The sequence below is a fragment of the Stenotrophomonas sp. 22LJNL06-5-1 genome (assembly GCF_056861455.1).
Map to the genome: position 1 here is coordinate 1 of NZ_JBSPUE010000003.1, position 54,848 is coordinate 54,848.

Below are 54,848 nucleotides of genomic sequence, written 5' to 3' on the forward strand. Positions count from 1 at the left end.
GGCGGACCGCCTCGTCCCTCATGCCCTGAGTGATCTGTTTTGCCATGGGTCTACCTCGATGCTCGAAATTGATCCTATCGAGTGTCCAAATTGATTAGACCACCGCACCAGCTCCATAGAGCAATCAGAACTCTTGGAAGATTGGCTCACTGCAATCCGTGTACTTGATCGTGCACTGCCCACCGCCGTGAGCAGCACAGTACTTCAGAACCTCAGTGGAAACGGCCTCTCTCGTTGGACCGCCGGCCATTGAAATCAATCCTTTAGAGCCCGGAGCCGGATCCGCATAAGCGACGCACTGGTTTTTATACGTTATCCCTACAGAGCAATCTTTCGCACCATATGTCGCACAGCGGGACTGAGCCTCAGCGACGGCCTCGGCCTTTGATCTCTTTCCAACCGAAGCTCCCACATCACCGGTCACAACAGATCGGGATATGGCTCCCTAGGTCTTGATCCACCTACCTATCGCACGTGGCCCGGAGCTCCCCCCCCCCTGAGAGGCTGGAATCGGGGCACAGCCACCCGCACCCTGCCCGCCAATCGGATATTGGCCCGGAGGACACCGTCCTTCCGCCCAAGCCAGGTCGGACGTAAGTGCTAGAACTACCGCTAGAGTCGCCGCGAACCCATACGCCACTTTCGAACGCCTGATGATGTTCGAAATCCCACAACACCCGAAGGAAAGCTTTTCAACTGTCATCCAGAGCCAAATCCCGAAGAATCCACTAACAGCTGGCCATTCGCAGCCGATACAGTCACCCGCGCTCTACCAATCCGCAGAACGCAGAAAACCACGAGAAAATGGCTGCGATTGACAATGCGCAAGAACCTAAATCAATGTATCAACATCAAGCCAAGCCGCCGAACTTCCAGCCCATCTACGCAAGCCCTGGATGCACCTTCAAGCCCTAGGCGGCTCCGATGCGACCAATCAATCGACTTAAGAGAATCGAATACTTTGCATCGCTAGAACCTACGAAAAACAGGTTCAGAACAGTCTGCGTAAAAGACCCTGCACTTCTTTCCACTTGGATCTACGCAACCTTTACCCGCCAAGGAGATGGCTTGCCTTTTCTTAGGAGCCTTACCAACTGCGGATTTAGCCCCCGAGCCACCTGAAGAGGGAATCAACCACGCGACGCACTGATTTGAGTAAGAAACAGTAACCTTGCAGTCCGTGGCTCCTCCACCACCACAGCGCCTCACAGCCTCGGCAGCGGCGGCTTCTGCGGAATTCATTCCGGAGGCCATTCCTACCTCAGATGTAGCTTCGGACGCAGCGACTGCTCCCCAGGTACTTAACCATTCCCCCGTCGGCGTTGGAGGAAGTAGCGGTAGCTGATCCGAGCCACCGCTGTCGCCACCAGGAATCGGAGCACAGCCTCTGGCCCCCTGCCCTCCTATCGGATAGAACCCTGGCGGACAACTACCGCCTTCAGCAAGTGCGGACACAGGAGTCAGCAGCACCCCAAGGAAAAGGAGGAAAGAAAGCAGCTTCATCGTTTTCATCTCTTGCATCCAGTGTTCTACCCATTCAGCAACTGCTGTGACATCGCTCACCGAACTGGGGCGTTACCGAGCGACCCCGGCGTATGTACCGAGTTGCTAGTACCCGGCGCGATCTTCGGGATCGTAAGGCTCTGGTTACTCACGGATTCCTCTGAATTGGTTGGAGCCGCCGGCTTGTAGCTACCCGGCGGCTGCCCACTCGGGCCCGGCGCCTGCGCAACCGGGCTGCCACCTATCTGCGAATATGCCATGAAGCTACCCAAGGTACCCTGGAAGAACATCGCCGCCATTGGGGATAGTCAGAATAGTGTTCGTCAAGATCAAGCCCACGCCCCCCCTTCTGCGCCGCGCAGCGTCACCCGCAATGCTCTTCGCCAAAGTCCTCATCGACGGGGAAGCGCCTGCGATTGAGGGCCAGATGCGTCAGCATTTTTGACGCGCACGCAGCCCACTTCTTCGGGCACGGGGCCGAGCTCCCGAATTCAGCTTCGAGAGTTCATTTCATGATGGCCCCTGCCATTCAGATCCCTCTACCAAAGTGCGATAGGTGTTGGACGTCGGATGTGTCAACCCAGCTCCATAGAGCAATCAGAATTCTGGGAAGATCGGCTCACTGCAATCGGTATATTTGATCGTGCACTGCCCACCACCGTGAGCGGCACAGTACTTCAGAACCTCAGTGGAAGCAGCCTCTCTCGTTGGGTCGCCGGCCATTGAAATCAAGCCTTCAGAGCCCGGGGCCGGATCCGCGTAAGCGACGCACTGGTTCTTATACGTTATCCCTACAGTGCAATCCTTCGTACCATACGTCGCATACCGGGACCGAGCCTCAGCGACAGCCTCGGCCTTTGATCTCTTTCCAACCGAAGCTCCCACGTCAACGGTCGCAACAGAACGGGATATGGCTCCCCAGGTTTTGATCCACCTACCTATCGCACGCGGCCCGGACCTCCCTTCACCCTGAGAGGCTGGAATCGGGGCACAGCCACCCGCACCCTGCCCGCCGATCGGGTACTGCCCAAGAGGACATCGCCCTCCGGCAGAAGCTACGTTACTCCATCCCAAGATCAAGATTGACAAGTTTGAACTGAGAACAAACTGCGACAGCGGGGCTGACAACTCGGCCTTCATGCAACGGACACTCAGAAAACGTCATACGCCTGAAGAGCCCCAGCGAGCAATCCCCAGCGCTCATCCACTAGAATTTCTGGAATTCAGGTTCAGCGCAATTCTCGAAGATCACCTGGCAATCGCTGCCCCCGCCACTCTCACATTGCTTCAATGCACGGGTTTTTGATTCTTCAACTGTCGGCGAGCTACTGAAAAGAGTTCCCCCTGTCCCCGACTTGGGCACCACTGCAACCGCGCACTGATTCTTATAGGTAAAAGCAACTTTGCAGCCGCTAGCCCCCCCTTGCGCACAGACTGCTTCGGCCTCCATCGCAGCCAAAGACTTACTCTTCTTTCCTGTCGATGCACCGGATGCGCCGCTTGGGGATAGCGCAATGGCACCCCAAGTCTTTATCCAACGGCCGGTTGCTTTGGGCCCAGTATCCGCAGCAGCTGCGCCGCCAGGTATAGGAGCACACCCACCAACGCCCTGTCCACCGATGGGATACTGACCAGGTGGACACCGCCCCTCTGCCCGGACCGACTCAGACGTGAGCGCAGCACCCGCCACCACAATTGCTGCGACCAAATATGCTGCCATTGAACGCCTGATCATACTGGGAATCTCCTAACACCCAAAGCAGAGAGTTTTACTTAACGGGCAGATCCGAACTTCCCGTCGGTCAAGCTATTGCCATCCTTAGCCATTGGAATGACAGGCGTGCTTGCACGATTTGTACTATTGCTATCAACATGCCCACCACTCGCCGAAGGCTTATCCGGCGTGTAGTAGCTACCCGGCGGCTGCCCGCTCGGGCCGGGCGCCTGCGCAACCGGGCTACCACCTATCTGCGAATATGCCATGAAGCTACCCAAGGTACCCTGGAAGAACATGGCCGCCATTGGGGGCGCAGTCAGAATCAGGGTCGTCAGGATCAATCCCATACCGCCCTGCTGCATCGCCTGACTGGTCATGCCGTCACTGGACGCACCCATAAGCGGGAACTTGTTCACAAGTGCCGTCACCCAGAACGAGGCGGACACGCGGATTACCATGTCCAAGGCGATCGACACCATGGCCGCCAGTACCGCCATGGAGAACATGGTTCCAATGCCGTAGAACAACCATCGCTGGAACAACTGCTTGGTCTGGTCGAACAGAAGGCAAAGAATGAACAACGGCCCGAATCCGATGAACAACGCCATTGCTACTTCGTAGAGAAGAAGCATTGAACCCGCAGTCACCGCTGGACCGCCGGTGCCGAGGCCGATGAACCACATGGCCCGGGTCTTGTCTTCCTGCAATCCAGGGTCATTCAGAATCTTGATGCCATCAATGCTGGACAGTGCCACCTGCATCCAAGCCAGACTCTTGTCGATCTGCTCTTCCGGCTTCTGATCCTTGCCAGTGACAACGTGGGTGATCAGGCCCTTCACGTCCTCGGTCAGGAACTCATGAAGATCGCGCCCGAACATGCCCATGCTGGTGGCAACGGCCACAATCAACGCTGCGCGCGCCATGTTGGTTACCAGGACCATCATCGAGTCGCGACTGCGGCCTGTAACGATTCGATAGCCTTGGATCAGCACCCACAAGGTCATGAGGGTCAGCGCGATGCCGCCCACCCACGCCATCATGTTGTCCATCAGGTCGAAGCCGAACTTGCCGATCCTCTCCCGCAGATAGTCGAGGATGAGCTTGAAGAACACGAAATCACCGATCGACTGGACACGCGCAACGTGCCCCATCAGATCCTGGAATCCGCCCGAAAAATCAAAGTTGGCAATCGACCTGATCGTCATACCCGCATTCCCTTGGTAATACTGCAATCACATGAGGAGCAACGCCAATGCGTGCACCCTCGGTGTTCCATTCCATGCATCAGTCGACGGACAGGGCCGCCTTCAATGCAGCCGTCTTGACCAGATCACTGGCAATGGTCTTCATCGGGTCGCCCTTCAACGCTGCCTGGGCGACAACCTTCTGATTGGCTTCCATCACCTCGATGTAGGCATCGTAGGCCTTCTGCTGTGCCTCGAAGGACTTGGCCTTGGCAGCCATGTCGTTCGCGGTGCGCAACGTGTCGTTCTGCGTTGCATTGACGTTGCCGAGCAGATTGCTGACATTTCGCTGCTTTTCGATTGCATCGAGGCTATCGAAGAACGACGGCATCGTCTTGAGCATGAAGTCCACCGCATCGTTGTACTTGCGGTTCTGCATCATCCGGATGTTCACGCAGATCTGTTGCTGCTGATCTTTCCAATCGCCCTTGAAATTGAAAACGACCCGGGTCGCGAGAGTCTTCAGGTCGGTGCCGATTCCGCAGGTCTCGGCAACCAGATAATTGGGTGGCACCGGCGTCAGCGGGGCGGAATCCGGCAACCCGAAGGAATTCACGATGCCCTGAATCTGGACCATCGTCTCCTGGTACTCCTTGATCGTCTGCGCCCAGTCCCGTGCCCACTGGGTGTTCTCCTTGACGAACTGGTACTTCTCCTGAAAACGGGCCTGGTACGTATTGATCTGATTGAGGATGTGCTGCCACAGCGCAGGACCTGTTTCCTGCACCGGGCCGATGGCGCCCGCATTGGTCGCTGTGAGGGCCAAGGCAACGCCGAGCACCTTGGCCATCGGCTTGAGTACCTTGCGGGCGCTGGCCCGACGCTTGACGCTGTTCATGGGAAAACTCCTGTTGTTCTGATTGACGTCCACTTGCCTGTCTCCTGCTCGCACGGCCATCAGGCCGCGTCGGACCGGGGTTCCTTTCCCGATCCCTTCCGGTTCTTGTAGAAATCTTCCAGCCACTGCTCCGGGCTGAGCTCGTCTACAGTGACGCGATTGCGGACCGCGGCCGTCTGCAGGACCCGATGCATGACATCGATGTTGTCGGTCGAGGCCGAGATCACCGACAGGATGTCGTCCATGCCACGCAGGTTGAGCTGGCACACGCTGGAAGCATGGCCCTGCTTGACCAGGAAGCAGCGCGAGCGCTCGTCCAGTGCGGTCACCACCCTGAACTCCGCCTCGGTCAGCTTAAGGCCATCCATGTAGTCGCTCTTGCTGGCATTCGGGTTCGGCAGCAGGATCAGCGTGGCGGTCTGCTCGATCAGGGCAGCGGAGATATCACTCTTCAGCGCGTCCTCCGGGCTCTGCGTGGCGAAGATACCGAGACCGTTCTGCTTACGGATGGTCTTCTGCTTGTTCTTCGCGAACTCCTTCAGGCCCCCTTCGCCGTCCAGAATCTTCCAGAATTCGTCCATCACATAGATCAGCGGACGACCGTCGATCAGCGACTCCAGGCGGTGCAGCAGGTAGTTGATCACCGGTACGCGCACTTCAGGATTGTCGATGATGTCGGTGTAGTCGAAGCCGATGATGTTGGCCTTGCTCAGGTCAACGGTATCGATCGGATTATCGAACACCCAGCCCAGCGAGTTGCCCGAGGTCCAACGGCGCATGCGCGCGTAGAGGCCATCGTCGCCCATGTTGGGCAGGCTCTTCTGGAAGTTGGTCATGCTGCGCAGGTGCATCGGCGTATCAAGCATGCTTTCCACCGCGCGATAGATGTCTTCTTCCTCGCGGGCGCTGTACTCGCGCTTGCCGGCCAGCACCTTGATCAGGTCGGCCAGGAACTGCACGTTGGCTTCATTGTTCTCGCACTGGAACGGGTTGAAGCCGGTCGGCGCGCCGTTTTCCAGGGCGAGATAATTGCCGCCGCAGGCGCGCACGAAGATTTCCGCGCCGCGGTCCTTGTCGAAGAAGAAGATGGTCGGCGACGGCTCGTACTTCTGCACCTGGCTGAGCAGGAAGTTGATCAGCGCGGTCTTACCCGTACCGGACTTGCCGATCACCATGGTGTTGGCGATCGCCTTCTCACCCAGCGAGTTTTCCGACGGATGGGTCGCGTGGAAATTGAAGTAGTACGGCTGGCCGTTGGTGGTCTGCAGCGTGGTGACGCAGTCGCCCCACGGGTTGTTGTGCTGCTTGCCGGTAGCGAAGTTGTGTAGTGGCGACAAGCCCAGGAAATTCAGCGAGCTGACGTTGGCCAGTCGGGTGCGGTAGCGCCAGTTACCCGGCAGCTGGGAGTAGAAGGACGACGTAACCGCCAGGTCTTCCTTGGTCGACACGAAACCGGCATTGGAGAGCTCGGCGCGGGTCGAGGCGACGTTCTGCGAGAGCTTGGCCTGGGTGTCGCCGTAGACCGCCATGATGAAGTGGTATTCACCCAGCACGAAGTTACCCGACGACAGCTGATCCATGGCCTGATCGAGCTCGACGATCTGGCTGACCGCCTTGTCGCCGGACGAGATCATCATGCCCTTGGTGCGATCGAGCACCTTCAGTGCATCCTGGCGCCCCATCGGGCTGAACGAATGGGTGATGACGTACTCGTAATCCAGATACTTCAGGCCGTTGAGGATGCCCGGGTAGGTTCCCTCGGCATACTCCTTGATGTTCAGGATGGCGCCGAAATGATTGGCACCATTCGGGGTGTTGATTGCGAAGTCACCGGTCTTGGCCGAGAACATGTGGCGGCTGACAGGCAGGTAATCCTTGATCGGTGCCGACAGCACCGGCACCGGCTCGTCGATGCGATTGATCAGGTAACCGAACAGCTCCAGCGTTTCAGAGAACACCACGCCATTCTTGGCTTCGTACATGCCCAGGCGATACGGCGCGTAATCGCGGATCACGGCCTCGACGTTGCCGGCCAGCTCCATCAGCTTCTCGATCGCCTGCTCCTGCTCGGCGCGCAGCTTGTCCACGTTCGCCGATTTTTCGACGAAGCGCTTACCCGTCACCACCGGGCGGTAGATCATGGTCAGGTACAGCTCATTCTGCATGATGCGCTGCGAGGACAGCATGCCCATGTACTGGTCGGACACATCCTGGTTGAAGCGCTGCTTGTAGCTGCTCTTGCCCTTCAGCGTGCGGCGGCGACGGATGTCATGCACCCAGAAGGCAACGTTGACGAAGTCAGGGGCGCGCAGCGTCTGCAGCAGGCGGTTGAACGTGTTGTGGCGATGCTCGAGCTCCCACTCCTCACGGCCGACGAACGGCAGCCCTTCCAGATGCCAGGTCAGCAGGTAGTCGCCGCCCGTGGTCTTGACCACGTTCGGGGCAACATGCGACGACAACGGAATGAACTCACTGATGGAGGTGTCAGGGCTGAACATACGACTGCTTCCAAAGAGGTACTGCCAAGGAGTTTCAAGAGACCTGGCGGGCGCGGACGCCCGCCAGGCCGGATCCGGACCTCAATCCATTCGGGCCGGCTTGTCGCGGTAATGGTTGGGGTTGAACACCCACATGCCATCGTGTTCCTGCACGTTGCGCACCTTCAGCTTGAACATCAGGCGCAGACCCAACAGGCGGAAGATCATTTCGTCACGCTTGGCCATGTGCCGCATGATGAAGACCGCCACCGGAATGGTGAGCAGGAACCAGAAGTTCGTGTACATGCTGAGCAGCAGAAACCCACCTGCCACCATGAAAAATGGCAGGTAGGGGACGCCCAGGAACATCGCTGGGCGCGTGCAGCCGCGGAACACGACGTTCTTATGCACTGTAGTACTGGATCGCGTTGTTGATCAGGTAGTAAGTGGTGCTGGTGCCACCACCGCACTTGCCGTCGCTGCCATCACCCAGCAGCATGCGGGCGATCTGGCCTGCAGCGCCGATCAGCACGCCACCGATCAGGATCGGGGCGACGTCAGCGATGCGCTTGTGCGCGAAGGCGATCTGGTAACCAGCGAAGATCACCGCGATGGTGACCACCGCAATCGAGGCGATGTTCAGTAGGCCGTTGATGTTGTTGAAGAAGCCGCAGACCTTCTTGTCGGTGCCGCCGAAGTCGGTGGCGCCGTTGGCGAAGACTTGCGGGGCAAACAGTGCGCCGACGAACAGAGTGGCCATCAGCAGGGTCTTCAGCGTGCGCTGGGCCTGGACGAGGTCGAGATTGGATCGCTTCATGGATTGATTTCCTTGTTGATGGACTAACACAACTGAATCGACCAGCCGGGGGACTGGCCGTACCACGACTTCGTCAGAACACGAAGGCCGCATCCCCTGCGGGAATCTGCTGCACCGGTGCGGACTGTGCCGGTGCGTTATATGAACTGCCATTGCCGGCCACTGGCTGATTGCGCTCATTCCAGGGCCGCAGCATCACAGGGCCCTCGTTGCTGCCACCTGCAGCACCTGGCAACTGCTGCGGCATGGCCATCGCCTGCGCCGGACCCTGCTGAGGCAGCTGCTGCGGCATGCCACCGGCCTGTTGCTGCGGATAGGCGGCCCCTTGGGTGGGCTGCGCCTGCGGCTGCATCATCCGATCCACCGAGCCCAGTACCACTTTGGAAAGCGCCTGGTCGGCCATGTTCAGCAGGCTGCCCCGCGCCATTGCACCGGTGGACGGATACACGACATACGCACGTGCCGGGTCTTCCGACGGCACGTACACCGGGCCACTCGCCTGCGCAACAATGCGCGCCTGCGCCGGCGAAGCGAGCTGCGGGTGATGCTCGACCTTCACGCTGCGGCGTTCGCCGCGACTCACCACGTCGATCGGTGCAACACCATTGCTGGCAAGCTGCTGCCCGCGGCGCATCGAGTCATAGACTTTCTGCACGTAGCCGTGACGGAAGCCGGTCTCGAAATTGCCCGAGTAGTAGCAACTGAATGACTTGCCCCAGTCACCACCGGAGCGTTTGTAGCACTCGGCGAGAATCCGAGAACCCGCTTGCAGGTTCGGGCATTGCTGGAAAGCCTTCTCGTAGGAATCCAGGCCGTACTTGCCCAGGTTATAGCGATTGACCTGGGCCAGCCCGATGGAGAAGTTGTAGCCTTTCTCTTCCAGCATCCGAACCGTCGCCAGCGCCTCGTCCAGCGCCTTGGGCTGGCGCACCAGAGCGCCGCCGACTACGCCGATGGCATAAGGGTTGCGTGACGATTCAACGTTGATGACGTGCTGCATCACGTCCATCGACACCGCCATCTCCGGGCACGCCATCATCTCCAGTCCTGGCAGCATCCTTCAGCCCTCCTGCCCCTGGGTACGCCCAGGATTGAAATCGATACCGGTGATGTAGCGCGAACCGGCATGCGCCTTGATATGCACGACGATGTCGATGGTCATCATCAACAGTCGCTTGATCACGTTGAACTCCAGGCCCGAACCTTCGGTGGAGGCCTTCACCATGAGGGCCAACTGGTCCCAGGTCTGCTCCGGACTGCCTGCATGGCAGCTGGTGATCGAACCCGGGTGGCCCGATGCGCAGTTGCGGATGAAGTAGAACGCCTCGTCACCGCGCAGCTCGGCCAGGATGATGCGTTCGGGCTTCATGCGCAGGCAGGCTTCCATGCAGCTCTTGGCGCTGACATTGCTGGTGCTCTGTCCGCCCTTGGAGTACAGCAGGTGCACCACATTGGGTTGGGTCAGAAACAGCTCGCGCGCGTCCTCGATCGTGACCAGGCGCTCGTTGTCCGGGATATGATTGACCAGCGCTTTCATGAAGGTGGTCTTGCCGCTACCGGTCGCACCGGATACCACGATGTTCTTGCGGTACATCACCGCACGCCGGAAGAACTCGGCGTACTCGCGCTGCTGGCGCAGTTCCAGCAACTCGCGATCCTGCTCGCTGATGCTGCCATCGCTTTCCAGGATCTGGTTGAAGAACCCATCTTCGTGATACTGGCTGAGCGACTTGGTGTGCTTGGACGGCAAGCGGATGGTGATTGACACCTTCCCAGCGTCACACGCCGGCGGAATTACGAACTGTGCGCGCTGGCCGGTGGGGAACGTGAGCGAGACCACTGGATCGGCATCAGTGATGCGCTGACCGGTGTTGCTCTCGTTCACCACCGCCGTGCAGAACTGCCGGGCCCGCTCGAAGGTCAGGCCGGGCACATCCACCCGCTGCCACCCCGCCCGGGTTTCCAGATACAGCTCACCGGGACGGTTGATGCAGATTTCCGTCACCTCCGGCGAGGTCATGTACTCGGCAATACCCAGCACTTCGTATTGATAGCGCAGGAAATCGCTGGAGACGAGGGCAAGGGGTGACACTTCAGCGTCCATGATCGTTCGTTGTTACCGGCGGGGATGCAGCACGCTCGTGAAGTCGACGTCCTTGGCGACGTACACATTCACGATGGTGCCTTGGTTGATGGTCACGGTCGGCGGGCGACGCTGGCTGAGCGATTCGTTGGCCAGGCGTTCCATGGTGCGCGCGGTGGCACTCTCATAGGGTGACTGGATGGTCATGCCGTTGTTGGCCACCGTGGTGGTTTCCGGGCCATGTTCGGCGGCGGCATACTTGAACGCATCAGCCAGCAAGCTGATCATCAGCGCCGAGGCGATACGGCTGCCCCAGTGAGCGCTGTACTGGCCCGGATGGCCTGCGCCACCCAGCTGATCAACGCCCGGGCTGGACATGGCCACGTCGATGCCATTCGGCGTGGTGATGCGGTCCCAGATCACTTCCACCCGCTTGCCGGTAGGACCACCGCCATAGGCGCCATAGATCTTGGAGCCCTTCGGCAAAAGCAGGTTGCGGCCGTTGATCGAGTACACCGGCTCGGTCACCAGGCACGAGGTGTAGCCCGCGATGTCGGTGATGATGCGGGTCTCCAGTACACAGCGCAGATAGGTTCCTCGCACCAGCAGCGCATCGGGGCTGCGGATGTAGCTGGCATTGGACACGTCATCCACGTCGGGGCCACGACGCACGCGCGCGGGCGCTGCATTCTGCTGCCCATTCATCTGCTGCAGCATTGCCCGCGTGTATTCGTCCATGCCCGCCTGCTGCGAGCGCTCCTCATCCTGTGAACCGCCATTGCCAACGAAACCGTCGGCACTGGCACCCATCCGACGTTCGGCAAGCGTCGGACCACGAGGGCCTGCGGAGCGATCTTCCAACGTCACTGGCGGCTCCGGGCGACTCGGCCCCAATGGAGGCGGCGGCAACATCGGAATCGGGTCAACCGGCTGCATCGCCTGGGCCGAACCCGGATCGGTCTGGACAGCATCCGGCAGCGTTGGCGTGCTCGCGCGTGCAACATCCGGCACCTTCGGCGCATCGTCCTTGTCGTGGCCCTTGCGGAACAGCAACAAACCCATGGCCACCAGCAGCACCACGATGCCGCCGAGGAACAGAAGCGCCTTGCGGTTCAACCGCTGCTCTTCGGCCGAGCGCAGCTGCGGCGCGGCCGCATCCAAGTCCGGCGCAGGCTCGGCTTGGGTGGTGCCAAAGTACGGATTCGACTGCGCGTCCGAGGCGCCCTGTGCGCCGTACGGGCTCTGGCTCTCGTCGCGTCCGTTGTTCGGGTCGTTTCCGGGAGTGTTCTGCTGGCTCATTTCTTCACGTTCCTTCGCAGGCCGACGACGAAGTCGCCGTGGCGGATGACCAGGTACGGGTAGGTCCCGTGCACGATCAGCGTATTGCCTTCAACCGTGGTGTTGACCACGAAGTCTTCACCGTATTCCGTTTCACGACCGAACACGGCCGGGAAGATGCCGGTCTTGTACTCCGGCGAGTTCGGCAGCTTCAGATAGGTGAAGCGGCCATCGTCGTAGGCGTTGACCGGGATCAACCACCCCATCTTTTTCGCCTTGCTGGTCGAATAGGAGTAGTTGAAGTTGTATTGGCGGTCCTTGGCCAACTCCGAGCTCAGCAGCGGCTGCGCCTCCTCTTCCACTGCCTCCTGGGCGACGCCGAACACGGTGTCGTTCGGATAGACGAAGGCGATCTTGTACTGCACGCCTGCACGACGGGCCTGTTCCAGCTGGCGCCAGTCGGTGGCCACCACCTTCAGCTCGAAGATGTAGGAATGGGTCTCGGTGCGCACCATCATGTTGGTGTCGACGTCGACGTTCTTCGGCTTGAGATAGAACACGTTCTCGCGACGGGTCAGTTCCCAGCCGCTGCTGAAGCCGGTGCTGTAGTCGAGGATCTTCTCGTTCGGGCTCAGTTCGATCTGGGTGGTCAGGCCCAGGCCGGTGCGAACCGGATAGATGCGGTCCTTCTCGTACTCGTAGTGGTCCACCGCCTGCGCCATCGCCGCTGCTGAAAACAACAGCGACAACATCGACAGCAGCGCCAGCGCGCTTCCCCTGATATTTCGACTACTCATCGGTTGCTTGCTCCATCAGCAGTTCCGGTGGAATTGTTCTGCGCCGGCCTCATGGCCGGCTGTCCGGGCATGGCTTGCCCCGGCGTTACTTGCCCCTGCACCGGCTGACCCGGCATGGGTTGCCCCTGTACGGGCTGACCCGGCACCGGCTGGCCCGACATCGGCTGACCCGGCGTCGGACCATTGGCAGGCACGGCGACCGGCTGACCGGTGGCCGGATCGATCATCGTGGCCGCGGCCGGGTTGTTGGGATCGTAGACACCCTGGGCCTGCTGCGCGGCCTGTGCAGCCTGCTGCGCCTGCGCCTGCATGGCGCCGTCATCCGGCACCGGGACACCACGGGAATAGTCGTTGTCGACGCGATACTCGGTGACCTGGAAGGCCAGCGGATTGAGGATGCGATCCTGCTCGGACAGCGCCAGGTTCTGGTTGTAGCCGAAGCGCATCGTCACCAGCTGGTTGTCCAGGTAGGTGGCAACGCCAGTGCGCTTGTCCAGCAGGCTGCGCTGGATGCGCACCGACGCGCCGCGGAAGCTGCCGTTCGCTTCGGCGCCCAGCGGCGTGATGCTGAGGATCTTGACCCGGATGGCACGCTCGCGGCCATACATCACGAACGGATTCTGCGGGTTGTTGCTGGCATAGCGCACGCGCATGGACTGCGCCACCGGATCGGTGGACATCACGAACACCAGTTCCCAATCGCGCAGGCCCATCACCGCCGAGTCGTACGACTCGCGCGCCAGCACGTACTGGGCCACATTGCTGCGATTGATCGCTTCGTTGGTGGTGATCGTCTCGCCCTGGAACGTGCCACTCAGGCGCGCGACCGTCGCGGTACCGGTGTACGCATCGGCCATCACCAGGAACGGCACCTTCTCCTTCAGCGGCAGCATGTAGTAGTAGCCGCCCGCCAGTGCGAGCGACATCAGCAACGAGCCCGTGGCGACCCACCAGGCACGGCGCTCGCTGCGACGCGCCATGTCGGCCACGGTGATCTCGTAGCTGACCGCCTTGGCGACCGACTGCTCGACCTTGGGACTGTTGCCGGGATCCTTCTTGCGGAACATGGATTCTTCCGTACTGCTGAAACATCAATGGGCATGAAGCCCCTGCGACAGGCGCGGGGAGCGGCACGTTCGATGGTTTCGAGGTGGACTCAGGTGCCGCTGTTGGAATCAGCGCCCTGCGCCGACGCGGTGGGCGTCGAGCCAGCGCTCTGCACAACGATCTGGTTGCCAACAATGGAGACGGAGATGCCTTGCGCCGAATACGCCGAAGTCAGATCGATCACGGCCTGCTGCGCATTGGTGGTGTCGATCTTCGAGACCGCGCCGTACAGCGTGAAGTCCGAGTTGAGGCGGTAGTCCAGTGTTCGTCCGGAATCCTTGGCCCAGCGCTCGAGCATGGCTTTGAGCGTGCCATCCATCGGCGAGGCCTGGTAGACGTAGCTGGAATACAGCGGGATCTCGGTCGTCGCCACGGCAAAGCGGTTGACCGGCTTCCAGCGCCCACCGAAATCGGGGGCGGACTTGGTGGCACACCCTGCCACCATCAGCGCCGCGACTGCGGCGATGGAGATTTTCGCGATAAACGCCTGATTCATACGGGCTTCACTTTGACGTACGAAAAAGCAGTCCCGAGCGTTGGTTCCCTGGCCGTCCGGCGCTGCATGGCGCACGCCGGAATCGGGGAGACGCGCTGGCATGCAGCACACCTGCCCCGGCTCCCCTGCAGCCCGAGAGCTGCCAACCAGGTCGCGGGGCCGCCAGACACTGCCGACGACACACCCGCACACCCTCACCAACGTCGAAACCATCCTTGTTTCCATGGCACAAACTCCTGGCCACCCTGCGTTACAACTTTTGCCATCCAACACACACTTCTGGATGACGAACACAGAGTTACACAACCACGCGTCAATTCCATGTCAGACAAGTCTGAAAATCCATGAACAGATGCCGAATTTTTGACTCAGCTCACTGTTTCACGTCGATGAATATGAATCTACGTCACAAATTTAGCGGCGTGAATTAGACGTTAAGCATCGGAACGTCGACCTTCGGCAGCAGCCGCGATGTGAAATAGCGATCCTTGTAATAGCGGATCTTGTCGCACTTCACCGGATGCGGTATGCCCTCGTAGAGGAATACTTCCTTGTCCGGCCCCATCGCCTTCAGCTCCTGCGGCAGCATCAGTGCACGCCGCTCTTCGGTGAAGTTGTGGGTCTTCTCGCGGGCATGGGTGACGTTCTTCTTGCGGACGGTGGTGTAGCCCAGCATGTCCGAGTAGTCGTTGGCGTCCTGCTGTTCGCGCGGCGCGTAGAGGATCTGCAGCGCGTGGTTGGTGATGATCGTGCGTGACACTTCCCGGCCGTAGGTGGCGTCAAGCTGGGACATGCTCTGGATGATCGGCAGCAGGCGGATGTTGTAACCGGCCATGTAGGACACCGCCGAGGCGATGATCTCGACCTTGCCGATCGAGGTGAATTCGTCCATCAACAGCAGGCACTGGTACTTCAGGTCCGGGTTGGACTTGGGCAGTTCCTTGGTATTGAGGTTGATCAGCTGGCTGAAGAACAGGTTGATGATCAGCCGGCTCTCGGCCAGCTTGTTCGGCTGGATGCCGATGTAGATGGTCATCTTCTTCTTGCGAACGTCGGTCAGCAGGAAGTCGTTGCTGCTGGTGGCCTTGTCCAGCACCGGGTTGATCCAGGGATTGAGCGGTTCCTTGAAGGTGCCCAGGATCGAGGCGAAGGTCTCATCGGCCTGGGACAGCATGTTGGCGAACGCCGAACGCGCGTTGGCGCTGAGGAACGACCGCTCCGACAAGGCCTTGAGGTACTTCTTCAGATCGGTGCCGTCGCCCGATGACAACCGGTAGACAGCGCCCAGCGTGGGCGTGCCCGAGCCGCCCGGGAAACCGCTGCTGCGCTCGTCGTCCCAGTTTTCGAACAGATACAGGGTGAAGGCCATGAACGCGTTGCGCGCCTGGCTGACCCAGAATTTCTGGTCCTCGGCCCCGTCCGGATACAGCATCGCGGCAATGCTCATCAGGTCCGACACCCGGAATGCCGGGTCATCGGAGACATAGCTGAGCGGGTTCCAGCGGTGCGTGCGCCGATCCTCGGCGAAGGGATTGAACAGGTAGATTTCCTGCCCTTGGCTGGCACGCCAGCCACTGGTCAGGTCGAAGTTCTCCTGCTTGATGTCCAGCACCACCAGCGATTCGCCGTACTCCAGCAGGTTCGGGATGACCACGCCCACGCCCTTGCCTGAACGGGTAGGTGCCGCAAGGATCACGAACTGCTGGCCGTCCAGCCGCACCAGCTTGCCGCCATGGCTGCCGACCACGATGCTCTGGCCGGTCTTCTTGAACATGCCGTGCTTGGACAGGTCGGCGCCGGTGGCGAAACGCGCGTCGCCATGCAGCGAGCGCTTGTCCTTCTTCAGCAGCAGCACCAGGCCGGTCACCACCAGTACCAGCAACGGCAGGCCGAAACCGAGATAGCCGGCCCACTTGATCTTGCCCACGAAGGGCGCGACCTGTGGCTGGTCCAGTGCATTGAAGTACTGGTAATAGGTGTTCCAGGTGAACAGCTTGGTGTCCAGCCCCAGCAACAGCAGGGTCAGGTAACCGGAAAACACAAAACCAAGCAGCAGGGTCGCCAGCGTGATGATGGCGATGAGCAGATACTTCTTACTGGGCAACACCCGAATCCTCCATGATGCGCACGAGGGCGCGACGGCCTAGCGGCGGCGCCAGCGCGACGCCTTCTTCCGCAGGTGGTTTTCGTTCTCCAGCCCGGGCTCTTCGCCCTCTTCACGCACCCGTTGCAACAGCAGTTGGCGCGCTTCGGCCAGTGATACCAGGTCGGTCAGACGATCCCCATCGTCGGCGACGACCGCATGGCCGACCACATCGCCCGGAGCGTACACCGGCGCGTAGGACACCGCTACCAGCTGATAGCGGCCGCGCGTCTCCAGCACATGCCTGAACTCCTGCATCGACATCCTCCTTGTTCCAGCATTCCACAGCCCCTGCACGTCCATCATGCCGACCACCGTGTCGTCATCACATGCAGGACGCCGGCAACCGCGGGCCGCACGCGCTGCAGCACCGAGCCCATGCCCGGCGTGCCGCAGTCCCATCGATCAAACACTGATTTACCCCCGGCGTGGCTGCTGCTGTTGCGGTGCAGCAGTACAATATCCGGCTCCCCGCCCCCATCGCGCCCCCGCATGAGCCCCAACTCTTCCCTGGCTGCGCGGCTGACGCCCCGTCAGCGCACCTTGATCATCCTTGCCCTGTCCCTGGGCGGCTTCGCCATCGGTACCAGCGAGTTCGCCAGCATGGGTCTGATGCTGGAGATCAGCCGCGGCCTGTCGATCTCCGAAACCCAGGTCGGCCACCTGATCAGCGCCTATGCCATCGGCGTGGTGGTCGGTGCGCCGATCCTCGCCTTCGTCGGCGCCAGCTTCCCTCGCCGCAAGCTGCTGCTGGCACTGATGGGCTTCTATGCCGTCGGCAACCTGGCCAGTGCACTGGCACCGAACTACGGCACGATGCTGATCGCGCGCTTTGTCGCCGGCCTGCCGCATGGCGCCTACTTCGGCGTGGCGATGCTGGTGGCGGCGGCAATCAGCCCGGCCGGGCAGCGCGGCCAGGCGATGTCGCGGGTGTTGCTGGGCCTGTCGATTGCGATCCTGGTCGGCAATCCGCTGACCACCTGGCTGGGCCAGCAGTTGAGCTGGCGCACCGCCTTTGCCCTGGTCAGCGTGCTGGCCGTCGCCACCGTGGCGATGATCGCGCGCTTCCTGCTGCCGGACCCGGACGAAGTGCGCACCTCGCCGATGCGCGAACTGCGCGCCTTCAATACCACCCAGGTGTGGCTGGCGCTGGCGATCGGCGCCGTTGGCTTCGCCGGCATGTTCTGCGTGTTCACCTACCTGGCGCCGACCCTGGTGCAGGTCACCGGCGTGGCCGAATCGTGGATGCCGCTGGCGGTGGGCGTGTTCGGCATCGGCGCCATCATCGGCAACATTGCCGGTGGCTGGCTGGTCGACAAGTTCCACTTCAAGGCCGCCGCGGTGGTGCTGCTGTGGTCGATCGTGATGCTGCTGCTGTACCCGCTGGCCGCGCAGTCGGTGTGGACCATCGGTCCGATGATCATTACCGTCGGCACCATGGGCGCGCTGGCGGCGGTACTGCAGACCCGCCTGATGGACGTGGCCGGCGAAGCGCAGACCCTGGCCGCCGCCTCCAACCATGCCGCCTTCAATACCGCCAATGCACTCGGCCCGTGGCTGGGTGGCATGGCGATCAGCGCTGGCTTCAGCCCGGCCAGCACCGGCTATGTCGGTGCGGCCACCGCAATCGGCGGCCTGCTGCTGTGGTGCGTGGCGGTGATGCTGGACAAGAAGCGCAAGGCAGCCGGCGTGGGCAGCCACTGACCTTCGCGCCGGATCGTCAGCTGCTGCCCGCGCGGCGGCGGCGATCCGGCCGCAGCAACGCCGTATCGCCGGCCGCCAGCGTCGGTCGCGCCAGCTCACCGCGCTGCACGCGGTCCAGCACCCGCCGCGAATTGGCCGCGCAGTCGATGCCCTCCGGCCGTGCCTGGATGTCCTCGATCAGGGCCAGCAGGTGCGCCCGGCTCTGTGCCAGCCGCAACTGCAGCGCCTCGATGTCGGCCACCTTCTGCTGCAGCATCGAGATCAATGCGTCGTGCTGCCACTGGCCCATGTCCGGTGGCAGCAAGGCGCGTACTTCCTCCAGGCTGAAGCCGGCGCGCTGCGCACCGGTAATCAGCTCAAGCAGCAGCACCGCCTGCTCCGGGTAGTCGCGGTAGCCGTTGGCCTGCCGCTGGACCACCAGCAACCCGGCCTCCTCGTAAAAGCGGATGCGCGACACTGCCAGGCCCGTGCGGCGGGCGAGCTCACCGATTTTCATCTGCCTGAATCCTCGACATCGGAACCTGTTGACCTTCAATCAAACTTGAAGGTTAGCGTAGCGCCATTCCCCTGTCCTGGAGCTGTCCGATGTCGCTGTTCTCGCCCCTGGCACTACCCTCCGGTGCCGTCATCCGCAACCGCATCGCCAAGGCGGCGATGGAAGAAAACATGGCCGACGCCGACCACGCCCCCTCCGAAGCGCTGCTGCAGTTGTACCAGCGCTGGGCCGACGGCGGCGCCGGGCTGATCATCACCGGCAACGTGATGGTCGATGGGCGCGCCATGACCGGCCCGGGCGGCGTGGTACTGGAAGACGACCGTCACCTCGACCGCTTCACCGCCTGGGCGGACACTGCCCGCTCTCGGGGTGCGCAGATGTGGATGCAGATCAATCACCCGGGGCGGCAGATGCCGGCCGCACTCGGCCAGCCTGCGCTCGCGCCGTCAGCCGTCGCGCTGCAGATGGGCGCGCTGTCCAAGCAGTTCGCACCGCCGAAGGCGATGACCGAGGACGACATCGACGCGGTGATCGCGCGCTTCATCCGCAGTGCCGAACTGGCCGAACGCGCCGGTTTCAGTGGCGTGGAGATCCATGCCGCGCACGGCTACCTGCTCAGCCAGTTCCTGTCGCCGCTGTCGAACCACCGCAACGACCGCTGGGGTGGCAACCTGCACAACCGTGCGCGCCTGCTGCTGGAGATCGTGCAGGGTGTACGCGCGGCCGTGGCGCCCACGTTCGTGGTGGCGGTGAAGCTCAACTCCGCCGACTTCCAGCGGGGTGGTTTCTCGCCCGAGGACGCGCGCGAAGTGGTCGAGATGCTGGCCCCCCTCGGCGTGGATCTGGTCGAACTGTCCGGCGGCAGCTATGAAGCACCGGCCATGACCGGCGCCGCACGCGACGAACGCAGCGTGGCCCGGGAAGCGTACTTCCTCGAATTCGCGCGCGAGATCGCCACGGTGGCAACGATGCCGCTGATGGTCACCGGCGGCATCCGCCGCCGCGAAGTGGCAGAGCAGGTGCTGGCCAGCGGCGTGGCCATGGTCGGCATCGCCACCGCGCTGGCGATCGAGCCGGATCTGCCGCAGCACTGGCAACAGGGCCGCGATCCGGTGCCGACACTGCGCAACATCAACTGGCGCAGCAAGCCGCTGGCGGCCAGTGCGCACATGGCCGCAGTGAAGTATCAGCTGGGCCGGTTGAGCCGGCGCCGCCCCACCGCACCCACGGTCTCTCCGGTATGGGCACTGCTGCTGGCACAGGCGGCCGCAAAGTGTCGGACCCGCCGCTACCGGCGCTGGATCGGCGCCCGCGCCATCGCACATTGAGCCGCGCGGCCTTCTCATTACCGCAGCGATGCTCCACCATCTGCAGGATCGGCGGCAGTTCCGCCGCCGGTCGCAGCAGGGAGATGGAAGCCACGTGGCAGCAGGATCGACCAAGAACCGCGAGAAGCTGCTCGACGACCTGCTCTCGCTGGGCCGCAACTGGGCACTTGCCATCGCCATCGCCGGTGCCGGGGCCGCTGTCCACTACAACGAATCGGTCTACGAGGCCGGGCTCTGGCGCGGCCTGCTGCCCACGCTCTGCTTCCTGGTCGCGATCATCTGGATCGTGCTCAGCATCATCCGCTTCGACCTGACCATCCAGCAGCACTTCGAGCGCAAGCTGTCACGCTGGCTCAGCCGCCTGCTCTATGTCGTGCTGCTCGGTACCGGCATCACCGCCGTGTTCTTCGTGACCGAACTGGCGTCCAACAACCACATCGCAAGAATGTGCGACGCCGTGGCCAACGAACCGGCCAGCCGTATCCACAGGTCTGCCGAGTGCCAGCGCCTGTATCAGCATCGGGCGGCTTACAGGCAACGGCTGGAATCGGCCGAGGGCGAATTCGACTGAGGCCTGCGCCGGCTGCGCATCGCGGGCGCGAAAAACACATGGCGTGGATATGCGGTCGGGCACAGTGGCTGCGCCTCCCTTGCAGCGAACGAACGCCGCCGACATGCACCACCCGCCCGCCCCTGCCCGTCACGATGCCATCGCTCTGCAGGCAGGCATGCTCGGCAGTGTGCTGGGCGTGACGTTGTTCAAGGCGATCGCACTGTCCACACTGGCGAGTGGATCCTTGATGGTGATCGGGCTGTGGCTGCTGGCCTGCGGGCTGCTGGCTGCCTGGGCACTGGCCGCCTGCCTGGCCTGCCTTGCGCTCAGCCGGCGCGTATTCGTGCTGATGCTGGCGCTGAGCATGATGCTGATGATCTGCGTCGCCTGACATCGGCAGGCGCCGGACTATCGCGCATCTGTTACAGAATAACAAGTGTGATTGGACGGATTGCGCGCGCCCAGGGTCACAGATTTGAATTCCATGGCCAGCCCGGCACCACCCGAGACCTCCCCATGCACCTGCAGCCCCTGCTTCGCGCCTCCCTCACCGCCGTTGCCCTGGCCTCGCTCAGCGCCTGTGCCACCTATGACGACAGCAACATGCATCAGGCCTGCCAGGAGTCGCCGCATCTGAAGGACCTGCCGCGCGAAGTGGCGGCCCGCGAGAGCCGCTGCAACAAGAGCATGGAAGTGTGGTCGAGCGAGCGCAAGGGCAGTGACAGGCCGATCGACCTGAGCGGCAAGAAGAAGGATCTGTAACCGCACCCGGCGCAGCCCACATCGGCTGCGCCTCCGCCCTGTACGTCAGCCAGCCTCCGGCAGTCCGAACCCGCGCTGCAACGCTTGGCGCAACCCTGCCTGATCGCCTCCCGCATCGCAGGCCCACGCGACAATTCCATCGGGCCTCACCAGTACCGCTCCCAGGCCCAGCGCATCGTCCACCGCCGAGGCAATGCGGGTAATCGGCTGCCGCCAACGGTCGACGGAGTCGTACAAAGCGCCGTTCTCATCGGCCACAAGCAACACCCCCTGCCCGTTCCTCAGCACCTCCCCCATGCGGCGACCATCGGCCAGCAGGAAGTCCGGCACGCTGCGACCGACCAGTGGATGGCCATCGCCCAGATCGAGCTGTTGCGACACGCCCCAGACCCGTTCGGCCAGATAGGTGGCGCCATCGCGGGTGCCGGCCAGATCGGCCATCACCGCCGCCAACGCGCGCGAACCGGCGCCAGGACGCATCAATGCAACCTGCGCGCGCGACCAGTCCAGTACTCTGGCGCCAACCGGATGCCGCTCCGCGTGATAACTGTCCAGCAGCGCCACGCCAGCGTCACCGCGTACCACACTGGCCAGTTTCCAGCCCAGGTTCATCGCATCGCCGATGCCCAGATTCAGGCCCTGCCCTCCCAACGGGGAATGCACATGCGCAGCGTCGCCTGCCAGCAGCATGCGGCCGTTGCGATAGGCGCTGGCCTGGCGCGCGCCATCGGTCCAGGTGCTGTGCAGATGCAGCGCGGTGATGGTCACGTCGCGGGCAGACACACGCCGCAGCAGCGACTGCGCTTCGTCCAGCGCGAGAGGCTTTCGATGCCCGGCACCGCCATCGAAATCGGCAAGCGCGAGCACACCGGGTGGATTGAAATTGCACATGCCCCGCGCGGTGTACTGACGGCCCGGGGTCAGCACGCCGGGATCCTCCAGATCGACCAGCAGCGAATGACCGGTGAATTCGGGGTCGGTGCCGATGAAACTGAAATCGCATTGCTTGCGCACCGTGCTGCGGCCTCCGTCGCAACCTGCCAGCCAGCGACCACGTACCACTCCGTCAGCGGTCTCGATCTCCACTGCGGTTGCACCGGCGCGCACCGCCAGTACCGCACGCCCGCGTTCGATGCGCACGCCCAGCGTGGTCGCACGTTCGGCCAGCACCGTTTCCAGGGCCTGCAATTCCACCGCCATCTGGGTGCCCACCAGCGTCGGCAGGCGCCAGGTCCAGCGCGTGCGGTCGACGTCGTCCAACGCAAACGGTATTCAGGCGAAGTGGCCGCCCAACGCCCGCGGTTGCGCCAGCCAATGAGCGGTGCCGGGCGGCGGCGCGCCCTTGTCGGGCTTGAGCACCTGTGTCGCGGCGACCGCGTCCAACAGGCCGCGCCGATCCAGTGCCTCCAGCGTGGGGGCGTTCAGGCCGCGCAACCCGAATGGCAGGCGCTTCAACGGCGAACCGGCGGACCCGGCCTGTTCCAGCACCAGCACCGAACACCCGGCCTGGGCCAGTTCGCAGGACAGGAACAAGCCAACCGGGCCAGCACCGGCAATGACGACGTCGTACAGCATGGGAATCCTTGTGAGCACCGGGTCGGCGCTCTGGCAGGTCAAATGTTACACTCGGTGTACGTTTCCACAAGTGAACCGCCCATGACCCCGCCTGCTGGCCGTCGCGAACAACGCAAGGCCGAGACCCGACAAGCGATTTCGGACGTCGCCACCGAGCTGATCATCCGGCGTGGCTTCGAGGCCGTCTCCATGTCCGAGATCGCCGAAGCCGCGGGCGTCTCACGCAAGACGGTCTTCAACTACTTCGCCAGCAAGGAAGACCTGGTGTTCGATCGCGATGAGGAGGCGCGCACGCTGCTGCGCGAGGGCATGATGGCGCGCAGCGGCATGACCCCGCTCGCGGCCTTCCAGTCACTGGTTCGTGAGTTGCTGGAGGCTGGCCATCCGCTGCTGCGCATCAATACCGGCGCTGCCGCCTTCTGGGGCACCGTGGCGGAGAGCCCGGTACTGGTCGCGCACGCGCGACGGCTGCAGGCGCAGTTGACTGACGATCTGGCGCGACTGATGGCCGACGCTGCCGGCCGGCCTGCACATGACGCCGAAGCGCGATTGGGCGCGGCCATGCTGCTGGCGTCGATGGTGACGGCCTATGAGAAAGGACTGGCAAGCCAGCTTCGGGGCGAGGACCCGCGCGAGGCCATGCTGCAGCTGATCGTGCGCGGTGCCACCGGGGTGCTGGTGGCCTTGGCGGGCACCCCGTATACGGACCCCGGCGCGCGTCCATAGCGCATTCGGGGGATAGGTTTCGAAGTGTTGCAAATGCTAATCTTTCTCATTTGCAGACACATGACCCTCCCCCAATGCCCCTTTCCACGCCGCTGCAACGCACCCTGTGCCTGGCACTGACGCTGCCCCTGGCAACCCTTGCCCATGCTGCCGAGTCCTCGACTACCGCGCCCAAGGACCTGGACAAGGTCGAGGTCCGCGGACGTGCACAGACGCTGTACCGGGTGGACGATGCCGCGATCGGCACCCGCACGGATACGCCGCTGGAGCTGGTCCCGCAGTCGATCCAGGTCATCCCGCGTGAACTGATCGACGACCAGGCCGCACGTCAGGTGACCGACCTCTATCGCAGCATCAGCGGCATCAGCTATTTCAGCTATGCCGGGGTGACCCTGCGCGGCTTCCGCCAGGAGAACGTGCTGTATGACGGTCTGCGCGGCGACCCGTACGCAGGATTTTCGGTGCCGCAGCTGTTCAACATCGAGCGCGTGGAAGTGCTGAAGGGGCCGGCAGGCGCGCTGTATGGCGGTGGTGATGCGGGCGGTGTCATCAACTACGTGACCCGCAAGCCGAAAGCCAGCGCCGAACGCCGCATCGAGGTCCAGCTGGGCGACAAGGACTTCCGTGCCGGATCGATCGAGGGTGCCGGGCCGTTGAATGCCGCCGGCAGCGTACGCTATCGCGCCGGGCTCTATGCCGACAGTGAAAAGGGCGTGCGCTGGAACACCGACAGCGAGAGCGTGATCGGCGACGCCTCGCTGGCCTTCGACGTCGGCCAGACCGGCGAACTGGTGCTGCAGTTCACCGACATCACCCAGAACCTTGGCGGCAACCGTCTGCGCGGCGTGCCGGTCAACGATGCAGGCACGTTCCTGACCGACCGGCGCTGGAACCACAACGAGGCCAGCGACTTCCTCGACATGCGCGCCAAGGTGGCGCTGGCGCAGTACCGTTTCGCGCCGAGCGACACTCTGGACCTGGACTTCGCCGCGCGCTGGTTCAGCAACAACGAGCACCAGATGTACCACGAGCCGATGGGCCTGATCGATCGTGACCGCGATGGCGTGGCCGAGTGGATGACCCGCCAGCTGCGCAACCAGATCCGCGACAACGAAGCATTCACTGCCAACGGCAATGCAGTCTGGCGGGTGACCACCGGCGCGGTTGAGCACAAGGTGCTGTTCGGCGCCGATGTATACCAGCTGGATGCGGATTTCACCGCACAGACCGCGAACAGCGCTGACCTTGCGCGTGGCGCTGGGCCGGTGCGCGGCATCGACCTGTTCAATCCCGTGTACGGCGCCAGTACCTGGCACGACTACAACCTGGCGGCCCTGCCCTGGCGCAGCACGTCCACCCGCAGCAAGCGCTATGGCGGCTACCTGCAGGACGAACTGGCACTGGGCACACGCTGGCATGTGCTGGCCGGGCTGCGCTGGGATGGCTTCAAGGATGAGGATCGCATCCTTGGCAGCAGTGTGGATGGCAACGATCTCAGCTGGCGGCTGGGCAGCACGTTCACCGTGCGCGAGGGCCTGAATGTCTACGCCAACATCGCCAGTGGTTTCGTGCCGCAGAGTGCCGCCAACCAGAACCCAGCCGCTGGCGGACCGTTCGATGCCGAACGCAGCAAACAGTGGGAAGTGGGCATGAAGTCGCTGCTGGCCGACCGTGTGACCTTGAACATGGCGGCCTACCGGATCGACCGCAGCAACATCGTGCAGGCCACCGGCGAGGTGATCGGTGGCGTGAACCAGCTGGCCGCGCTGGGCCTGGTACGCAGTACCGGCATGGAGCTTGACCTTCTGGCCGACCTCAGCGAGCGCTGGGTGCTGAACCTGACCTACGCCTACAATGATGCGCGGGTGAAGGACGCCGGCCCGAATGGCATCACCAACGCCTCCGGCGACCGATTCGCCAATGCGCCGCGCAACAAGCTGGGGTTGTGGACGCGTTATGACCTGCCGGCGATCAACTCCGCCATCGGTTTTGGCGCCGATCACGTCGGCGAGCGCGTCAGCCTGGATGGGCAGACGGTCAAGGCCTACACCGTGTTCGACATGAGCTGGAAGACCACGTGGAGGCAGTGGCAGTTCCAGGCCAACGTCAAGAACCTGTTCGACAAGGTGTACGCGGCCAGTGGCTTCATCGAACGCAACGGGCATTTCCCGGGCGAGCCACGGCGGGTGTATGTGCAGGCGGCCTATAGCTTCTGACGCAGGGTTGCGAACCACGATGACAGGGGGAGGTGGCAACCCACCTCCCCTCCCGGCATCAGTGCGAGCAGGCCACCAGCATCGAGCGGGTGGCCATCTGGGTGGAGGTGAAGCCGTTCTTGTTGCCCACCGCGATGGCGTTGCCGTCGTCGCCATCCTTGCTGAAGACCACATAGCCGCCTGGGCACATCTGTCCGGCCTTTTCGTAGCAGCCACTCCAGGAGCTGGAGCCGCTGCAGTCGATGGAGACGCCGCGCCGGCCATCGGGGGTAACGGTCATCTTGGCGGTGGTGCAGCCACTCAGCGCGGCCACGAACAACAACGGAACGAACAACTTCATGGGTACTCCAGGGGGTTGGGGATCAGCAGGAGGGCGCCAAGGCTGGAGTGCCCGGATTGCGCGAACCTTGCGCCGACGACCGCGTTCCTGCGTGATTACCGCCTTGCGGGTCATCGGGAAGGCACGCCATGTTCACGCAATGTTCCTGTAATACGGTGCCGGCGCGTGCCGAACCGTCCCGCCACGCCCCCTTCCTGCGCAAGCCCTGCCGATGCACATCCTGCTGATTGAAGACGAAGCCGAACTGGCCGCTACCCTGAAGTCCGCCCTGCAGCGAGAGCGCTACGTGGTGGATCTGGCCAACACGCTGGCGCTGGCCCGCGAAGCAGCCCTTTGCGGATCACACGACCTTGTATTACTGGACCGCACCCTGCCCGACGGCGACGGCCTGGGATTGATTTCGCTATTGCGTGAGCGCAACCCCGGGGTGCCGATCATCGTGCTGAGCGCGCTGGGGCAGCTGCCGGACCGCATCGCCGGCCTGGATGAGGGCGCGGACGACTATCTGGCCAAGCCCTTCGCACTCGAAGAGCTGTTCGCCCGCATCCGCGCTGCCGGGCGCCGGCCGAGCGGCATGCAGGTGGAACTGGTGAGCATCGGCCGGTTGGCGTTCGATCCGGCATCGGGCGAGGCCAGCGTGGGCGGGCAACGGCTGGAGCTGCCGCGCCGTGAGATACGTGTACTGGCCGCATTGGCCAGGCGGCTGGGCCGCACCGTGCTGCGCGAGTCGATTGAAATGGCGGTGTATGGATTCGATGACGGCATCCATTCCAACACGCTCGATTCACATGTCTCGCGTCTTCGCCGCAAGCTGGCCGATGCCGATGCAGGAGTAGAGATACACGCCATCCGCGGCGTCGGCTATCTGATGCGGGAAGCCAAATAATGGCGCGTCGTCCATCGCTGAAGCGCCCGTTGATCGTCAAAACGCTGATCTATCAGCTTCTGGCGTTGCTGGTGGCGTTCTTCGCGCTGCTGATGGTGCTGATACGTGCCGACAGCGGTGGCTACTACACCATCCAGACCTTCGCGCCGGTGGCCGCCGACGCGGTGCACCGCGACCGCAATGGCGAACTGTACGTGCAGAACACGCCGGAACTGGCCGAACTGCTGAAGATCGTTCCCGGTGCATGGTTCATTGCCGAGGATGAGCACGGCCACCACGTTACGTTCGGGCCTGTGCCGCCGGCCTATGCCTCGCTGGTAGGCGCACTGGATGGCATTCCCTTTGGCGACCTGCGCGGGCGCGACCGCAGCGATGGCCTGGCCGTCGTGGTCCGCCAGCACAGCGGGCCTGCCGGCAAGCTGACCATCATGGCCCATGGCGAGACCGATACGTTGACCTGGCAGATGGCGCTGGCGGCACACATCATCACCCTGCCGATCTTCCTGCTGCTGGGCCTGGCCACCATCGTCCTGACACCGATCATCGTGAGACGGGCCCTGGCCGGGGTGGAGCGCATCGCCCAGGAAGCCCGCAACATCTCCGCCAGCCGCCGCGGTGTCCGCCTGACAGAAACCGCTGTGCCGGTGGAGATCGCTCCGTTGGTGACGGCGGTGAATGAAGCACTGGAGCGGCTGGACGAGGGGCACGAACGGCAACGCCGCTTCATCGCCGCCGCCGCGCATGAGCTGCGCACGCCCATCGCGATTCTGAGGGTGAAGGTGGATGCGGCCGACGACGCCACCTCGCGCAGCCTGGCCGTGGAAGTGGCGCGGTTGGCGACGCTGGCAGAGCAACTGCTGGATCTGCACCGCATGGACGAAGACGGGCCGAAGGAAACCATCAACCTGGCGCGGGTGGCCAAACGGGTGGCCGCCGATCTGGCTCCGCTGTTGATCCAGTCGGACAAGACCGTAGCCGTAGCGGTGGAATCGCACTTCCCAGTGCTCGGCGAGACCGGCGCAGTGGAGCGGGTAATCTCCAACCTGGTACTGAATGCTGCCGAACATGGCGGACGCCAGATCATCGTGCGCGTTCAGGGCAGCTGCCTGGAGGTCGAGGACGACGGCCCCGGCATACCGGTCGACCAGCGCGAACGCGTTTTCGAACCCTTCCAGCGGCTGCGGCCGCGGCAGACGGGCGCGGGCCTGGGGCTGAACCTGGTGCGCCAGGTGATCGACCGCCACGGCGGCCACGTCACGATTCTGGATGCGCCTGGCGGTGGTGCATTGATCCGTATTGAGTTTCCATTGCATCCCGGCGTGACCAGCACGCCACCGCTGGAGCATTGAACACATCGCATGCACCTGTGTAACTGGCACCTGTCCATGCGTGGCCGGCAGCGAGGACAGGCAAGGTTGCGGCAATGTTCGCTGGACAGCATCGGGGTGTGGTACCTGCCGTGCCACCGCGTTCCGATCTGACAGGAAGCCTGCATGTGACCCAGGGAGCTCCTCCACCGTCCTCTTCCACGCGCACTGTGCCAACACGGAATTCGCCGGGGCTTACCGCTGCCGCATGGAATCGCCGCCCGCGCAATGGCCGCGCGCCCGGCCTGCAACATTGGCCGCGTTGGCTGCGATCAGTTCCTGATACCGAGCGCGCTGGGGTGTTGATGCGGCTATTCGGCGCTTTGTTCCTGCTGCTGCCAGGCATTGCGCTGACGGCTTCAACGTATCGGCACGCGAGCACAGCGGCAGCGGTTGCCGTGCTCCTGTTCGTTGCCGTGCATGCTGCGCTGCATGGGTTGGCGGCATGGCGCGCGGCAACCTCGCGCCCCACGCCACCACTGCTACGCGCCCTGGATGGACATGCCGCTGGGATAATGATCGCCAGTGCGCTGCTGATCGCCATCGGTGCAGGGATGGCAAAGCTGCCTGCTCCAACGCTCTTCTGGTTGGTGGCCGGCGCGGCGAGTCAACTCTGCAGTGCGCGAATGCCAGGCCACCGCCTGCGCAGTGCGCTGTTGGTTCTCGGTAGCGCTCTGCAGTTCATTGCGGTGGCGCTGCTCGCCCTTCTTGCCGCACGCTGACACAACGATAGCCCCGCAAGGTTCGCGCAACCCAGCGCATCGAGACTCGACGGCCAACCACGTCTGCCACGACAGACGTGTGTCTCTTCTGTCGCGAGGACCCCCGATGACCTGTCTTTTCTGGATGCTGCGCCGATGAGCGCCGTACCGCGCAAGCGCCGCCGTGCGCTCATCATTGCTGCCGGCCTGCTGTGCAGCGCGCTGATTCTGTTTGCATGGTTGCGGCCCGCGCCACCACCGCACCTGCAGGTTGCGCCGGTCATCCGAGGCAACATCGAACAGGTGGTGGAAGCCACTGGCACGCTGAAGCCCTCGCGACTGGTAAGCGTGGGTGCGCAGGTCTCCGGCCGCATCGATACCCTGCATGTAAAGCTGGGCGACAAGGTGAAGGCCGGCGATCCCATTGCCGATATCGATTCGCGCACCCAGCGCAATGCATTGCTGAGCGCGCAGGCCGCGCAGCGCACCGCGCGCGCCAACCGCGATGCACTGGCCACCGACCTGCGCCAGTTCGAGCTGACACTGCATCGGCAGCAGCAACTGGCGGCCTCGCAACTGGTGGCCCGCGCCGACTTCGATGCAGCCAAGGCCAAGGTCGATGCCACCCGGGAACAGATCGCTGCGCTGGACGGTGAAGTGACGCGCCGACAGACCGACGTCGATGTCGCACAGACCAATCTGGAGTTCACCCGCATCACCGCCCCCACCGACGGCACCGTGCTGGCCGTGGTCGCGCGCCAGGGGCAGACCGTGAATGCAGTGCAGAGCGCACCGACCATCGTGATGCTGGGCAACCAGGACGTGATGACGGTGTACGCTGAGATCTCCGAGGCCGACGTCGTACACACGTCTGTCGGGCAGGAGGCATTCTTCACCATTCTTGGTGATGCCGGCCGCCGCTACAGCAGTACGTTGCGGGATATCGCGCCAGCGCCGGAATCGATCACCAACGAAGACAGCTCCAGCCTCGCCGCACCGGCGGTGTCGGGTGGCAGTCGCACGGCCATGTACTACAACGGCCAGTTCGACGTGGACAACGCCGATAGCCGCCTGCGCAGCTACATGACCGCGCAGGTTCGCATCGTGCTGGGCCGCGCCAACAACGTACTGATCATTCCCTCGGCCGCATTGGGTGCACGCGCCGCCGATGGCAGCTACAGCGTGCAGGTACGCGGTGCCGACGGCCGCGCCAGCACGCGGCGCATCACCACCGGGCTGGATGACCAGATCCAGGTGGAAGTACGCGACGGGCTGAAGGAAGGCGAACAGGTCGTGCTTGCGCAGGCCAACGTCGAAGCCACCAACACGCCTGCACAACCCAAATGAGTACGACCATGACCGAGCCATTGCTGCGCGTTCGCGGCGTACGCCGTGAATTTGCCGCGGGCGAGCAGACGCTGGTGGTACTCGACGGCATCGACCTGGATATCCACCCAGGTGAACTGGTGGCCATCGTAGGCCAATCCGGTTCGGGCAAGTCCACGCTGATGAACATCCTCGGTTGCCTGGATCGCCCGTCCGCCGGCGTCTATCAGATCGCCGGGCGCGAGACCGCGCAGATGTCGCCTGATGAACTGGCCGAACTACGCCGCGAGCACTTCGGCTTCATCTTCCAGCGCTACCACCTGCTGACCGATCTGACTGCACTGAGCAATGTGGAAGTGCCGGCGATCTACGCTGGCATGCCTTCCGAGGCTCGCCATGCGCGTGCGGCCACGCTGTTGTCGCGGCTTGGCCTGGGCGAGCGCATGCAGCATCTCCCAGGCGAGCTGTCGGGTGGCCAGCAGCAACGCGTTTCGATTGCACGTGCCCTGATGAATGGTGGCGCGGTGATCTTCGCCGACGAACCTACAGGTGCGCTGGACACGCATTCCGGCAAAGAAGTGATGAAGATCCTCGGCGAACTGCACGCCGAGGGTCATACCGTGGTGCTGGTCACGCATGACATGGCCGTGGCCGAGCATGCGCAGCGCATCATCGAAATCCGCGACGGGCGGATTGTGAAAGATCGTGCAACCGGTACTGTTCTGGCAGCGGGCGTGGCGATGCCAGCCGTGCCCCAATCCATGGACAGCAGCGGCTGGCAGGCCTGGCGGGACCGGTTCTCCGAAGCCTTCCGCATGGCCCTGCGCGCGATGAACGCCCACCGCATGCGCACCTTCCTGACCATGCTCGGAATCATCATCGGCATTGCTTCGGTCGTGGCGGTAGTAGCACTGGGCACCGGCGCACGGCAAGCCATCCTGTCCAATATCTCGTCGTTGGGCACCAACACCATCGAGATCTATCCCGGCTCCGGTTTTGGCGACCTGCACTCGGCGCGGGTGGAAACACTCACTCCCGGCGACAGCGTGGCCCTTGCCCGGCAACCCTTCGTGGACAGCGCCACGCCCGGTGTTGCCACCAGCGGCACCGCCCTGCGCGGAAACCGCTCTGCCAGTGTGCAGATGCAGGGCGTCAGCGAGCAGTACTTCCGCGTGCATGGCATGAAACTGGACGAAGGCGCCTTCTTCGGGTCGCCCGGCGTAGCCGGCCGCCAGCAGGTGGCGGTAATCGACGCCAATACCCGCGCACGCCTGTTCGCCACGGACGATAGTCCAATCGGGCAGACCCTGCTGCTGGGCAATGTGCCGGTGCGCGTGGTGGGTGTGGTGAAGAAGGACGCCGGTGCGGCCGGCGATGCATCGCTGCTGCGGGTATGGCTGCCCTACACCACCGCCATGGCGCGCATGCTGGGGCAGAGCCACGTCTCCAGCATCACCGTGCGCGTCTCGGATGCGATCAGCATGGAAGCGGCGGAGCAGGCCATCGGGCGACTGCTGATGCGTCGCCACGGCAGCACCGATTTCTACATGAGCAACAACGCGCAGATCCGCAGATCCATCGAACAGACCACCGGCATCCTGACCATGATGATCAGCTCCATCGCGGCCATCGCACTGGTGGTGGGCGGGATCGGGGTAATGAACATCATGCTGGTCTCGGTGACCGAGCGAACCCGCGAGATCGGCGTGCGCATGGCAGTGGGCGCGCGCCGCAGCGACATCCTGCAGCAGTTCCTGATCGAATCGGTGCTGGTCTGCCTGCTCGGTGGCGTGCTCGGCATCGGCGTGGCCCTGGCGTTGGGCGCGGCCCTGGAGCTGGCCGATGCGGGCTTCAGCCTGGTGTTCTCCGTCAACTCAATTCTGGCTGCATTCGCGTGTTCCAGCCTGATAGGCGTTGGTTTCGGATTCCTGCCGGCACGCCGTGCCGCACGGCTCGATCCGGTGGAGGCGCTGGTCCAATAGCCAATGCATCCCCTCCAGTGACAGCAGGTTCGCGCAATGTCCGCGGTGTGTACTGCAGCTACCAAGAAATTCCGCACAGGAGCTGGACGATGTTTCCTAGAACAGAAAGAACCGCGCTACTGCTGGCAGCTGCTGCGCAGCTACTGGTGTTGATGCCCTACTCCAGCGACGCCCATGCACAGCGTGGTGACCGCTATAACCCGCACTGGGGCCAGGACTACCGCGATCGGGAACGCGATGCGTGGGAGCGGCGCGAACGTGAGCGGGATCGTGAGCGGGAACGCGAGCGCCGGCACGACGCCAAGACCGCCGGCGTGGTGGTGGGCGTGGTGGGTGCAGCGGTGGTGGCCGGAGTGATTGCCGCTGCTGCCAAACGCGAACGCGAAGTCCGCGAGCGCGCCGACTACTGCATGAATCGCTACGGCAACTACGACCGCCGCAACGATACCTATCGCGGCGCCGACGGCTACACCTATCCCTGCCGCTGACCTGTATCTCTCAAGGAAAAACCACCCATGACCAGGATCACTCTGTTGATCGCCCTGTGCACTGCCCCGTTGCTGGCCCAGGGCTCACCGACCGACCCGAAACAGGCTTACATCGACGCCACATTCACCGCCATGGATGCCAACAACGACGGACGCGTCGACAAGGCCGAGTACGCGAAATTTCAGCAGGGTCGTTTCAACAAGCAGGCCGATTCGATCGACGCCGCGTTTACCGCGATGGACAAGAACAAAGACGGCAGGATCAGCAAGGAGGAGGCCATCGTGGTGCCGGAGATCGCGAAGTACTTTGCGGGCCTGGACACCGATGGTGATGGCCATCTGTCGCTGAAGGAAATGCAACAGGCCATGGTGGCCGCTCAGACTGCAGACGCGCCAACAAAGTAAATCCAGGGCGGGGCGCTGAAGATGGATGCCCATCCGGGCGCGGTGCGGGTTGAATACACCCTCTTCCCACGTTGGCCTCCGAGGTGCCCAAGGAGGGCTATCAACGGAGTGAAGCATGAAGATTGGATTCAAGCTGTCTGTTGCTATTGCGGCTGCTGCACTGACCCTTGGAATCGGCAGTGCCTCCGCGCAGTCCCGCTGTACCCCGTGCTACACCGCCTACGAGGCCTGCCTCGCAGCGGGCAATGGCGAGAAGGTGTGCTACCCGGCATTTGCCCGCTGCCTGCGGAACAGCGGCTGCACCATCCCGTAAGTCACGCACTGCCGTGATGTGTGCCGGCCCCCATTTCGGGGGCTGGCATTGGTGCTTCTCGAAAGGTGCTCCTCGCTCCTCACGGTATCAGTCTGCATTTCCGCTGGCCGGCCAAGCCGAGCATGCACGCAGAATACTCATCCACCATATCGGTAGCACAATGCGACCGGCGCATCTGCGCGGCGGCGTGCGGACCCGGTGCTCAGCCCCTGACACCCTTTGCCGTCCTTTGCAGTGCCAACTCTGCCAGGTGACAGTACCAGGCGGCAGATCGTCCCAATTCAGGTATCCTTGCGCGCAGTCAGCCACGCCTTCATGCGGCCGCTGCGGCGCAGCATCGTCGTTGCCGACGAACACGCGATTCACCATGGATGTTTCAACGTAGTCACAGGGGAAAATGGATGAAGAAGTTCCTGTTCGCGGCGATCATCGCCGTGTCGCTGGTAGGTTGCACCACCAATCCGCCGCTCAACTTCTCGGTCCCGAATGTCGGGGTCAGCAGCAAGAAGATTGATGGCGAGTTGAAGTCGTTGACGGTCACGCTGGCACGTCCGGATGAAGCCAAGGGCAAGATCCCCGCGCAGGCCCAGCACGAAGTGCCGCAGATGTGGCAGAACGCGTTGACCGAAGCACTGAACAAGATGGCGGTGTTCCGCGACGACGCGCCGGTGAAATTGAGCCTGTCGGTGAAGATCCTGGCGATCGACATTCCCAGCTTCGGTGCATCGATGACCACCAAGACGATCGCCCGCTACGAGCTGATCGATCGTGCAACGGGCAGCATCGTCTACACCCAGGATGTCAGCGCGTCCGGCGAAGTTCCGTTCAACTACGCCTTCGCAGGTGTGATCCGTGCCCGTGAGTCGATCAGCCGCTCGGCCCAGAACAACATCGCCCAGTTCCTGCAGGCCCTGGAGACAGTGGATATCTCCAAGCCGATGTTCCCGAACAAGCAGGAAGCGCCGTGAAGCGCCTGCTGCTGGCCGTATCCGCTGCTGTGATACTGACGGCATGCGCACCAAATGTGCGCACGGACAGCTACTCCATCGGTTCGGTGGGACAGGTCAATCGCACCGTCAGCGGCACGGTCATCAGCGTCCGTGCGGTCAGTATTGACGGCTCACAGGGCGGTGGTGCCGTTGCCGGCGCTGCGGCTGGCGGCGTGGCCGGCTCCACCATCGGTGGCAGCGACCAGGCAGCGGCCATCGGTGCCATTGGCGGCCTGGTGGTAGGCGCGATTGCCGGTGCAGCCTCCGAACGCGCACTTTCGCAGGCCAAGGGCCTGGAATACGTGGTGCAGACGGAGAACGGCAATCTGATGACAGTTGTACAAGGCCCCGATCCGGTATTCAGCACCGGCATGCGGGTGCTGGTGCTGTATGGGTCACCCTCGCGGATCATTGCCGATCCACGCCAGCAGAAGTCGGCCCCGTAAACGCGGCGATGCCCCTTTCATGGGGCATCGCTCTGCTGCGGCGCGATTTCAACCCATCCGCACCGCGTGACTCTCGCGAGCCTGCACTTCGATATCCTGCTGGCGCTGCATGACCGCCTGCTGCCGCTCCAGGCTGGCGGCTTCCATCTGCTGCAACGACTGCGCAACCGGCGTATGTACTGCTACATCCGTGGGCATTGAAACGCGCAGGTGGGCGGGATCGTTCGCGGAGCGAGGCAGCGCTCCACATGCGTTGCCTGCAGCACTGCGGGTATTGCCGTGGGCTCCGGAACGCTGCGGGGTGCGCGGGCCAGGTCGACCACGCTCGGCGCTACGCTTCAGGCCTCAGCCGTCGCTGTCCGTGCTTCTATGGCCGCGATAGTTTTCACCCCACTCGCGCATGGCCAGCAGCACCGGAACCAGCGTGCGCCCGAACTCGGAAAGCTCGTACTCCACCTTCGGTGGTACCTCGGCATAGACATGACGGATCACCACCCCGTCGGCTTCCAGTTCGCGCAGCTGGCTGGTCAGCATGGACTGGGTGGCGTTGGGCACCCGCCGTGTCAGCTCCATGAAACGACGCTTGCCCGTCATCAGGTGAAAGAGGATGACAGGCTTCCACACGCCCCCCATGACCGACAGCGTGACTTCCACGGCGCACCCGCTCTTGCCGTCCCAACGCTTGCTACGCATGCATACTCCGAAAAACCATAGTACCTACGGAAAATCATCGTTCTTGTTGCAATAGTGGTGCGAGCCTAGCATGGCCCCATTCCTTGAATGTGAGGCCCAGCATGACGTTCAAAGCACTGCTCACCCGCAAGACGAACAACCAGGTTTCGACCGAGCTGGTCGATTTTGATGAAGCCGATCTGATGGACGGCGACGTCCTGGTGGACGTCGAGTACTCCACGCTCAACTACAAGGACGCACTGGCGCTCACCAATTCGCGCCCGGTCATCCAGAGATTCCCGCTCATTCCCGGCATCGACCTGTCCGGTGTAGTGCTGGAGTCGAGCAATGCCGATTTCCAGCCCGGTGACCGTGTCGTGTTGAATGGCTGGGACCTGAGCATGGGCCACCATGGCGGCCTGGCACAGCGTGCCCGCGTGCGTGGCGAATGGCTCAACCGGATTCCCGGCAACCTGACCACCCGCGATGCCATGGCCATCGGTACCGCCGGCTACACCGCCATGCTGTGCGTGCTGGCACTGGAAGACGCCGGCGTGACGCCTGACAAGGGCGATGTGCTGGTCACCGGCGCCAACGGTGGCGTCGGCTCGATTGCGGTAGCGATCCTTTCAAAGCTGGGCTATCGCGTGGTGGCCGCCACCGGACGCCCGGAACACGCCGAGTACCTGCACAGCCTGGGTGCCGCCGAGATCATCGATCGCGCGCAGCTTTCAGAACCACGCGACCGGCCGGTGAGCGCCGAACGCTGGGCCGGCGTGGTGGATGTGGCCGGTGGCCCTACCCTCGTCAACGCGATTGCCGAGACGAAGTACCGCGGTGCCGTCGCTGCCTGTGGTCTGGCGCAGAGCGATGCACTGCACGGCTCGGTGCTGCCCTTCATCCTCCGCAACGTGACCCTTGCCGGCGTGGATTCGGTAAATGCGCCGCAGGATGTTCGCCAGCGTGCGTGGGACCGGCTTGCCACCGACCTGGATCCGCAGAAGCTTGAAAGCACGGTGCAGCTGATTGGGCTTGCCGACGTGCTTGAGGTCTACGAGCAGATCATTCCGGGCAGGGTGCGTGGGCGGATTGTCGTGGATGTGAATGCCTGAGGAAGTTTCCTCAGCGCATTCCATCCGGCGACGAATGGTGAACACGTCGTGAAACCATGCGAGCGGCAGCGGTCGCTTGCCACTGCCGCTCGCATACGCTCAGGTTTCCGCCGACTGTGGACACCGCCATGTCAATGACTGCACTCGCACTTGCGACCGCTCTTTCCGGCCTGCCCGACATTACCTGGGAGCGCGAGCGCGGCGAAGATGCACACCAGCTGATGCTCTGCCAGATCCATCGCGATGAGCTGATGCAGGATGACGCCAAGAACGATGCCTACCAGCGCGCCAAGGCGGTATGCGATCTTCTGGCGCGCGAGTACAGGAACAAATGGGATTTCGATGCGCAGGAGGCATTGGCAGCATCGGCAGTGGATCTGGATGAGCTGATCCGGCGGGGAGACCTGGTTGAGGTGCCTCCCACGAGGCGGGACCGCGTCTACGAGTGATTCCGTGCTGGCAGGCGCTGGCACCTGGAGTTGCCGCAGGCCAACCGGGTCCAGTGCCAATCGGCGCGGCTAGCGGATGCGACTCCGCGCCAGTGCCAGGCGCCTGATCTCGTCTGGCAGAAGGACGACGCCGTCTTCCATCTCGATGCGCATCTGCGAGACATCACCCTCGTGCCCCTGCATTGCAGCGGTCACCAGAATCTTCAGTGCATCCGTGCGGATATCGTAGCCGCCGACGGTGTGCTTCAAGGTACCCACACTGTTCCAGTCGATTTCCATGAGCAGCGTCCACATCCACAGGCTTCATGCTGGCAACGGCCTTCGCTTACGTCAATGAATCCGGTTGCACGGCCGACCATGAAAGGAAAGGCCACGCGCGTCGTCAAGGCCCCTTATCATGGAGGGGTAAGGGCTCTGCAAGCCCAGTTGACGTACGCAAGGCAGTATCTGGATGTCTATGGAATGGCGCCCCTCGGGTTGGGGCCTACGTGTGACCCGCTCGCCGGACTGGCGGCTGCGACTTGACGGCGAACATGCTGAGCTTTTGATTGAAGGCCGCCAGTACCGGCAGCACGTGGCTGACGACGAGCGCGTGCAGGTCATCCCAGGACTCTTCTGGGCCAAAGTCGTCCTGCAGACCCAGGCCGACGGCGTGCTGACCATGGATGGACTGCCCAACGGCCAGGCTTCCCGGCTTGCGGCAGCGCTGCAGCAGGTGCGCTTTGTGGGTACCACGCGAGGGCGCAAGGCACTGTTCGACACGATTCTGGAGCAGATCCAGTCGTGGCTGTCCGAAGCAGACGCCCTCATCGACCGGAGCAGCACCGGCCGCCGCTGGATCACGCACGAGCAGCAGCAGATGCTGCTGGCCGGGCGCCCCGCCCTGCCGCTCCCGCCGCGCGAGCTGGAACAATTGTTCCTGGATGAGGATGTGCATGAGGACCTGCATTCGCCCAGCCACCGTGCAGCACTGGACGCCCTGCACGACTGGCAGCTGGACTGGCCCACCGCCTGGGCCGACGCCAACGCAACCATGGCAGCGCGCGAGCGGGTACTGGCCAAGGATTTCCTGGACCGGGTCGAGAGCAAGCCGCTGACCGACGAACAGGCCCGCGCCGTCATCTGCTTCGACAACCGCGTGCAGGTCGTGGCTGCGGCCGGCTCTGGCAAGACCTCCACGATGGTCGCCAAGGCCGCCTATGCCATCGATCGCGGATTTGTCGAGCCCGAACGGATCGTGATGCTCGCCTTCAACAAGGATGCCGCCAGGGAGCTTGAAGAGCGCGCACAGCGTTCCTTCGACCGATTGGGCATGGGTGATATCACGATTGAGGCACGGACCTTCCATGCACTCGGCCTGGCCATCGTCGCCAAGGCCACCGGCCGCAAGCCCGACATCCCCGAATGGGCCATTGACGCCACGCTGGGCTTCAACAAGCTGGCCGAACTGGTGGACGACCTGAAGGATCGCTCGACCCACTTCCGCACCCAATGGGACATGTTCCGCCTGGTGTTCGGGCGCGACCTGCCGCCATTCGGCGCGGAAATGGAGGCCGACGGCTACGACCGCGATGGCACGCCCTACATCCGCACCCTGCAGGGTGAGCGGGTGAAGAGCCTGGAAGAATGCGTGATCGCCGACTGGCTGTTCTACAACGGCGTGACGTACGACTACGAGCGACGCTACGAATTTGATACGGCGACCGACACCCATCGCCAGTATCGTCCGGACTTCTACTATCCGGACGCAGGGCTGTATCACGAGCACTTTGCGCTGGATGCCGATGGACAGCCGCCGAAGCACTTTGCCAACTACAGCGAAGGGATGCACTGGAAGCGCCAGCAGCATGTGGCGCGCGGCACCGCGCTGGTCGAGACGACGTCGTTTGGCCTGCGCAGTGGACATGCCCTGCTGGACCTCGCAGAGAAGCTTGGCGAGTCTGATGTTGAACTCGACCCGAACCCGGACCGTGAGTTGCCGGATCAGGGCGCCAAGCCGATGCCGGACGCGGACCTGATCGGCTTGATGCGCACCTTCATTGCCCACGCCAAGAGCAACTGCCTGACGCTGGACGATATGGCCGCCCGCCTGCGGCAGATGCCCGAGGATCAGTTCAAGGAGCGACACCGTCGCTTCCTGGAAATTGCAGGGCCGGTTTTCCAGGCCTGGGACAACGCACTGGCTGACGAGCGCGGCATCGACTTCGAGGACATGCTCAACATGGCGGCTGGGCTGCTGGAACAGGGCCACTATGAATCACCCTACGAACTGGTGATGGCCGATGAGTTCCAGGACGCATCACGCGCCCGTGCGCGCCTCTGCCGCGCCTTGGTCAGCCAACCGGGCCGCTATCTGTTTGCGGTGGGCGATGACTGGCAATCGATCAATCGCTTCGCCGGTGCCGACGTTTCGGTGATGACCGGATTCCGCGAGTGGATGGGGCACCGCCAGGTGCTGAAGCTCGAGCAGACATTCCGCTGCCCACAGGCGCTCTGTGATGCTTCCAGTCACTTCGTCAGCAGGAACCCCGCACAGATCGTCAAGGAGGTTCGTTCTACTACACCGGCTATGGGCCCGGTGCTGCAGGCGTTCCAGATGAATCGACGCGAGGAGCTGCAGGATGGCGTTCGCCAGCATCTCGCCAAGCTGCATCAGCAGTTGTTGTCCGGAGCGGTGCCGCAAGGGCGCAACGGACGCGTGACGGTCTTCATCCTGGGGCGCTACCGCGCCGATCGCAGCGCGATGCCTTCGGATTGGAAGACAGCCTTCGGCAGCACGATGGACGTGGAGTTCCTCACGGTCCATCGGTCGAAGGGACGCGAGGCGGACTACGTGATCCTGCCGGGCATGATCAACCGTAGCTTCCCGAGCCTGCGCGCGGATGACCCGGTGCTTTCCCTGGCAATGCCGGATGGGGATACCTACCCATTGAGCGAAGAACGGCGGTTGTTCTATGTCGCGCTGACGCGTGCGCGGCGCTCGGTCGCCATGTTCACCCTGCAAGGGAAGCACTCGCCGTTCCTGGACGAGCTGGTGAAGGACGGGGCGGTGGAAGTGACCGCGATTTCAGGCGCGGCGATCCACGAAGATCGCTGCCCGGTGTGCAAGGTAGGTGTGTTTGTGGACCGCATTGGGCCGCATGGGGCCTTCCGGTCGTGCTCGAGCTATCCGTTGTGCCACAGCAAGCCGAAGGGTGGGCGTCGGGGATGAATGCGCCCCGCTCCATCCACATATGCCTGCATCAGCGCACACAGGTACCGTCTCGGTTTCGCCCCCCGGCGTGATGCGCGCCATGGCGTTTCCGGAAACGAAAAAGCCCCGGCAGGACCGAGGCTTTTGTCTGGATGTTGGCAAGGTTGCAGGGTATCGAAAGGCCCCCACACGTCCCCGCCGCGCCCTGCTACGGGATAATGCAGCCGTTCAGACGCAAGCATTGCATATAGTTCCGGGTACAGATACTCAAGTCTGTACCTGACGCCTCGCATGCAATGTATTGGACCTCGCAGACGGAACAAGGGCCAGGTGCCTTCGCCGTAGCGCTACTGATTCCAAAGGTCAACGCACAGGCCGCAACCGCAACAGAAAGCTTGAATCCAATCTTCATGCCATGACTCCGTTGGTCGCCCTCCTTGGGCATCCGAAGCCTAGCGCGGGTGCCTGGCACATTCAAATTGCCTGGCGCCAACATAGGCGCTTGTGCACCTGGAACGATTGCCATCCTTGAATGAAGTAATTCCCTGTTGCCAGAGGAATGCATCGGTTTATTCGTTCACCTGACCCTAGTGACCGGATGGCTGTTCAGCAAGGGGCTTGGATAAAAAAAAGCCCCTATTTCCAGGGGCTCTTCTGAACATCATGGCGGAGAGAGTGGGATTCGAACCCACGGAAGGTTTAACCCTTCGCCGGTTTTCAAGACCGGTGCCTTAAACCGCTCGGCCATCTCTCCAATCGGGGTCCCGGTCGCCCGGGCAGCGGCGTATTCTCGCACGTGAAGGGCATTTGCCCAAGACCACCTTGCCCCTGCCCTTCGCATCCGGCACGGTGGGGGCCTTCACCGCACTCGGAGCCGCCATGGCCCATCTCGATCTGGCCAACCTGCGCACCTGCCTGCTGGACGATACCCAGCTGGCCGCAGTGGCCCTGCACCGCGCCTTCGCCGGGCACTTGCCGGTCAGCAGCGGGCATCTGGTGGTCTGCGATCCGCTGGTCCAGGCCGAGGCGCCTGCGCTGGCCGACTACACCGCCCCGCTGGGCCGGCATCCGGTTGAGATCATCGTGCACAGCGGCCGCCCGGCGCTGGCCGTGGTCTGGTTCAAGCCCCGCGAAGCCCTCACTGCGTCTGCCCTGCACTGGCAGATGGCGCGCTGGACCACGCAGGACCTGACCGGACTGGATGAGGACAGCTTCATCGGCTACCCGGTCGACGCCGGCATCGGCTGCTTCATGGATACCGACACCCAGCAGGCACTGCTGGCCCTGATCGAACAGGCCGATGGCGACGAAGGCAGCGAGTGGTCTGATGCACTGATCGACCATGACGGCCTGGATGAGGGCGCCGAATACCGCCCCTGGGGCGAGGACTCACCGCATGGCCTGGTCGTATTCACCAGCGGCTGGGGCGACGGCGTCTATCCCAGCTACTGGGCGCTGGATACGTCCGGCATTCCGGTCGCTCTGGTCACCGATTTCCTGTGCATCCAGGGCGGTGATGGGCGCGACGAGCGCGAGATCGCCGACCAGGCCTATCGCGACAGTCTTCCGCCCGAAGAAGCCGAAGCACTGGCACGACTGGTAGCGGCGGTGGAACGCGATGATGCGAACGCACTGCGCGACCTGCTGAAGGATGCGCCACAGCGCGCCAACCAGATCGAACCCGGTTGCGGCGGCACCGCCGTGTTCGAGGCGATCCGTCTGGACCGCCCAGAGGCGTTGCGGGTGCTGCTGCAAGGCGGCGCGTTGCCGGCAATGCCCGAGCGGCTGCACATGAGCAAGGTGACCAGCTACCTGGACTACGCGCGCTTCCTGAAGAAGCCACGCAGCGCGGAACTGATGGCGGTGCTGGAAGCACCGGTCATTGCCGAGCCCACACCCGCCGCACCGCCGCGGCGCAGCTTCTGGGACCGGCTGTTCGGCCGGAATTGACCGGGGCCGGAAAGCAGCAACGCCGGGCATGGCCCGGCGCTACCGTTTCACAGATTGGCGGTGCAGGTGTGGGTAGGTGCCTCAGCCCGCGTCCACCGCCAACGCGCCCAGCGCACTGGCCCTGATCCGCTCCTTGGCCTTTTCACAGGCGCCACCGCAATCAAGGCGCGAGGCCTCCAGCTGCGGCGGCAGGTGCTCGGCCAGGAAGTCGATGAACACGCGCACCGCCGGCAGCAGGCCGCGGCGCGAGGCGAACACCGCATGGCACACGCCCTGCGGCAGCGACCAGTCCGGCAGCACCACTTCCAGTTCGCCATTGCGTACCGCATCGGCGCACACGGTTTCCGGCAGCATGGTGATGCCGAAACCGTCCTTCACCATGCTCTGCAGCAGCGGGAAGTCGAAACCGGCCACGCGCGGCTGCAGGTCAACCCGGCGAACCTCACCTTCCGGGCCATGCAGTTCCCAGCGCTGGCGTGCTTCGTCTTCGCTGATGCTGAGGGTGACGTGCTGGGTCAGCTCTTCCGGGTCCTTGGGCCGACCGGCGCGGTCCAGGTACTTCGGGCTGGCCACCAGCAGTTCCTGCACCTGGCCGAAGCTGCGCATCACCAGGCTGCCATCGTCGTCCAGGCGCGAACGCACGCGCAGGGCCACGTCGTAGCCTTCGTTGATGATGTCCACGCGGCGGTTGCTGATGTTCAGCTGCAGGCGCACCTTCGGGTACTGCTCAAGGAACTTGGGCAGCAGCTTGGGCAGCTGCATCTGCGCCAGCGACACCGGCACGCTGGCACGCACCACGCCGCGCGGTTCCGCGCTGAGGCGGTCCACCACTTCGCGTGCGGCCTGTGCCTCGGCCAGCATTGTCTGCGCGTGGCGGTGCACGCTGGTGCCGACATCGGTGACGGCGAAACGGCGCGTGGAGCGCTGCAGCAGGCGTACACCGAGGTCGGTTTCCAGCTGGCTGATGCGGCGGCTCAGGCGCGACTTGGGAATACCCAGTGCGCGCTCGGCGGCGGCGAACCCGCCGTGGTCGACCACCATCGCGAAGTAGTACAGATCATTCAGGTCATGCATGCCCGAGTTCCATATCTAGAACAATACGTGGCATTCAACCACCTTTATTCCGTCTTTGCAACAACCTATCGTTCTCTCCGTCGGCGGCAAGCCCGCCACCTCTCCCGAACATAGGTACTGCCATGAAGCTTCTGCACATCGACGCCAGCGTGCTTGGCGACAACTCCGTCTCCCGCCACCTGACCGCCGCCGTGGTGGCCCAGTTCACGCAGCAGATCGACGGCCTGCAGGTTGATTATCGCGATCTTGACGCCAATCCGGTACCGCATCTGCGTAGCGGATCGCTTGCCAAGACCGACGCTGCCGAAGCCGCCGATGCTGAACAGGTGCTCGAGCAGTTCCTGGCGGCCGACATCGTGGTGATCGGCGCGCCGATGTACAACTTCAGCATTCCGTCCACCCTGAAGGCGTGGATCGACCGCGTGGCCGTGGCCGGCCGCACCTTCAAGTACACCGAGAACGGCCCGGTAGGCCTGGCCGGTGGCAAGCGGGTGATCATCGCCAGCAGCCGTGGCGGCATCTACACCGATTCGCCCGCGGACTTCCAGGAGCCGTTCCTGCGCCAGACGTTTGCCTTCTGGGGCATCAACGATGTCGAGTTCGTACGCGCCGAAGGCATCGCCTACTCGCCGCAGCACCGCGAAGACGCCATTGCCGGCGCACTGGCTGCGCTGCCGTCGCACGAAGCGGCCGAAGCCGCCGCTGCATAAGCGTTCCAGCGTTCGGCGCCGCTCTCTCCTCGTCTGGGCGCTGAACGCGGGCCGGGATCCCCTCCCCCATCCCGGCCCACCCTGGCGGCCCCGCTTTGCGGGGCCGTTTTTTTGTATCTGGCCTGAGCGGTGCGCCATCCACGCATGGCGTGGATCTACTGCACGTGCATCGGTAGATCCACGCCATGCGTGGATGCAGCGCCATGCATAACACTCATCAGAACGTTAGGCTGAGTCATGAACTACATCGTGACCACTGCACACCGCAGCGAATTTCCGTACCCGATCACCCTGCGCCGTGGCCAGGCAATGGTGGTGGGCGAACGTTATGAAGGCCCGGAGGGCTGGGAAGACTGGTTCCTGTGCGAAGCCGAAGGGCAGCAGCCTGGATTCGTGCCGGCGCCTGTAATCGGCCGCGACGCGCAGGGTGGCGCATTTGCCACGGAGGACTACTGCGCTCGGGAACTGGATGTGGATCCCGGGCAGGTGGTGCGCGGGGAGCGCACGCTCAATGGCTGGGCGTGGTGTGTGCCGGCGACGGGCGAACCGGGATGGGTGCCGTTGGAGAAGCTGCGCGCTGTGGAGTGATCACGGTGGTTCATCCACGCATGGCGTGGATCTACTGGGGCATCGGTGAATTCATGCCGGGCACGTGCAACATCCTCCAGTAGATCCACGCCATGCGTGGATTCGGTGCCATGCAAGCATGGCACCCACCAGAGCCGCAGCGGTGCCATGCAAGCATGGCACCCACCAGAGCCGCAGCAGTGCCATGCAAGCATGGCACCCACCAGAGCCGCAGCAGTGCCATGCAAGCATGGCACCCACCAGAGCCGCAGCAGTGCCATGCAAGCATGGCACCCACCAGAGCCGCAGCAGTGCCATGCAAGCATGGCACCCACCAGAGCCGCAGCAGTGCCATGCAAGCATGGCACCCACCAGAGCCACAGCGGTGCCATGCAAGCATGGCACCCGCCCGATCAGGAAATCAGGCGATGGTTTCCAGGCCGCCCATGTACGGGCGCAGGGCCTCCGGCACGGTGATGCTGCCGTCGGCGTTCTGGTAGTTCTCCATCACCGCGATCATCGCGCGGCCAACCGCCACGCCCGAGCCGTTCAGCGTGTGCGCCAGTTCCGGCTTGCCAGTGGCCGGGTTGCGCCAGCGGGCCTGCATGCGGCGGGCCTGGAAATCACCACAGTTCGAGCACGAGGAAATCTCGCGATAGGTCTCCTGCGACGGCAGCCAGACTTCCAGGTCGTAGGTCTTCACCGCCGAGAAGCCCATGTCGCCGGTGCACAGCAGCACCTTGCGGTACGGCAGGCCCAGCTTTTCCAGCACCACTTCGGCGCAGCGGGTCATGCGCTGGTGTTCGGCGTCGCTGTCTTCCGGGCGGCTGATCGAGACCAGCTCGACCTTCTCGAACTGGTGCTGGCGGATCATGCCGCGTACGTCGCGGCCGCCGCTGCCGGCCTCGGAACGGAAGCACAGCGAGTGGGCGGTCATGCGCAGCGGCAGGCGCTCAGCGTCGAGGATCTCGTCGCGGGCGATGTTGGTCAGCGAAATTTCCGAGGTCGAGATCAGATAACGCTTCTGTTCACCCAGTTGGGTGATGAACATGTCCTCTTCAAACTTGGGCAGCTGACCGGTGCCGTACAGGCTGTCGGCATTGACGATCACCGGCACGTTGGTCTCCTGGTACTCATGCTCCCCGCTGTGCAGGTCGAGCATGAACTGGGCCAGGGCACGGTGCAGGCGCGCGATCGGGCCGCGCAGCACGGTGAAGCGCGAGCCGGACAGCTTGGCGGCTGTCTCGCCATCGAGCCACTTGTTGCGGGCGCCCAGCTCGACGTGGTCGAGCACCTTGAAGTCGAACTGGCGCGGGGTACCCCAGCGCGCCTGCTCCACGTTGTCGTTCTCGTCGGCACCGGCCGGCACGTCATCGGCCGGAAGGTTCGGAATGCCCATCGAGATCGCTTCGATCTTCTCGCGCAGCTCATCCAGGGCCACTTCCGAGGCCTTCAGCTCGTCGGCGAAGGCAGCGACCTCGGCCATGATGGCCGAGACGTCCTCGCCCTTGGCCTTGGCCTGGCCGATGGCCTTGGAACGGCTGTTGCGCAGGCTCTGCAGCTCCTGGGTCCGCACCTGGATGCGCTTGCGATCGGCCTCCAGGGACTCCAGGGCAGACACGTCGAGCTCGAAGCCGCGGCTGGTGCGCAGGCGTTCGGCGAGGTCGGCGGGCTGGTGGCGGAGCAGGGCTGGATCAAGCATGGCAGGTGTCGTGGTGGGTATCAGGGATGGGATTATCGCTTGTTATACGGATTTCTGCCGCCCGGTTCATTCCCGGCGTGGCAGAATCGGGCTATTCCGTACTGGTCCGGTCCATGTCTGCACCCCGCTCGTCGTCCGCCAAGTCGTTCACTGTGCATATCCCGCGCAACGCCCTGAAGATCGCCGGCATCGCCTTCGGCGTGGGCGTGCTGCTGTTCGTGCTGGTCTGGCTGACCGGCCGTGACAAGGAGTTCTTCCGCGCCGACCCGGCCGCGCAGACCCCGCAGGAAACCGCCCAGGTCGAGCCCCTGCCGGAACCGTTGGCCGCTGCGGCTGGTTCCAGCGACATGCCCGATGCCAAGCCGGCCCCGGTCGAGGAAGAAGCGCCGAAGCTGGTCGAAACCGCTCCGCCACCGCCCGCCCCCATCGCTGAAGCGGCCCCGGCTGCACCGGGCCCTGCGCCCGCCGCCGGCGGCAACAGCCAGCCGATGCCGATCGCCGGCCAGTCGCCGCCACCGTCCTATCCCGCCGCCGCCCTGCGCGCCGGTGAAACCGGCACCGTGGTGGTACGCGTGGATGTGGACGCCACCGGCTATCCGAACAACGCGACGGTGATCCAGCGCAGCGGCTCACGCGACCTCGACCGTGCCGCCACCGACGCCGTGCGCCGCTGGCGCTTCACCCCGGCGCAGAGCAATGGCCAGGCCGTGCCCGGCAGCATTGAAGTGCCGTTCGACTTCAAGACGCAGTAACTGAACGCTTCCCGGCAGGCAAACTGAACCCTGCCGGTGGCGTTGACGCAACGCTGACACTTCCCGTCCATGGCTCGCGCAACACTTCCCACGTCGTCCATTGACGGAAGGAGTTAGCGATGACTGCCACCACCCACGAAGACCTTCATTCGCCGCAGCTGCAGCAGGATTCAAGCGTGCAGCACAAGCCCACGTCGCCCTGGATGTGGATCGCGCTGATCGTGGCGATGTTTGCAGCCGCCCTGCTGTGGCTGCGTCATTCCAACCAGGAAGATGTGGCGCCAGCACCGGTCGGCGAGCGCATGCTGCCTGCCCCTGAGCAGGCCGCGGCAACCGATGCAGCGGCGCCCGCCGCGCGCCAGGCCGCACCGGCCTCCAGCCAGCACAAGGCGGCGCCGGTGCTGCGTAATCGCGAAGCGCGCCCGTTGGCCAACAACCGCATGCCCACCTACCCCGCCGCCGCACTGCGCAGTGGCGTACAGGGCAGCGTGATCGCCAGCCTGAATGTTGATACCCGCGGCAACGTCGCCAACGCTGCGATCGTTTCGCGCAGCGGCGAGCGCAGCCGCGACCTGGATCGTGCGGTGCTGAACACCGTGCAGAACTGGAAGTTCCAGCCCGCGGTGCATGACGGCCGCGCAGTAGCAAGCGTGGTGCGGGTCCCAGTGGATTTCCGTACCGAGCAGCGTTGATCGCGGACGAGGGGTTCGTGATGTTTCGACGGAGGCTTCGGCCTCCGTCCTTTTATGCGGGAAAGCGTGCCGACCAAAGTCGGCACCTACCAAGGCGCGCGATCTGCTGGGCAGGGCCCGGCGGACGCGGTGACGATCAGGCTAGGTTGAACCCGGCGCTGCGCGCCAGGCCATCGAAATCCGGGAAGGACGTGGCGACGTTGGCGATGTCGTTGATGCGCACTTCGCCATCGCTGATCTGGCCGGCGATGGCAAAGGCCATGGCGATGCGGTGGTCACCGTGGCTTTCGATGGTGCCGCTGCCCAGGCGCACACCGCCGTGCAGGGTGGCGCCGTCTTCGGTTTCGTCCACCTGCATGCCCAGCGCGCGCAGGCCGGTGGCCATGGCGGCCAGGCGGTCGGATTCCTTCACCCGCAGCTCGGCCGCACCGCTCACCACGGTCTGGCCTTCGGCGGCGGCAGCGGCCACGAACAGCGCCGGGAACTCGTCGATCATGTCCGGCACCAGTTCCTCCGGAATGCGTGCACCCTTCAGCGGCGCGTAGCGCACCACCAGATCGGCCACCGGTTCACCGCCCTGCTCGGCCGGGTTCTCTTCGGTGATGTCCGCGCCCATCAAGCGCAGCGCATGCAGCAGACCGGTGCGGCGCGGGTTCAGGCCGACCTGCTTCAGGCGCAGCTCGGAGCCCGGAATGATGCTGGCAGCCACCAGATAGAACGCGGCGGAGGAAAAATCGGCCGGCACCACGATATCCGTCGCGCGCAGGCGCTGGCCGCCACGCAGGCGGGCCTTGCCCGGCGAGAATTCGATGTCCACGCCGAACGCCGACAACATGCGTTCGGTGTAGTCGCGGGTCGGGTGCGGTTCCAGCACGCTGGTTTCGCCCTGCGCGTACAGACCTGCCAACAGCACCGCCGACTTGATCTGCGCGCTGGCCACCGGCGAGGCGAAGTCGATGCCATGCAGCGATTGCCCGCCATGCACGTGCAGCGGCGGCGTGCCATCGCTTTCGGTGTCGATCTTCGCGCCCATCTGCGACAGCGGGCCGGTCACGCGGCGCATCGGGCGGCCGGACAGCGACTCATCGCCGATCAGCGTGCAGTCGAACGCCTGGCCTGCCAGCAGGCCGGCCAGCAGGCGCATGCCGGTGCCGGCGTTGCCGCAGTCCAGCGGCGCATCCGGGGCCTGCAGGCCGTCGATACCGACGCCGTGCACGATGCGCTGCGACGGGCTGGGCGTTTCGATGCGCACGCCGAGCTGGCTGAAGATGCGCGCAGTGGCGCGGGTGTCTTCGCCTTCCAGGAAGCCTTCGATATGCGAGGTACCATCGGCCAGCGCGGCGAACATCACCGAGCGGTGCGAGACCGACTTGTCGCCGGGAATGGTCAGGCTGCCCTGCAGCGGCTGGCCCTTGCGGGCGATCCAGTGTTGCACGTTGCTCATCGTTCGATCATTCCGTAAACGCCGGCAGCGCCGGCGATGCATCAGGGAGCGGCGGCCGTGGCCGCCGCAGCAGCACTCAGGGCACGGCCACCGGATAGGAGCCCAGCACCTTAATCTGCGCCGAGTGCGCTTCCAGTTCGGCCAGCGCGGCCTGCATCGGCGCATCGTCGATGTGGCCGGCCAGGTCGATGAAGAAGCCGTACTCCCACTTGCCGTGGTGCGACGGCCGCGACTCGATGCGGTTCATGCTGATGCCGTGACGGGCGAAAGGGCTGAGTACGTCGAACAGCGCACCGGGCTTGTCATGGATGAACACCAGCACCGACGTGCGGTCGTGACCGGAGGTCGGGAAGATGTTGCGGCCCACCACCAGGAAGCGGGTGGTGTTGTCGGCATCGTTCTGGATCGGCTTGGTGACCACCTTCTTCAGGCCGTACACATGGCCGGCGCTCTCGCCGCCGATGGCCGCCGCGTCGTCGGCGTTGCGCGCACGACGCGCACCTTCGGCGTTGCTGGATACCGGGATCTTCTCGGCCTTCGGCAGGTTGGCGCGCAGCCACGCCGAGGTCTGCATGAACGACTGCGGGTGTGCGTAGATGCGCTCGATGTCCTCGATGCGGCCGCTGCGCGACATCAGGTACTGCTGCACGCGCAGTTCCACTTCGCCACAGATCTTCAGGTTGGAGGTCAGGAACATGTCCAGGGTGATCTGGATGGTGCCCTGCCCAGAATTCTCCACCGGCACCACGCCGAAATCGGCATTGCCTGCTTCCACTTCCTGGAACACTTCTTCGATGCTGGCCATCGGCAGGCCCAGCGCGGAGCGGCCGAAGTGCTTGAGCACGGCCTGCTGGCTGAAGGTGCCTTCCGGGCCGAGATAACCGATCTTCAGCGGCTCCTGCTGGGCCAGGCAGGCCGACATGATCTCGCGGTAGACGTGCACCAGCAGCTCATCGCTGAGCGGGCCTTCGTTGCGGTCCACCACCATGCGCAGCACCTGCGCTTCGCGCTCGGGGCGGTAGTAGTCGACGGCGGCGGCCAGCTTGCCCTTGGCCTTGCCGACCTGGTGGGCAAAGCGCGCACGCTCGGCGATCAGGCTCTGGATGTCGCGGTCGATCTGGTCGATCTTCGAACGCACATCGGCCAGCGCCAGCGGCGCCAGGGTGGGTGCCGGGTTCGAGGCCGCCTTGGCTTTGCCCTTCGCCTTGGTGGGCGCGCTGTCCTTGGCCGGTTCGGCCTTCTTCGGCGCCTTCTTGCTGGATTTGCTGCTTGCCATCGGAATTCCTTGTTGCGGGGCCCGCACCCGACGGTGCGCGCCGTTCATTGCTCAACCGTGACGCTGCTGGAAATCGGCCATGAAGGCGACCAGCGCCTCGGCCCCGGCCAGCGGCATGGCGTTGTACAGCGAGGCACGGATGCCCCCGACCACCTTGTGCCCCTTCAGCGCCAGCAGGCCGGCGGCCTTGGCTTCGGCGACGAAGCGGGCATCGAGCTCGGCATCGGGCAGGAAGAATGGGATGTTCATCCGCGAACGGGCCGCGTGTGCGACCTCGTTGCGGTAGAAGCCGCCAGAGCCGTCGATGGCGCCGTACACCAGCGCTGCCTTGGCGGCATTGCGCTTGGCGAACTCGGCCACGCCGCCTTCGGCCAGCATCCACTTGAACACCAGGCCGGCCAGGTACCAGTTCCAGGTCGGCGGGGTGTTGAGCATCGAATCGCGGGCAACGTGCGAGCGGTAATCGAAGATGTCCGCACGTGGCTGGCCACTGCGCTCGAGAAGGTCGCGGCGGATGATCATCACCGCGATGCCGACCGGACCGAGGTTCTTCTGCGCGCCGGCGTAGATCACGCCATAACGGCGCACATCCAGCGGTTCGCTGGCGATGGACGAGCTGAAATCAGCGATCAGCGGAACGTCGCCGGTGTCGGGCACATCACGGAACTCGACGCCGTGGATGGTTTCGTTGGCGGTGATGTGCACGTAGGCGGCATCGGGCGACAGCTGCCAGTCGGCGCGCGCCGGCAGTTCGCGGTAGCCGTTGGCCTCGCTGCTGGCGGCAATGTTGACGTCGACGTAGACACCGGCCTGCTTGACCGCCGTCTTGCCCCAGTGGCCACTGACCACGTAATCGGCACGCTGGCCGGGGGCAGCGAAGTTCAGCGGGATCAGCGCCTGCTGGGTGGTGGCACCACCGGACAGGAACAGCACCGCATAGTCTTCGGGAATATCGAGCAGGCGACGCAGGTCGGCCTCGGCCTCGGCCGCCACGGACATGAACTCCGCACCGCGATGGCTCATTTCCACAATCGAGGCACCGGTACCGTGCCAGTCCAGCATTTCCGCCTGCGCCTGGCGCAGGACCGATTCCGGCAAGGTTGCAGGGCCGGCACTGAAGTTGAACGCGCGCGTCATGTCACACCTGTGGGGCAAGACCCGTAGTATGCCGCAGTGCACCAGCCTTGCGGCCTTGTGGCGCAAGGGAAATTTGGTTTCATTGGAATCCATTGGCGACGCGACCGGGTAGTGCCGGCCGCTGGCCGGCAACCCAACGAATACCGGGCGGCGGCTGCCGGCCAGCGGCCGGCACTACCGTCACCACGCGACCGTCAGCGCGCGCCGAACCAGAGCAGCAGGCTGAGCAGCGCGGCCAGCAGCAGCGCACTGACCAGCAGCCACGGCCAGCGCCGGACCTTGCGCGGCACGGCCGGCAGCACCGGCGCCTGCTCGGCGTCCTGGCTGGACTCGTCTTCATCCGGCAGCGGGCGTCGGCGTGGGTCATGCGGCACTTCCAGCACGAACCGGTGCTGGCCATCGAACACTACCTGGTCACCCGCCTGCAGCCAGCAGTGGCGCACGGCCACGCCGTTGACCCGGGTGCCGTCGGCACTGCCCAGGTCACGCAGCAGCACGCGCTCGCCGTGCACTTCCACGCGGGCGTGCTGTTCGGCGAAGGCCGGTTCATTGATCTCGATGTCAGCGTCGCCACCGCGGCCGATCAGGCGGGACCGCGACAGCGTGAAGCTGCGGCCATGGTGCAGGCCACCGACACCGCGCAGCAGGCGCTGCTGCTCGTCGTTGCCGTCACCGTTGTTCGGCGCGGGGGCCTGCAGCAGGCTCTCCACCTCGCCCTGCAGGACCATTTCCACGCCGTCCACATACACCGCGTCGCCCGCACGCAGCAGCGCCATGCGCCGCACCGGGCGACCGTTCACATGAATGCCGCGGATACCGTTGCCGACCTGCAGCCAGAGGCCGCGATCATCCACGCAGAACTGCGCCAGCAGCAGGGCACCGTGGCCGGCATCGCCGAGCCGCACACTGCCGTTGGCCTGGCGCACGATGCGTTGCACCCCGGGCCGCAGCGGCTGGTCGGGCTGTTGTTGTTGACTGAAGTGAACAAGCAGGTTCTGCACGCGGCGCAGCCTAGCAGGTTGGCCGCCAACGAAGAAGAACCCACGATGAGTGCTTGGCGCGGAGGCCCTCGATGCGCACAATGCTCGCCCTCATTGATCATCCCCGCCCTGCGCCAGGAGCCTGCATGTCCACCATCGATGTCCGCCACGCCCACGCCCTGCCCGACGCACAGGCGCGCGCCGCGATCGAACAGGTTGCCGCCAAGTTGTCCGAGCGCTTCGGCCTGAAGTCGTCCTGGACCGCCGACGTGCTGAACTTCTCCGGCAGCGGCGTGGACGGTGCGATCGAACTGCAGCCGGGCGCCGTGCGCGTGACCGCCAAGCTGGGCTTCCTGCTGTCGGCGATGAAGGGCATGGTCGAAGGCGAGATCCAGCGCGTGCTGAAGGAAAAGCTGGGCTGAACCCCAGCGGCGGCCGTCACGGCCGTGCAACGCCAACGCGCGCTACTCTCGGGACAGGCCCAACTCCCACGGGAAGTGCGATGAACCAGTACGAAAACGATGACCGCCGCAACGACGACGCCTCGTTCGGTGACCAGGCCGAGCGCTTCTCGCGCAAGCTGAGTGACTCGGCGCAGCAGGTCTGGCTGGCAGGCCTGGGCGCTCTTGGCCGTGCACAGGCCGAAGGCAGCCGCTTCTTCGACGGCCTGGTGAAGGAAGGCGAAGCCTGGGAAGCCCGCCGCCGTGAACGCAACGGCGAACAGGGCCCGGGCTGGCGCGACAACGTTGAAACGTCGCTGGACGAGGCCCGCGAGAAGGCCTCCGGCACCTGGAACAAGGTTGAAAAGGCGTTCGACGACCAGGTGCAGGGCGTACTCAAGCGCCTGCACGTGCCCACCGCCGACGAGGTGACTGCGCTGGAGGCCCGCATCGACGCCCTGCAGGCGCGCCTGGCCAAGCTGGAGAATCGCGACGCTTCAGGCACCGATGCACCTGCACCGGGCAGCCATCAGTCGCCAGGCAGCGTGCCCTGACCGGCTATTGTTGCAATGCAATAAATTTTGGTTGACAATCGCGAGCAACCCGCCAATCGCTTCGGCTGCCGTTTGTTCCCTCCCCTCACGGCTTCAGGATTGGCGGGTTTTTCGTGCCCGCGGTATTCCGAACTGCGTGCTCCATCACGCTTCCTGTCAGGAACCTCCTGACTCAGCGGCACGGCGCGACCTTTACACTGTCGCCTTCGCATTCGCCCCTTCCGCGCACCTCCTGCATGCTCCCTTGGATCCTGGCCCTGCTGTCGGCCCTGCTTACCTGTTCCCTGGCCGTTGTCTATCTGTGGTGGATCAAACGGCGGCAGAAGGAGATGCAACTCGGCCTGCAGGCCCTGGCGGGCATGCACTGGCGCGAATTCTCGGTGCTGGTCAAGCGCATGCTGCGCGAGCAGCGCGGCCTGCGCGAACTGGATGACCCGGGCGAGGAATCCCGTGAGCCAAGCAGCGATTTCCTGCTCAGTGACGGCCCCAACAGCTGGCTGGTGTCGTGCAAGCATGGCCTGGCCTACCGTATCGGCACCGCTGCAGTGAACGAACTGGGTGCGGCCGCGCGCCTGGCCGGCGCCAAGGGCGGCGTGCTGCTGACCGAAGGCCGGATGGAACGCGACGGCCGCAGCGCTGCCGAGAAACAGGCGGTCGAGGTGCTGGACGGCCCGCGCCTGTGGCCGCTGCTGCAGCCCTACCTGCCGGCGGAAATCGAAACCCGTGTGCGCGCCAGCGCCCGCCATGAAGCCCTGCGCCGGATCGCCATTGCCGCGCTCGGCGCGGTCACGCTGGGCCTGCTGGTGGGATTGAGCCTGCAAGGGCTGCATGTGCAGGACGCCGCGCCTGTTGCCGAGGTGGCGGTTGCCCCCGCGCCGGCTGCGCCTGCGGTTGAAACTGCGCCCGAACCGGCGCTGGCCCCCGCCACCATGCTGCCGGCCGCTACGCCCGCACCGGCCACGCCCTCAACCGATGCACGCAGCAACCCCAACCCGGATGCCGCCACGCTGGAGCGCTTCCAGACCGATCTGTCCCGTGCAC

At 64.0% G+C, this 54,848-nt stretch carries 58 protein-coding genes and 1 tRNA gene (1 of these 59 running past the window's edge); 29 read left to right on the top strand and 30 right to left on the bottom strand.

All coding sequences use genetic code 11. The features are described from left to right. Positions 1-124 precede the first annotated feature (124 nt). The 17 genes from AC13GF_RS08280 to AC13GF_RS08360 form a co-directional block, all read right to left on the bottom strand. Entirely contained in the window at positions 125-439 is a 315-nt protein-coding gene (locus AC13GF_RS08280; protein WP_483004529.1) for a DUF4189 domain-containing protein, read from the bottom strand. 530 nt (positions 440-969) lie between these two features. Further along, entirely contained in the window at positions 970-1,521 is a 552-nt protein-coding gene (locus AC13GF_RS08285) for a DUF4189 domain-containing protein (protein ID WP_483004299.1), read from the bottom strand. A gap of 579 nt (positions 1,522-2,100) precedes the next feature. After that, a complete protein-coding gene (locus AC13GF_RS08290; RefSeq protein WP_483004300.1) occupies positions 2,101-2,643 on the bottom strand; it encodes a DUF4189 domain-containing protein in 543 nt (180 codons plus the stop codon). A gap of 67 nt (positions 2,644-2,710) precedes the next feature. Beyond that, positions 2,711-3,238 (bottom strand): DUF4189 domain-containing protein, encoded by a 528-nt coding sequence (locus AC13GF_RS08295; protein WP_483004301.1) that lies wholly within the window; start codon positions 3,236-3,238, stop codon positions 2,711-2,713. Positions 3,239-3,276: 38 nt separating this feature from the next. Next, the gene (locus AC13GF_RS08300; protein WP_483004302.1) at positions 3,277-4,425 is read right to left on the bottom strand and encodes a TrbL/VirB6 family protein; all 1,149 of its coding nucleotides are present in this window, start codon (positions 4,423-4,425) and stop codon (positions 3,277-3,279) included. A 79-nt stretch (positions 4,426-4,504) separates the two neighbouring features. Continuing rightward, positions 4,505-5,302 carry a hypothetical protein gene (locus AC13GF_RS08305; RefSeq protein WP_483004303.1) on the bottom strand — a complete coding sequence of 266 codons (798 nt, stop codon included), beginning with the start codon at positions 5,300-5,302 and terminating at the stop codon, positions 4,505-4,507. Between the two features lie 59 nt (positions 5,303-5,361). Further along, positions 5,362-7,800 (bottom strand): VirB4 family type IV secretion/conjugal transfer ATPase, encoded by a 2,439-nt coding sequence (locus AC13GF_RS08310; protein WP_483004304.1) that lies wholly within the window; start codon positions 7,798-7,800, stop codon positions 5,362-5,364. Positions 7,801-7,881: 81 nt separating this feature from the next. Next, positions 7,882-8,190 carry a VirB3 family type IV secretion system protein gene (locus AC13GF_RS08315; protein ID WP_483004305.1) on the bottom strand — a complete coding sequence of 103 codons (309 nt, stop codon included), beginning with the start codon at positions 8,188-8,190 and terminating at the stop codon, positions 7,882-7,884. Further along, positions 8,183-8,596, bottom strand: a complete 414-nt coding sequence (locus tag AC13GF_RS08320) for a TrbC/VirB2 family protein (RefSeq protein WP_483004306.1) — start codon at positions 8,594-8,596, stop codon at positions 8,183-8,185. The genes AC13GF_RS08315 and AC13GF_RS08320 overlap by 8 nt, the downstream gene beginning before the upstream one ends. Positions 8,597-8,669: 73 nt before the next feature. Further along, complete coding sequence (locus AC13GF_RS08325) at positions 8,670-9,653, bottom strand: lytic transglycosylase domain-containing protein (protein WP_483004307.1); 984 nt, start codon at positions 9,651-9,653, stop codon at positions 8,670-8,672. Between the two features lie 3 nt (positions 9,654-9,656). Continuing rightward, complete coding sequence (virB11, locus tag AC13GF_RS08330; protein WP_295557556.1) at positions 9,657-10,700, bottom strand: P-type DNA transfer ATPase VirB11; 1,044 nt, start codon at positions 10,698-10,700, stop codon at positions 9,657-9,659. 12 nt (positions 10,701-10,712) lie between these two features. Further along, positions 10,713-11,978 (bottom strand): TrbI/VirB10 family protein, encoded by a 1,266-nt coding sequence (locus AC13GF_RS08335; RefSeq protein ID WP_483004308.1) that lies wholly within the window; start codon positions 11,976-11,978, stop codon positions 10,713-10,715. Further along, positions 11,975-12,754, bottom strand: a complete 780-nt coding sequence (locus AC13GF_RS08340) for a TrbG/VirB9 family P-type conjugative transfer protein (protein ID WP_257471426.1) — start codon at positions 12,752-12,754, stop codon at positions 11,975-11,977. Before AC13GF_RS08340 ends, AC13GF_RS08335 begins: the two co-directional genes overlap by 4 nt. Continuing rightward, positions 12,751-13,821 (bottom strand): VirB8 family type IV secretion system protein, encoded by a 1,071-nt coding sequence (locus AC13GF_RS08345; protein ID WP_483004309.1) that lies wholly within the window; start codon positions 13,819-13,821, stop codon positions 12,751-12,753. The genes AC13GF_RS08340 and AC13GF_RS08345 overlap by 4 nt, the downstream gene beginning before the upstream one ends. A gap of 89 nt (positions 13,822-13,910) precedes the next feature. Continuing rightward, positions 13,911-14,357 carry a hypothetical protein gene (locus AC13GF_RS08350; RefSeq protein WP_010484845.1) on the bottom strand — a complete coding sequence of 149 codons (447 nt, stop codon included), beginning with the start codon at positions 14,355-14,357 and terminating at the stop codon, positions 13,911-13,913. A gap of 427 nt (positions 14,358-14,784) precedes the next feature. Further along, positions 14,785-16,464 carry a type IV secretory system conjugative DNA transfer family protein gene (locus AC13GF_RS08355; protein ID WP_483004310.1) on the bottom strand — a complete coding sequence of 560 codons (1,680 nt, stop codon included), beginning with the start codon at positions 16,462-16,464 and terminating at the stop codon, positions 14,785-14,787. 36 nt (positions 16,465-16,500) lie between these two features. After that, entirely contained in the window at positions 16,501-16,758 is a 258-nt protein-coding gene (locus tag AC13GF_RS08360; RefSeq protein ID WP_029379975.1) for a hypothetical protein, read from the bottom strand. A 234-nt stretch (positions 16,759-16,992) separates the two neighbouring features. Between AC13GF_RS08360 and AC13GF_RS08365 the strand changes: the two genes are divergently transcribed. Then, positions 16,993-18,204: an MFS transporter gene (locus AC13GF_RS08365; RefSeq protein ID WP_483004311.1), complete on the top strand. Its 1,212-nt coding sequence runs from the start codon at positions 16,993-16,995 to the stop codon at positions 18,202-18,204. A gap of 16 nt (positions 18,205-18,220) precedes the next feature. On the opposite strand, the gene AC13GF_RS08370 is transcribed toward AC13GF_RS08365, so the two are convergent. Further along, positions 18,221-18,700 carry a MerR family transcriptional regulator gene (locus AC13GF_RS08370; protein WP_483004312.1) on the bottom strand — a complete coding sequence of 160 codons (480 nt, stop codon included), beginning with the start codon at positions 18,698-18,700 and terminating at the stop codon, positions 18,221-18,223. Between the two features lie 89 nt (positions 18,701-18,789). Between AC13GF_RS08370 and AC13GF_RS08375 the strand changes: the two genes are divergently transcribed. From AC13GF_RS08375 to AC13GF_RS08390, 4 genes are all read left to right on the top strand, one after another. Beyond that, positions 18,790-20,028 (top strand): NADH:flavin oxidoreductase/NADH oxidase family protein, encoded by a 1,239-nt coding sequence (locus AC13GF_RS08375; RefSeq protein ID WP_483004313.1) that lies wholly within the window; start codon positions 18,790-18,792, stop codon positions 20,026-20,028. 94 nt (positions 20,029-20,122) lie between these two features. Next, positions 20,123-20,599 (top strand): hypothetical protein, encoded by a 477-nt coding sequence (locus tag AC13GF_RS08380; RefSeq protein ID WP_054172024.1) that lies wholly within the window; start codon positions 20,123-20,125, stop codon positions 20,597-20,599. A gap of 103 nt (positions 20,600-20,702) precedes the next feature. After that, on the top strand, positions 20,703-20,972 hold the full coding sequence (locus tag AC13GF_RS08385; RefSeq protein ID WP_483004314.1) for a hypothetical protein: 270 nt from the start codon (positions 20,703-20,705) through the stop codon (positions 20,970-20,972). Positions 20,973-21,097: 125 nt separating this feature from the next. Further along, complete coding sequence (locus AC13GF_RS08390; RefSeq protein WP_126930129.1) at positions 21,098-21,343, top strand: hypothetical protein; 246 nt, start codon at positions 21,098-21,100, stop codon at positions 21,341-21,343. A gap of 45 nt (positions 21,344-21,388) precedes the next feature. On the opposite strand, the gene AC13GF_RS08395 is transcribed toward AC13GF_RS08390, so the two are convergent. Together AC13GF_RS08395 and AC13GF_RS08400 are read right to left on the bottom strand one after the other, a co-directional pair. Further along, on the bottom strand, positions 21,389-22,603 hold the full coding sequence (locus tag AC13GF_RS08395) for an FAD-dependent monooxygenase (RefSeq protein WP_483004315.1): 1,215 nt from the start codon (positions 22,601-22,603) through the stop codon (positions 21,389-21,391). A 12-nt stretch (positions 22,604-22,615) separates the two neighbouring features. Further along, complete coding sequence (locus AC13GF_RS08400; protein WP_483004316.1) at positions 22,616-22,918, bottom strand: FAD-dependent oxidoreductase; 303 nt, start codon at positions 22,916-22,918, stop codon at positions 22,616-22,618. Between the two features lie 81 nt (positions 22,919-22,999). On the opposite strand from AC13GF_RS08400, the gene AC13GF_RS08405 reads away from it, so the two are divergent. Both AC13GF_RS08405 and AC13GF_RS08410 read left to right on the top strand, forming a co-directional pair. Further along, positions 23,000-23,644, top strand: coding sequence for a TetR/AcrR family transcriptional regulator (locus AC13GF_RS08405; RefSeq protein WP_483004317.1), 645 nt, complete (start codon positions 23,000-23,002; stop codon positions 23,642-23,644). A 74-nt stretch (positions 23,645-23,718) separates the two neighbouring features. Then, the gene (locus tag AC13GF_RS08410; RefSeq protein ID WP_483004318.1) at positions 23,719-25,860 is read left to right on the top strand and encodes a TonB-dependent siderophore receptor; all 2,142 of its coding nucleotides are present in this window, start codon (positions 23,719-23,721) and stop codon (positions 25,858-25,860) included. 58 nt (positions 25,861-25,918) lie between these two features. On the opposite strand, the gene AC13GF_RS08415 is transcribed toward AC13GF_RS08410, so the two are convergent. Continuing rightward, positions 25,919-26,200 carry a hypothetical protein gene (locus AC13GF_RS08415; RefSeq protein WP_126927577.1) on the bottom strand — a complete coding sequence of 94 codons (282 nt, stop codon included), beginning with the start codon at positions 26,198-26,200 and terminating at the stop codon, positions 25,919-25,921. Between the two features lie 211 nt (positions 26,201-26,411). Between AC13GF_RS08415 and AC13GF_RS08420 the strand changes: the two genes are divergently transcribed. The 11 genes from AC13GF_RS08420 to AC13GF_RS08470 all read left to right on the top strand — a co-directional run bounded on the left by AC13GF_RS08420 (position 26,412) and on the right by AC13GF_RS08470 (position 35,304). Further along, the gene (locus AC13GF_RS08420; protein WP_483004319.1) at positions 26,412-27,086 is read left to right on the top strand and encodes a response regulator transcription factor; all 675 of its coding nucleotides are present in this window, start codon (positions 26,412-26,414) and stop codon (positions 27,084-27,086) included. Continuing rightward, positions 27,086-28,435 (top strand): sensor histidine kinase, encoded by a 1,350-nt coding sequence (locus AC13GF_RS08425; protein WP_483004320.1) that lies wholly within the window; start codon positions 27,086-27,088, stop codon positions 28,433-28,435. The genes AC13GF_RS08420 and AC13GF_RS08425 overlap by 1 nt, the downstream gene beginning before the upstream one ends. A 341-nt stretch (positions 28,436-28,776) precedes the next feature. Next, complete coding sequence (locus AC13GF_RS08430) at positions 28,777-29,175, top strand: hypothetical protein (protein ID WP_483004321.1); 399 nt, start codon at positions 28,777-28,779, stop codon at positions 29,173-29,175. Positions 29,176-29,310: 135 nt separating this feature from the next. Then, entirely contained in the window at positions 29,311-30,501 is a 1,191-nt protein-coding gene (locus AC13GF_RS08435; RefSeq protein WP_483004322.1) for an efflux RND transporter periplasmic adaptor subunit, read from the top strand. After that, on the top strand, positions 30,498-32,462 hold the full coding sequence (locus AC13GF_RS08440; protein WP_483004323.1) for a MacB family efflux pump subunit: 1,965 nt from the start codon (positions 30,498-30,500) through the stop codon (positions 32,460-32,462). Before AC13GF_RS08435 ends, AC13GF_RS08440 begins: the two co-directional genes overlap by 4 nt. 89 nt (positions 32,463-32,551) lie before the next feature. Further along, positions 32,552-32,950: a hypothetical protein gene (locus AC13GF_RS08445; protein ID WP_483004324.1), complete on the top strand. Its 399-nt coding sequence runs from the start codon at positions 32,552-32,554 to the stop codon at positions 32,948-32,950. 27 nt (positions 32,951-32,977) lie between these two features. Then, positions 32,978-33,355 (top strand): EF-hand domain-containing protein, encoded by a 378-nt coding sequence (locus AC13GF_RS08450; protein WP_483004325.1) that lies wholly within the window; start codon positions 32,978-32,980, stop codon positions 33,353-33,355. A gap of 115 nt (positions 33,356-33,470) precedes the next feature. Beyond that, entirely contained in the window at positions 33,471-33,668 is a 198-nt protein-coding gene (locus AC13GF_RS08455) for a hypothetical protein (protein WP_032128612.1), read from the top strand. Between the two features lie 401 nt (positions 33,669-34,069). Next, complete coding sequence (locus tag AC13GF_RS08460) at positions 34,070-34,636, top strand: putative periplasmic lipoprotein (RefSeq protein WP_071227578.1); 567 nt, start codon at positions 34,070-34,072, stop codon at positions 34,634-34,636. Then, positions 34,633-35,103 (top strand): outer membrane lipoprotein, encoded by a 471-nt coding sequence (locus AC13GF_RS08465; RefSeq protein WP_483004326.1) that lies wholly within the window; start codon positions 34,633-34,635, stop codon positions 35,101-35,103. Before AC13GF_RS08460 ends, AC13GF_RS08465 begins: the two co-directional genes overlap by 4 nt. A 66-nt stretch (positions 35,104-35,169) precedes the next feature. Beyond that, positions 35,170-35,304, top strand: a complete 135-nt coding sequence (locus AC13GF_RS08470) for a hypothetical protein (RefSeq protein WP_483004327.1) — start codon at positions 35,170-35,172, stop codon at positions 35,302-35,304. A 144-nt stretch (positions 35,305-35,448) separates the two neighbouring features. Here the strand turns inward: AC13GF_RS08470 and AC13GF_RS08475 are convergent, their stop codons facing one another. Further along, on the bottom strand, positions 35,449-35,796 hold the full coding sequence (locus tag AC13GF_RS08475) for a winged helix-turn-helix transcriptional regulator (protein ID WP_483004328.1): 348 nt from the start codon (positions 35,794-35,796) through the stop codon (positions 35,449-35,451). Positions 35,797-35,897: 101 nt separating this feature from the next. On the opposite strand from AC13GF_RS08475, the gene acuI reads away from it, so the two are divergent. After that, positions 35,898-36,887, top strand: a complete 990-nt coding sequence (acuI, locus tag AC13GF_RS08480) for an acrylyl-CoA reductase (NADPH) (protein ID WP_483004329.1) — start codon at positions 35,898-35,900, stop codon at positions 36,885-36,887. 116 nt (positions 36,888-37,003) lie between these two features. After that, complete coding sequence (locus tag AC13GF_RS08485) at positions 37,004-37,336, top strand: hypothetical protein (RefSeq protein WP_483004330.1); 333 nt, start codon at positions 37,004-37,006, stop codon at positions 37,334-37,336. Positions 37,337-37,405: 69 nt separating this feature from the next. On the opposite strand, the gene AC13GF_RS08490 is transcribed toward AC13GF_RS08485, so the two are convergent. Further along, positions 37,406-37,630, bottom strand: coding sequence for a hypothetical protein (locus AC13GF_RS08490; RefSeq protein WP_483004331.1), 225 nt, complete (start codon positions 37,628-37,630; stop codon positions 37,406-37,408). A 163-nt stretch (positions 37,631-37,793) separates the two neighbouring features. Between AC13GF_RS08490 and AC13GF_RS08495 the strand changes: the two genes are divergently transcribed. Continuing rightward, positions 37,794-40,547 (top strand): UvrD-helicase domain-containing protein, encoded by a 2,754-nt coding sequence (locus AC13GF_RS08495; protein ID WP_483004530.1) that lies wholly within the window; start codon positions 37,794-37,796, stop codon positions 40,545-40,547. 646 nt (positions 40,548-41,193) lie between these two features. On the opposite strand, the gene AC13GF_RS08500 is transcribed toward AC13GF_RS08495, so the two are convergent. Then, a tRNA-Ser gene (locus tag AC13GF_RS08500) sits at positions 41,194-41,283 on the bottom strand. Between the two features lie 125 nt (positions 41,284-41,408). Here AC13GF_RS08500 and AC13GF_RS08505 point away from each other — a divergent pair. Next, a complete protein-coding gene (locus tag AC13GF_RS08505) occupies positions 41,409-42,479 on the top strand; it encodes a DUF4241 domain-containing protein (protein WP_483004332.1) in 1,071 nt (356 codons plus the stop codon). Positions 42,480-42,560: 81 nt separating this feature from the next. Here the strand turns inward: AC13GF_RS08505 and AC13GF_RS08510 are convergent, their stop codons facing one another. Next, positions 42,561-43,553, bottom strand: coding sequence for a LysR family transcriptional regulator (locus tag AC13GF_RS08510; protein ID WP_049449057.1), 993 nt, complete (start codon positions 43,551-43,553; stop codon positions 42,561-42,563). Positions 43,554-43,675: 122 nt separating this feature from the next. Between AC13GF_RS08510 and AC13GF_RS08515 the strand changes: the two genes are divergently transcribed. Together AC13GF_RS08515 and AC13GF_RS08520 are read left to right on the top strand one after the other, a co-directional pair. After that, positions 43,676-44,263: an FMN-dependent NADH-azoreductase gene (locus tag AC13GF_RS08515; protein WP_149908594.1), complete on the top strand. Its 588-nt coding sequence runs from the start codon at positions 43,676-43,678 to the stop codon at positions 44,261-44,263. Between the two features lie 237 nt (positions 44,264-44,500). Beyond that, positions 44,501-44,851, top strand: coding sequence for an SH3 domain-containing protein (locus AC13GF_RS08520; RefSeq protein ID WP_483004333.1), 351 nt, complete (start codon positions 44,501-44,503; stop codon positions 44,849-44,851). Between the two features lie 400 nt (positions 44,852-45,251). On the opposite strand, the gene serS is transcribed toward AC13GF_RS08520, so the two are convergent. Next, positions 45,252-46,532 (bottom strand): serine--tRNA ligase, encoded by a 1,281-nt coding sequence (gene serS / locus AC13GF_RS08525; protein ID WP_483004334.1) that lies wholly within the window; start codon positions 46,530-46,532, stop codon positions 45,252-45,254. A 113-nt stretch (positions 46,533-46,645) separates the two neighbouring features. Here serS and AC13GF_RS08530 point away from each other — a divergent pair, with 113 nt between their 5' ends. Together AC13GF_RS08530 and AC13GF_RS08535 are read left to right on the top strand one after the other, a co-directional pair. Next, the gene (locus AC13GF_RS08530) at positions 46,646-47,284 is read left to right on the top strand and encodes an energy transducer TonB (RefSeq protein WP_126927613.1); all 639 of its coding nucleotides are present in this window, start codon (positions 46,646-46,648) and stop codon (positions 47,282-47,284) included. 119 nt (positions 47,285-47,403) lie between these two features. Continuing rightward, positions 47,404-47,976 carry an energy transducer TonB gene (locus AC13GF_RS08535; protein ID WP_126927614.1) on the top strand — a complete coding sequence of 191 codons (573 nt, stop codon included), beginning with the start codon at positions 47,404-47,406 and terminating at the stop codon, positions 47,974-47,976. Positions 47,977-48,112: 136 nt separating this feature from the next. On the opposite strand, the gene aroA is transcribed toward AC13GF_RS08535, so the two are convergent. The 4 genes from aroA to AC13GF_RS08555 all read right to left on the bottom strand — a co-directional run bounded on the left by aroA (position 48,113) and on the right by AC13GF_RS08555 (position 52,834). Continuing rightward, positions 48,113-49,420, bottom strand: coding sequence for a 3-phosphoshikimate 1-carboxyvinyltransferase (gene aroA, locus AC13GF_RS08540; protein WP_483004335.1), 1,308 nt, complete (start codon positions 49,418-49,420; stop codon positions 48,113-48,115). 76 nt (positions 49,421-49,496) lie between these two features. Further along, complete coding sequence (gene pheA, locus AC13GF_RS08545) at positions 49,497-50,696, bottom strand: prephenate dehydratase (RefSeq protein ID WP_014037689.1); 1,200 nt, start codon at positions 50,694-50,696, stop codon at positions 49,497-49,499. Positions 50,697-50,747: 51 nt separating this feature from the next. Next, positions 50,748-51,833, bottom strand: coding sequence for a 3-phosphoserine/phosphohydroxythreonine transaminase (gene serC / locus AC13GF_RS08550; protein WP_483004336.1), 1,086 nt, complete (start codon positions 51,831-51,833; stop codon positions 50,748-50,750). 194 nt (positions 51,834-52,027) lie between these two features. Continuing rightward, entirely contained in the window at positions 52,028-52,834 is an 807-nt protein-coding gene (locus AC13GF_RS08555) for an FHA domain-containing protein (RefSeq protein WP_483004337.1), read from the bottom strand. 125 nt (positions 52,835-52,959) lie between these two features. Here AC13GF_RS08555 and AC13GF_RS08560 point away from each other — a divergent pair, with 125 nt between their 5' ends. The 3 genes from AC13GF_RS08560 to AC13GF_RS08570 all read left to right on the top strand — a co-directional run. Beyond that, entirely contained in the window at positions 52,960-53,235 is a 276-nt protein-coding gene (locus tag AC13GF_RS08560; RefSeq protein WP_005417302.1) for a polyhydroxyalkanoic acid system family protein, read from the top strand. An 80-nt stretch (positions 53,236-53,315) separates the two neighbouring features. Beyond that, a complete protein-coding gene (locus AC13GF_RS08565; protein WP_010480542.1) occupies positions 53,316-53,807 on the top strand; it encodes a phasin family protein in 492 nt (163 codons plus the stop codon). Between the two features lie 236 nt (positions 53,808-54,043). Further along, positions 54,044-54,848 carry the 5' portion of a restriction endonuclease gene (locus AC13GF_RS08570; RefSeq protein WP_483004338.1) on the top strand. 206 nt of this gene lie beyond the right edge of the window, so the window shows 805 of its 1,011 coding nt (coding positions 1-805); it begins with the start codon at positions 54,044-54,046; the stop codon falls past the right edge of the window.

What these genes read in the sequence shown, in the direction of transcription:
- AC13GF_RS08455 (WP_032128612.1), top strand. Translation starts at nt 33,471, where the DNA reads ATGAAGATTGGATTCAAGCTGTCTGTTGCTATTGCGGCTGCTGCACTG.
- AC13GF_RS08290 (WP_483004300.1), bottom strand. Translation starts at nt 2,643, where the DNA reads ATGAAGGCCGAGTTGTCAGCCCCGCTGTCGCAGTTTGTTCTCAGTTCA.
- AC13GF_RS08310 (WP_483004304.1), bottom strand. Translation starts at nt 7,800, where the DNA reads ATGTTCAGCCCTGACACCTCCATCAGTGAGTTCATTCCGTTGTCGTCG.
- AC13GF_RS08535 (WP_126927614.1), top strand. Translation starts at nt 47,404, where the DNA reads ATGACTGCCACCACCCACGAAGACCTTCATTCGCCGCAGCTGCAGCAG.
- AC13GF_RS08350 (WP_010484845.1), bottom strand. Translation starts at nt 14,357, where the DNA reads ATGAATCAGGCGTTTATCGCGAAAATCTCCATCGCCGCAGTCGCGGCG.
- AC13GF_RS08475 (WP_483004328.1), bottom strand. Translation starts at nt 35,796, where the DNA reads ATGCGTAGCAAGCGTTGGGACGGCAAGAGCGGGTGCGCCGTGGAAGTC.
- AC13GF_RS08490 (WP_483004331.1), bottom strand. Translation starts at nt 37,630, where the DNA reads ATGTGGACGCTGCTCATGGAAATCGACTGGAACAGTGTGGGTACCTTG.
- AC13GF_RS08515 (WP_149908594.1), top strand. Translation starts at nt 43,676, where the DNA reads ATGAAGCTTCTGCACATCGACGCCAGCGTGCTTGGCGACAACTCCGTC.
- AC13GF_RS08420 (WP_483004319.1), top strand. Translation starts at nt 26,412, where the DNA reads ATGCACATCCTGCTGATTGAAGACGAAGCCGAACTGGCCGCTACCCTG.
- virB11 (WP_295557556.1), bottom strand. Translation starts at nt 10,700, where the DNA reads ATGGACGCTGAAGTGTCACCCCTTGCCCTCGTCTCCAGCGATTTCCTG.
- AC13GF_RS08560 (WP_005417302.1), top strand. Translation starts at nt 52,960, where the DNA reads ATGTCCACCATCGATGTCCGCCACGCCCACGCCCTGCCCGACGCACAG.
- AC13GF_RS08435 (WP_483004322.1), top strand. Translation starts at nt 29,311, where the DNA reads ATGAGCGCCGTACCGCGCAAGCGCCGCCGTGCGCTCATCATTGCTGCC.
- AC13GF_RS08520 (WP_483004333.1), top strand. Translation starts at nt 44,501, where the DNA reads ATGAACTACATCGTGACCACTGCACACCGCAGCGAATTTCCGTACCCG.
- AC13GF_RS08300 (WP_483004302.1), bottom strand. Translation starts at nt 4,425, where the DNA reads ATGACGATCAGGTCGATTGCCAACTTTGATTTTTCGGGCGGATTCCAG.
- serS (WP_483004334.1), bottom strand. Translation starts at nt 46,532, where the DNA reads ATGCTTGATCCAGCCCTGCTCCGCCACCAGCCCGCCGACCTCGCCGAA.
- AC13GF_RS08335 (WP_483004308.1), bottom strand. Translation starts at nt 11,978, where the DNA reads ATGAGCCAGCAGAACACTCCCGGAAACGACCCGAACAACGGACGCGAC.
- AC13GF_RS08445 (WP_483004324.1), top strand. Translation starts at nt 32,552, where the DNA reads ATGTTTCCTAGAACAGAAAGAACCGCGCTACTGCTGGCAGCTGCTGCG.
- AC13GF_RS08375 (WP_483004313.1), top strand. Translation starts at nt 18,790, where the DNA reads ATGTCGCTGTTCTCGCCCCTGGCACTACCCTCCGGTGCCGTCATCCGC.
- AC13GF_RS08410 (WP_483004318.1), top strand. Translation starts at nt 23,719, where the DNA reads ATGCCCCTTTCCACGCCGCTGCAACGCACCCTGTGCCTGGCACTGACG.
- AC13GF_RS08370 (WP_483004312.1), bottom strand. Translation starts at nt 18,700, where the DNA reads ATGAAAATCGGTGAGCTCGCCCGCCGCACGGGCCTGGCAGTGTCGCGC.
- AC13GF_RS08425 (WP_483004320.1), top strand. Translation starts at nt 27,086, where the DNA reads ATGGCGCGTCGTCCATCGCTGAAGCGCCCGTTGATCGTCAAAACGCTG.
- AC13GF_RS08320 (WP_483004306.1), bottom strand. Translation starts at nt 8,596, where the DNA reads ATGAAGCGATCCAATCTCGACCTCGTCCAGGCCCAGCGCACGCTGAAG.
- AC13GF_RS08450 (WP_483004325.1), top strand. Translation starts at nt 32,978, where the DNA reads ATGACCAGGATCACTCTGTTGATCGCCCTGTGCACTGCCCCGTTGCTG.
- AC13GF_RS08460 (WP_071227578.1), top strand. Translation starts at nt 34,070, where the DNA reads ATGAAGAAGTTCCTGTTCGCGGCGATCATCGCCGTGTCGCTGGTAGGT.
- AC13GF_RS08345 (WP_483004309.1), bottom strand. Translation starts at nt 13,821, where the DNA reads ATGTTCCGCAAGAAGGATCCCGGCAACAGTCCCAAGGTCGAGCAGTCG.
- AC13GF_RS08415 (WP_126927577.1), bottom strand. Translation starts at nt 26,200, where the DNA reads ATGAAGTTGTTCGTTCCGTTGTTGTTCGTGGCCGCGCTGAGTGGCTGC.
- AC13GF_RS08325 (WP_483004307.1), bottom strand. Translation starts at nt 9,653, where the DNA reads ATGCTGCCAGGACTGGAGATGATGGCGTGCCCGGAGATGGCGGTGTCG.
- AC13GF_RS08505 (WP_483004332.1), top strand. Translation starts at nt 41,409, where the DNA reads ATGGCCCATCTCGATCTGGCCAACCTGCGCACCTGCCTGCTGGACGAT.
- AC13GF_RS08305 (WP_483004303.1), bottom strand. Translation starts at nt 5,302, where the DNA reads ATGAACAGCGTCAAGCGTCGGGCCAGCGCCCGCAAGGTACTCAAGCCG.
- AC13GF_RS08340 (WP_257471426.1), bottom strand. Translation starts at nt 12,754, where the DNA reads ATGAGTAGTCGAAATATCAGGGGAAGCGCGCTGGCGCTGCTGTCGATG.
- AC13GF_RS08495 (WP_483004530.1), top strand. Translation starts at nt 37,794, where the DNA reads ATGGAATGGCGCCCCTCGGGTTGGGGCCTACGTGTGACCCGCTCGCCG.
- AC13GF_RS08400 (WP_483004316.1), bottom strand. Translation starts at nt 22,918, where the DNA reads ATGCTGTACGACGTCGTCATTGCCGGTGCTGGCCCGGTTGGCTTGTTC.
- AC13GF_RS08510 (WP_049449057.1), bottom strand. Translation starts at nt 43,553, where the DNA reads ATGCATGACCTGAATGATCTGTACTACTTCGCGATGGTGGTCGACCAC.
- AC13GF_RS08530 (WP_126927613.1), top strand. Translation starts at nt 46,646, where the DNA reads ATGTCTGCACCCCGCTCGTCGTCCGCCAAGTCGTTCACTGTGCATATC.
- AC13GF_RS08365 (WP_483004311.1), top strand. Translation starts at nt 16,993, where the DNA reads ATGAGCCCCAACTCTTCCCTGGCTGCGCGGCTGACGCCCCGTCAGCGC.
- AC13GF_RS08360 (WP_029379975.1), bottom strand. Translation starts at nt 16,758, where the DNA reads ATGCAGGAGTTCAGGCATGTGCTGGAGACGCGCGGCCGCTATCAGCTG.
- serC (WP_483004336.1), bottom strand. Translation starts at nt 51,833, where the DNA reads ATGACGCGCGCGTTCAACTTCAGTGCCGGCCCTGCAACCTTGCCGGAA.
- AC13GF_RS08390 (WP_126930129.1), top strand. Translation starts at nt 21,098, where the DNA reads ATGCACCTGCAGCCCCTGCTTCGCGCCTCCCTCACCGCCGTTGCCCTG.
- pheA (WP_014037689.1), bottom strand. Translation starts at nt 50,696, where the DNA reads ATGGCAAGCAGCAAATCCAGCAAGAAGGCGCCGAAGAAGGCCGAACCG.
- acuI (WP_483004329.1), top strand. Translation starts at nt 35,898, where the DNA reads ATGACGTTCAAAGCACTGCTCACCCGCAAGACGAACAACCAGGTTTCG.
- aroA (WP_483004335.1), bottom strand. Translation starts at nt 49,420, where the DNA reads ATGAGCAACGTGCAACACTGGATCGCCCGCAAGGGCCAGCCGCTGCAG.
- AC13GF_RS08285 (WP_483004299.1), bottom strand. Translation starts at nt 1,521, where the DNA reads ATGCAAGAGATGAAAACGATGAAGCTGCTTTCTTTCCTCCTTTTCCTT.
- AC13GF_RS08440 (WP_483004323.1), top strand. Translation starts at nt 30,498, where the DNA reads ATGAGTACGACCATGACCGAGCCATTGCTGCGCGTTCGCGGCGTACGC.
- AC13GF_RS08385 (WP_483004314.1), top strand. Translation starts at nt 20,703, where the DNA reads ATGCACCACCCGCCCGCCCCTGCCCGTCACGATGCCATCGCTCTGCAG.
- AC13GF_RS08295 (WP_483004301.1), bottom strand. Translation starts at nt 3,238, where the DNA reads ATGATCAGGCGTTCAATGGCAGCATATTTGGTCGCAGCAATTGTGGTG.
- AC13GF_RS08565 (WP_010480542.1), top strand. Translation starts at nt 53,316, where the DNA reads ATGAACCAGTACGAAAACGATGACCGCCGCAACGACGACGCCTCGTTC.
- AC13GF_RS08405 (WP_483004317.1), top strand. Translation starts at nt 23,000, where the DNA reads ATGACCCCGCCTGCTGGCCGTCGCGAACAACGCAAGGCCGAGACCCGA.